Origin of the sequence: Nocardia sp., from assembly GCF_025465275.1 — a bacterium.
Lineage (GTDB): Bacteria > Actinomycetota > Actinomycetes > Mycobacteriales > Mycobacteriaceae > Nocardia.
The window spans coordinates 1-57505 of the sequence record NZ_JAODNK010000120.1 but is presented as its reverse complement, the minus strand read 5'-3'; the positions used below and the strand labels follow the sequence as shown (position 1 = coordinate 57505).

Here is a 57505-nt window from a genome sequence, read left to right as displayed (position 1 = left end):
ATTGGTGCACGCACTCATCGAATTCGCCAATGGCAGCGGCCGCGCCGCGACCAAGGTGATCCCGCGCAAGGTCGCCGAACCGGTCTTCGTCTTCACCGGCATGGGCCCGCAGTGGTGGGGGATGGGGCGCGAATTGCTCGCGGCCGGTGGTACTTTCGCCGCCGAGGCGGCGCGTATCGATGCGGTGTTCCAGGAGATCTCCGGCTGGTCCATCATCGAGGAACTGCAGCGGCCAGAGGAGGAATCACGGGTCACCACGACCGCGATCGCCCAGCCCGCCAACTTCCTGGTGCAGGTGGCGCTGTTCGCCATGCTCGAGGAGCTGGGTATCCGCCCGGCCGCCGTGGTCGGGCACAGTGTGGGCGAGGTGTCGGCGGCCTATGTCACCGGCATGCTCTCGCTGCACGATGCGCTGCTGGTCAGCTACCATCGCGCCCGGTTGCAGGCGACCACCGCCGGTTCCGGCGGCATGCTCGCGGTCGGCCTGCCCCGCAGTGCCGCACAGGAATTGATCGACGGCGATGAGCTGGTCGATATCGCGGCCGTCAACAGCCCGAGCGCCGTCACGCTCGCGGGTGCGGTGGAGCGACTCGACGCCATTGCCGAAAGTCTCACCGAGCAAGGTATTTTCGCGCGCCGACTACAGGTCGAGGTGCCCTACCACAGCTACCTCATGGAGCCGATTCTCGACGAATTGCGCACCGTGCTGGCCGATTTGAAGCTGTCTGACCCGACACTGCCGCTGCTGTCCACCGTCACCGGGCAGACGGTCACCGCGGGTGACTGGGACGCCGAATACTGGTGCTCGAATGTGCGCCGCCCCGTTCGCTTCGCCGATGCGATCACCGCCCTGGTCGGCACCGGCAGCCGGGTGTTCCTGGAGGTCGGACCGCATCCGGTGCTGGGTGCGAACATTCGCGAAATCCTCATCGGCGTGGATGAAACCGGCACCACCGTTGCCACGCTGGATCGCAAACAGGCCGATGCCGACAGCATTCGGCAGACCATCGCCGGGCTCTACAGCGCGGGCGTACTGGATATCGGCGCGCTGTTCGGGGACCTCGTCACCCCGCACATCGAGCTGCCCCGCTACCCCTGGCAGCGCACTCATCTGCGCCATGAGCTGGCGATCTTCCAGCAGCTGCAGCACGGAACACCCGGCGTGTACTCGATGCTCGGTGATCCGGATCTGAACAATGCGACCACCTCGTGGCGGATTCAGCTCAGCGTCGGGGCCTACCCCTGGCTCGAGGATCACGTGGTCGGCGGTGCCCGAATCCTGCCCGGCGCGGCCTATTTGGATGCGGCACTGAGTGCGGCTGCGCTGCGTACCGAATCCACCCGGGTTGCGGTCGAACAGGTGCGTTTCCTGGCACCGCTGATCATCGACGATGGCACGGCTCCGACACTCGAGCTTCATGTGGAAGAGACGACCCGGCGCTTCACGATTCGCTCGCGCGCCAAGGCCGATGCGCTCTGGACCACCAATGCCACCGGCAGGCTGGTCGAGGGCACCTTCGAACCGACCACGGTGACCCTGCCGGATGTCGATGAGATGCACGCCGTCGACCCGGCCGCGTTCTACGCCGGATTGGCCGCGCGCGGACTGCAATACGGCCCGGCCTTCCAGCGCACCACCTCGATCCGGATCTCCGGCTCGACCGTGCTGGCCACGCTCGACGGCACCATCGCCACCGATTCCGGGCATCTGGCACACCCCGCTGTGGTGGATGCGGCGCTGCAGAGCGTTGCCGCACTGCTCGCGGGCACCGGCGGTACGGAGGACGGGGCCATGGTCCCGGTCGGCGTGGCCGAGGTCCGGGCCTTCGGGATCATTCCCGATCAGGTGACCGTGGTGGCCCGTCTGGATACCAGTGCGGCCCCGGTCGCCGATATCGATCTGCTCGACGCCCAGCAGCGGGTCGTGCTGCAGATCATCGGTATGCGTTTCGGTTCCATCGCACCGGGTCGCGGTGCGCTGCAACGGATGACGGACTTCTTCTACGAAGACCGCTGGGAAATGCGCGAGCCGGTGGACCGCAGCGGACTGCCCAGCGCGGAGGCGGCGTTCACGGTCGTCTTCGACCTCGGGACGCAGCCGAGCGCACGCGCCGCGGAGATCGCCGGACTGGGCCGGGGCGAAACCCTCGTGCTGGGCGAGCCGAGCCGCGAGGATCTGGAAACCCTTGTCCGCGAACGCCTCGAAGCCGCGATTACGCACGAGGGCGTGGAACGCTTGCACGTGGTGCTGGTCGCCGGTACCGAATACGACGACCTCGACAATCTGTGGACACTGCGCCGGGTGGCCGTCGCCTTCGAGGCATTCTTCGAGGACTGGGTTGTGCGGCGCGGTGTGGAAGTGCCGATCATGGGCGACGGTTCCATGCACGTCACCCTGATCACCGAGCACGCCTTCGCGCATCCGCACGAGGAGGCCGCGCCCGATCCGGTGCATGCCGCGCTGCTGGGCGCCCGCCGGGTGCTGCTGAACGAGCAGCCGCGGTTGCGCTGGCGGCTGGTCGACCTCGAATCCGAGGTCACGACAAAGGAACTCGCGGCCGAGCTGGCCATTGCGGGCGCGTTCACCTACGACCACTCCGATGAGGTGTTCCTGCGCAACGGCTTGCGCTGGGTCACCGTGGTCGACGCCTCTCTGCAGGGCCGGATCGACGGCCTGGACGAGGCGGTGCCGCTGACGGATCCGGAGGCCAACTTCACCCTGGAGCTGCCGAAGTCGCGGGTACTGTCCCGCCTCGGCTGGCGGCGTTGCGACCGCCAGGCGCCGGGACCGAACGATGTGGAGGTCCGGCTGCGGGCCATCGGCCTCAACTTCAAGGACCCGCTGAAGGTGCTCGGCGTGCTCGGCGAGGAGGAGCTGGCGGGCACCGCCTTCGGCCTCGTTCCGGGCATGGAGGGTGACGGCGTCATCGTCCGAATCGGTTCGGACGTCACCGATCTCGCGGTCGGCGACAAGGTCATCATGTCCTCCAAGGGCATGTTCGGCCGCTTCCACACCACCGATCGCGGCCTCGTCACCCAGGTGCCCGAGGAGCATCAGCCCGGATACTGCACCAGCGATACGGCTTTCGCGACCGCGGAGCACGCACTGCTGGGGCTCTCGCACCTGCAGCCCGGTGAGGTGGTGCTGGTGCACGGCGCGGCCGGCGGCGTCGGCTCGGCGGCGGTGCAGATCGCCAAGCTGCACAAGGCGATTGTCATCGGCACGGCCAGCACCGACGAACGGCGCGAGTACGTGCTCGAACAGGGCGCCGATCATGTACTCGATTCCCGTTCGCTGAATTTCGCCGACGATGTGCTCGCACTCACCGGCGGCACCGGCGCGGATATCGTGATCAGCACCGCACCCGGGGAGATCCTGCGCCGGAACTTCCAGGCGGTGGCCGAATTCGGCCGCATCGTGGAGATCGGCAAGGCCGATATCTACGGCGGCGGCGTGCTGGACCTGCGCTTCTTCGACAAGAACATCTCCTACCACTCCTTCGATCTGGACCGCATGTTCGCGCTGCGCCGGGTCGAATCGGTGGAGCGGATGAAGCGGGTCGAGGCGTCACTGGCCTCGGGCCACTACAAGCGACTGCCGTTCACGCTGTACGACACCGACGATGTGGTCCGGGCATTCGAAGATGTCGCGCGCTCCACCCAGATCGGGCGGATCGCGGTCAGCCTGGATTCCGCAGCGCCACTGGTGCGTCCGCAGATTCCGAAGGTCACCGTCGATCCGGACGCGCAGTACCTGATCACCGGTGGTTTCGGCGCGTTCGGCCTGGCGATCGGGCGCTGGCTGGTCGGGCTTGGTGCACGGCATCTGACCCTGCTGGGCCGCAGCGGCGCCACCACCGACGCGAGCCGCAATCAGCTCGCGGCGTGGGAACACCAGGGCGTGCAGGTGATTTCCGAGCGAGCCGATGTCACCGATTACGAGGCCATGGCCGCGGTGGTCGGGCGCGCCCACTCCCCCGAGCATCCGCTGCGGGGTGTCTTCCACACCGCCGGTGTTGTCGACGACAAGCGCATTACGGTCATGGACCGGGACAGCCTCGCCACGGTGTATCGCCCCAAGATCGAGGGCGCGCGGGCGCTGCGCAACGGTATCGCCCTGGCCGGGGCCGAACTGGACCTGTTCGTGCTGTTCTCCTCCGGCAGTGCGATTTTCGGTGGTGTCGGGCAATACTCGTACACCGCGGCGAATCTCGCGCTGCAGTCCATTGCCGATGTGGTCGCCCGGGACGGCGGCAAGGTGCTGGCCGTCGGCTGGGGACACATGTCCGGCGGCGGTATGGCCGAGGCCGAGGAGAATCTGGCGCGGTACCTGCGCAATACCGGATTCGACTCCGTCGATATGGACGAGGGCACCGAATTCCTGGAGCGGGCACTGGAACTCGGCCTGCACCACCAGGTCGCCATGATTCCGGTGGACTGGAGCAAGGTATCGGCCACCGCGCCGTTCTTCGCCATGACCGGCCGCGTCGAAGCACAGATCGCGGCTGCGGCCGAAGACGATTCGGCCGCATCACAATTGGTGGCCGCGCTGCGCGCGCTCGATGAGCAGAAGCGCGGAGATGTGGTGGCGCACATGCTCGCCGAGCAATTGGCGGTGGTCATGGGCGTGGACGCGGACTCCATCGATCTGACCGTGCCGGTGCCGGAACTCGGACTCGATTCGCTCATGGCGGTCGAATTCGGCGCACTGGTGGGCAAGACCCTCGGCATCGACCTGATCTCGCTGAAACTGGGGCGTACCTTCACGCTGCAGCAGGCGGGAACTCGCGCTGCCGAAATCCTGATCGGTGCATCCGGCGATGCGGTGCCCGCAGCAGTGGAGGTGACGGCATGAGTGAATCCGCACGCGATCTGGCCCGGAAGCTACTGGCGGGCACCGGGAATGGCGGTGGCACCGCCACCATGCAGGCCCCGGCGCCCCGGCCGGTCAGCGCTCCGGCACGGCCGGTGCGCGGTCCCGGCCGCCAGTTCGCCGACCATCCCGAGGTGGCGGCAACGGTGGCCAAACAGGCGGCCATCACCGCCATCAGCGCACAGTCGGGGCTGGTGAATCCGCTGTTCCTGGCTCGAACCGGCCCGAACGACACGGTGATTCACGCCGATGACCGCGATCTGGTCAATTTCAGCGCCTACAACTACCTGGGCCTCTCGCACCATCCGCAGGTGATCCAGGCGGCCAAGGACGCCCTGGACCAGTACGGCGCTTCGGCCTCGGCCAGCCGGATCGTCGCCGGGGAGATCCCGCTCTACGGCGAGCTGGAGCAGCGGCTGGCGGGCATCTACGACGTCGGCGATGCCATGGTCACGACCAGCGGCTACCTCACCAATGCCGGTGTCATCGGCTTCCTGCTCGGTGAGGGTGATGTCGCCATCTGCGATTCGCTGATCCACGGCAGCGTGGTCTCCGGCACGCAGTGGGCCGGCTGCCGCCGAATCAACTTCCGGCACAACGATCCCGAATCGCTGCGCTCGGTGCTGCGCATGTCGCGCGGCGGATTCGATCGGGCGCTGGTGGTGCTCGAGGGCCACTACAGCATGGACGGCACCGTGGGCCGGGTCGCCGAATTGGCGGCTGTGGCACGGGAATTCGACTGTGCCGTAATGGTGGACGAGGCGCACTCGTTCGGTGTGTTCGGCGAGCGCGGCCACGGCATTCGCGAGTACTACGGTATGGCCGGCGCGGAGGTCGATATCTGGATGGGCACGCTCTCCAAGGCGCTGGGCAGCTGCGGCGGCTTCATTGCCGCCGATGCCGACCTCATCGGGGCCATGAAGGCCGCCGCACCGGGTGTGGCCATGCTCACCGGCGGTCCCGCACCGTCGACCATTGCCGCGGCTCTTGCGGGGCTGGAAGTGCTGGAGGCGGAACCGCAGCGGGTGGCCAGGCTGTGGGACAACACCCGGTTGTTCGATTCGCTCCTGCGGGAACGCGGACTCAATCTGGGCGAGTCGCAGGGCACGCCGATCTTCCCGGTGATCGTGCCGGGCGAGATTCGCGCCGGGTTCGTCTCCGGCGTACTGCTGCAGCGCGGGGTGTACGCCGGAGCCATCTCGGCCCCGGCGGTCCCGGTCGGCAAGGAGCGCCTGCGCTTCTTCATGACCTCGGAACACACGCGGCAGCAACTGGTCTCGACGGCGGACCTGCTCGCCGAGACCGTTGCCATGGCCGATCAGCTGCCCGAAACGGCAGCGGTCGGGTAGGGGCTCGGCCACTGCGGAGGATCCCCCACTTCTGCTGACGAACGGGTGGTGCTACGTTAAACGGAGGGTGTTACTCCGGTTAACGTAGCACGGGCCACCCGCTCGACCCGGAAGGAGGCCGTGCCAATGGTGGCACTGGATCTCGATGCACCAGTGGGTGTTTCGCAGGAAGGCACCGGCGTCCTCGACCGCACGCGCGCGGCCGTACACGGGCGCGGACGCGAAGCCGTGGTGCAACTGGTGGTGATCACCGTCGGATACCTGACCTATCGAATCGGCCGCATGATGGCCGCCGACGAGCAGGACCACGCACTCGCCAATGCCCGCACCCTGCTGAACTGGGAACATCGCCTGCAAATGCCGCACGAAACGGCGGTGCAGGCGATTTTCGTGCACCACGGTTTCCTCGCGGTCCCGGCCAATTTCTATTACGCCACCGCACATTTCGCGGTGGCGGTGGGCGCACTGCTGTGGCTGTGGACCTTCCGCCCCATGTACTACCGGGTCACCCGCAATCTCATGGTGGCCGTGACCGGCGCCGCACTGGCCCTGCACATGCTCATCCCCCTCGCGCCGCCGCGCATGCTGCCCGAAGACGGATTTGTCGACCTGGCCGCGAAATACGGTCAATCCGTCTACGGCCCACCCGATACCGACACCCTCTCCAACCAGTACGCCGCCATGCCCTCCCTGCACGTCGGCTGGGCACTCCTGCTGGCCATGGGCCTCATCGCCGCCACCCGCACGCCCTGGCGCTGGCTACTCCTACTGCACCCCCTCATCACCACCCTGGTCGTAGTCGGCACCGGCAACCACTACTGGGCCGACGTCATAGTCGCCGTCGCCCTGCTCGCCATCGCGGCGCTCATCCACCCGCCCGTGCTCCCCGGCCGTCGCCGGGAATACCTGACGTAGCACGGGAATTCGCCGGCGCTCCCAGCGACTTTTCCTTCACCCTCCGGCACCGGTGTCGTACACTGTCTGAGACGGTTGACGCCGCCCAGGCAATGTAGCCGGAGGAGAAGGCATGTCCAAATTCCAGAACAAGCTGGTCATTGTGACCGGCGCGGGGAGTGGCATCGGCCGCGCCACCGCAGCGTGTTTCGCCGCCGCAGGCGCGCGAGTCGTGGTGAGCGATATCAATAAGGACAGCGCGCAGACCACGGTCGATACGATCACCGAGGCAGGCGGTCAGGCGCACTCGCACGCCGTCGACGTGTCCGACGCGGACGCCATGGAACAGTTCGCGGCCGATGTGTACGCCGCGCACGGCACGCCCACGGTGCTGGTCAACAATGCCGGATACACCACGGCCGGGCCGTTTCTCGGGCACTCCGCCCAGGACTGGGACCGGATCATGGGGGTCAACTTCTGGGGACTCGTCTACGGCAGCAGGCTTTTCGGGCGTCAGATGGTCGATGACGGGCAGGGTGGGCGCATTCTCAATGTGACCTCGCCCGCCGCGGTCATCCCGATTCCGCTCAGCACGCCGTACTGCACCAGCAAGGCCGCCGCGCAGATGCTCACCGAATGCCTGCGACTGGAGTTCGCGGGCACCAAAGTCGGTGTGACCGCGGTACTTCCGGCATTCATCAATACCGGGTTCTATCCTTCTGCTCAGGTGGTCGGCTTCGATACCGAGATGAGCGACCGGGTCCGGAACATCTCGGTGGCGGCCGCGCGGCTGGTCGCGCGCGCGCCGGAGACGGTGGGGCGCAATATCGTTCGCATCGCCGCCGGCAACGCCGCCATCGCGCCGACACCGTTCGAATCACGCATCGCCTGCACCGCGGCCCGGCTCTCGCCGACCGGCGCCCGCCTCGCGGCTCGATTCATGGACACCCGGCAGCTGGTCGATCTGGTGACACGGTTCGTGCCGGATGCGGCGCTGCGGCGCATAGATGATGTGCTGGAACGCCTGGTACCCGAGGAGACAGTGCGATGAAACCCTTCCATCCAGAAGTCGCCGTAGTCACCGGCGCGGGCAGCGGAATCGGGCGCGGAATCGCCAAGGCGCTGGCCGAGGCGGGCGCGGTGGTTGTGGTTGCCGATATCAACTACACGACAGCCGAAGACACGGTGGCGGTGATTCGCGCCAACGGCGGTGCGGCCCACGCGTACGCACTCGATGTCTCCGATACCCCGGCGCTGGAGGCCTTCGCCGAGCAGGTCCGCGATACCCACGGCGTGCCCGATGTGGTGGTGAACAATGCCGGAATCCTGGTCGGCGGACCGTTTCTCGACATTCCGCTGGCGGATCTGCGCCGCATTATCGACATCAATATGATGGCGATGATTCACGGCTGCCGGGTCTTCGGCGCTCAGATGGCCGACCGCGGGACCGGTGGGCAGCTGGTGAACATTGCCTCGATGGCCGCCTTCGCACCCGCCCGGCTCGCCACTCCGTACAGCATCGGCAAGTACGCGGTGAAGCATTTCAGCGAGACGCTGCGGGCCGAACTGGCCGGCCGGGGCATCGGGGTGACCGTGGTCTGCCCGGGCCTGATCGCGACCAATCTGGGGGCGACCGCCACGGTGGCCACCGTCAGCGAGGAACAGCTCTCGATCGGAAAGCAGGCGATCGTCAAGGGCATGACGCTGCTCGGCATGGACCCGGACAAGGCGGGCCGCAAGATCGTCGACGCCGCACGCCGGAATCAGGCGGTGCTGCCGCTGCGCCCCGAGTCCTGGATCAGCTACCGCGTGGCCCGTTTCTTCCCCGGCACTACCAGGACGGTCATGCGGTTAGCGACCGGCCCGGAGATCGAATGGATCGGCCGCTTCCTCATCGATCAGCCGGTGGTGCTGCGCCTGGCCGAACAGCTCGCCGAACGCATGCCACAACGCGGCGGTCTGCAAACCTACTGGGAGGCGCCGCAGAACCCGTCCGAAATGAGAGGATCTCCCTCGACCGTATGACAGAAAGCCGGTGGTGAAGACGATGGCGTCAACTGCAGTGAAGTCACGGGCCCGGATCGGTGATCTCCTCACCGTGCAGGGCCGGCCCATCCACGTCCGCCAGGACGGCCCCACCGACGGGAAGCCCGTCCTGCTGCTGCACGGGTTCGAGGGATCTGTGCACTGGTGGGACGCGGTCACCCCGCTGCTCGCCGACACCTACCGGGTCATTCGCGTGGACCTGCTCGGATTCGGCTGCACCGGCGGCGATTACGGCTTCGACCAGGAGGGGCAGGGCAGCATGCTGGCGGCCCTGCTCACCGAACTCGGCGTCGCGAATGTCGCCGTGGTCGGGCATTCCTGGGGTGCGGATGCCGCCCTGGCCGTGGCCGCCCGCTCCCCACGCATCAGCGAGATCGTTGTACTCGACCAGGCACCGGACCTGAGTTACCTGAATGTCCCGGCCGCTACACCGCTGCTGACCCTCGGCCCCATTGCCCGCCTTTTGCAGCGCTTCGCGCCCGAACCTATTGTTCGCCAGGCTCTTCGCGCCGGCTTCGCGCCGAAGTTCGACCTGGCCAGGGCCACACCCTCGGTCCATCAGATGTTCCTGGACCACCAGGCCATGTCCTGGCGCGCCTACCGCGCGGTGAGCACCGATCGCCGGAAAGCCTTGGCCGCCAATCCCCTGGACCGCCAGATCCGCCGCCTCGCCCTCCCCGCCCTCGTCATTCACGGCCGCCTCGACGGTATGTACGACTGGGCCGTCACCCGGGATCGCTACACGGCCGCCGGCGCTCGCTTCGAACTCATCGACTCCGCAGGTCACAGCCCCAATGTCGAAACACCCGCCGCCTTCACCGCCCACCTGCGCGACTTCCTCGCCGCACCGGCGGCTCCCTCCCCTGCCAGCGACTGACTGATACCGCTCACCGAACCGCCTCCTTCCTCGAAGGGGGCGGTTTGTTACATGGCCGTCAAAGTTGGTGCAGGCAACCGCAACACGTGGATCGTATACAAAACATGTTGTGTTTCACGCTAGCGAGGGACTGCACCATGAGCGCTACGGACAAGTCGATCAGTGAATCTCCGACGGGAGAGTACGAGCACGAGCCGGTTCCGGCGGCCGCGAGGCGCAGCCTGCTCTCGGTGTCGGCAGTGTGGGCCGGGTTTCCGATGTGCCTGGGCAATGCGGTTTTCGGCGGGCTAATCGTATACAACCAGGGGATGATGCGGGGGTTCTGGGCCATCCTGCTCGGGAATCTGCTGCTGTTCGGATACGTGGGCACACTGAGCTGGATCGCGGGCAATAGCGGGCGGAACTTCTCGCTGCAGACCGAGGCGGCATTCGGGCGACGCGGGCGCGCGGTGGTGGTCGGGTTCCTGGCCACCGTGGTCATCGGGTGGTTCTCGTATCAGGTCGGGCTGACCGGAACGACCCTGCAGAGCGTATTCGGGTGGAATCCGCTGTGGGGCGGGCTATTGGGTGCGGTCGTATACATCGTCATCACCGCGCTGGGTATCCGGGCGCTGTCGGTGATCGGGATGATCGGCATGCCGCTGTTCCTCGTCATGGCCGGGGTGGCACTGTATTTCGGCCTCGACAAGGGCGGACAGTCACTGTCGCACGCACTCTCGTACTCGGGGGCGGGCCACGGGCTCGGATTCTGGGCCTGCGTGGGCATTGTGATCGCGGGATTCGCCGACTCCGGCACCATGACAGCGGATTTCACCCGATGGGCCAAGGACGGCCGCTCCGGTGTGGTGGCCGCCGCCTCCGCATTCCCCTTCGCGAACACCATCGCATTCCTGATCGGCGGACTGGTGGTGGCCATCGGCGGGGCCGATGATCCCGCATCGAACGGCGGCGCCTTCCTCGGTCTGCTCACCGGGCACGGCGGGCTGATGACCGGGCTGGCAGTGCTTTTCGTGCTGGCGAATCTGGGTTCCGTTGCCGCGCACTGCTTGTACAACGGTGCGGTGGGCTGGTCGGGACTCACGCCGTTGCGCATGCGGACACTCGCGGTGCTGCTCGGCACGGTGGGTGCGTTCGTGGCGCTGACCGGCATCTGGAGTCACATTGTGAACTGGCTGCAGCTGCTGGGCGTGATCGTGCCGCCGATCGGCGCGGTATTGATCGTCGGGCAGGTGCTGTCGAAGCGGGTGAAACCCCTTGTCGTGGCGGGAGTTCAGCCGATCGCGTTCGCGGCGTGGGCGATCGGCGCGCTGGCCGCCGCCATCGCCCACTATCAGCTCCCGGGGTCGGTGGATGCCGTGGTCGGCTTCGTGGTCGGCGCGCTGGTGCAGGCGGGACTGACCTTCGCACGGACGGTTCCGGCGGCTGCGTCCGCGGAACCGGCTGTCGAAATCGCCGCGGCCTGAGCGGGACAGCGGATGCGAACATCCGAGCGTAACGAGCTCTGCTACCTGTCCGCCACCGAGATCGTCGGCCGCATCACCCGGCGCGAAGTGTCCCCGGTGGAAGTCCTGGATGCCACGCTGGATCGCATGCAGGAGGTGGAGCCGACCCTGCATGCCTTCTGCACGCCGACCCCGGATCTGGCTCGCGCACAGGCGATTCGGCTGGCCGATGCGCTGGCCCGAGGGGAAGCCGCAGGACCGCTGGCCGGAGTGCCGATGGGCATCAAGGATCTGCTGTCCACGGCGGGCATGCGGACCACCTCGGGCTCCTGGATCTATCGCGACTTCGTGCCGGACGAGGACGATATCGTGGTCGAGCGCAGCCTGGCGGCCGGCGCCCTCTGCGTGGGAAAGACCAACACTTCCGAATTCGGTTACAGCGCAACGGGACAGAACATGCTGTTCCCGACCACCCGCAATCCGTGGAATCCGGCACTCACCCCGGGTGGTTCGAGCGCCGGATCGGCGGCGGCGGTCGCGGCCGGGATCGTCCCGATGGCGCTGGGCAGTGACGGCGGATGCTCGGTGCGCATACCGGCGGCGCTCTGCGGGTTGGTCGGCATCAAGCCCTCCATGGGCCGGGTGCCGGTCTATCCGGGCTGCCGGGACGAACGGCTGCCCGGCGTATCCGGTTGGGAGAGTTTGGAACACATCGGGCCCATTACCCGGACCGTGGGCGATGCGGCCCTGCTGCTGTCGGTGCTCGCCGGACCCGATCCGCGTGATCGGCACTCCATTCCGTGCGGGGATATCGACTGGATCGGCGCGGCCCGCGCCGGCGAAAGGGACGGCGCCGTAGCCGGATTGCGCGTCGGATACAGCCCCGATCTCGGGTACCTGGCGGTGGATCCGGAGGTGCGCGCAGTGGTCGACCGGGCCGTGCACGAGCTGCTCGAGCAACAACTCGGCTGCCACGTCGAAACGGTCGTGCCCGGCTGGTCTGATCCGGCTGCGGCCTTCTCCGCCCTCATCGTCGCCGAAACCGACCTCACGGGCATGCGGCGCCTGATCGACGAGCACGGCGAGCACATGTCTCCACATCTGGTGGCGTGGATGCGCGAGGACTGGACCGCACAGCATTTCACCGATGCGAACATCATCCGCAAAACTTTGGTTAACGCCATGGCCAGACTCATGAGCCGTATCGACGTGCTGGTCACCCCGACCTCCGCTGTCCCGGCCTTCCCGGTAGGCAGTCGAGGACCGACCGAGATCGACGGCCGCCCGGTCTCCGACTCAGCCTGGATCGGCTTCAATTACCCGGCCAATCTGACCGGTCAGCCCGCCGCGAGCATCCCCGCCGGATGGACCGGCAGCGGTCTGCCGGTGGGCCTGCAGATCATCGGCCGCCACCTCGACGATGCCACCGTACTGCGCCTGGCGGCGGCCATCGAGCGCGTCGCGCCCTGGTCCCAGCACCGGCCCCCGGGCTGAGAACGGGGCGTAGGCTGACTTGGACCTGCATGAAAATCGACCAGCCAACCTCTACAGAAGGACGGCCGATGTTCAAACAGTCCGACCTGTCGACGCTCATTGCCGCCACGCCGGGGCGCGGAGTCTCGATATATCTACCCACGCACAGCAGCGGGCCGGAGACGCGGCAAGACCCGATCCGGCTCCGCAATCTGCTTACCGAGGCGCACAGCCGGTTGCTCGCGGCGGGTGCCGGTAAATCCGAAGCAGAAAGTTTGCTGGCTCCCGGGCACACGCTCATCGAGGATGAGCGGTTCTGGCGGTATCAAGATCAGGGGCTGGCGCTCTTCCTCGGAGCCGACGGCTCGCAGTATCACTTCACGGTGCCGCTGACCTTCACCGAGCAGGTACACCTCGAGCCCGGTTTCTATGTGAAGCCGCTACTGCCGCTGCTGGCCGCTGACGGCGAATTCGCGGTGCTCACCATGACAGCCGACGGCGCGGCCTTCTACGGTGGCTCCAAATTCGCATTGACGCAGGAGCGGGATGCCCTGCTGCCGGCCGGACCGACCGACAATCTCGACGACGATAATCAGAACCGCGTGCTGGCCAGCCCTACCGCCCGGCCGCATATCGGCGGCAAGGCCACCACGAGCACCCAGGTCTACGGCGAAACCCCGACCGACTGGCGCAAAACCGCCCTCGACGAATGGGTCGGCAAGGTGGCCTCGGCCGTCGATCGCCGCCTGGCCGACCGCGCGATCCCCCTGGTGGTGGTCGCCGATCCGGAGCTCACCGGGCAGTTCAAGAAGCGAACGACCTTGGGCCCCTTGCTTGCCGGCACGGTCGACACCAATCCCGCGGCACTCGTCAATGGCAAACTGCACGCCACCACCTATGGCGTGGTGCGACCACACTTCGAGGCCAGTCAGCGCGCCGCCCTCGAACGGGCCGCGCAATTGCTCGCGGACGGCCCCACCCGGGTGGCGGTCACCATCGGCGAGGTGGTGCGGGCGGCCTTCCAGGGCCGGGTCGACACGCTGCTGCTCACCGCGGGTGCGGTGGAGTGGGGCCGCTTCGACGAAATGGCCGATGCCGTCGAAACCCATTCGGAGCCGGGCACATCGGTGATCGACCTGACCGAGTACGCGACGGTGAAGACCCTGGAGAACAAGGGCTCGGTCTACATGCTCGAGCCCGAGGACCTCACCGCTCTCTTCAAGAGCTCGGTCGCGCCGGCCTCCATCGCGGTCCTGCGCTACTGATCACGCTGCGTTTTGATCAAGACCGGTGAGCGCTGCTTGCACTTTCGATAGCCAGAGGTACGCTCGGAAATGAGTCCGCTCATTTACTGAAGGCAATCCGGAGGTGTCGCTTGAGTGCGCCAGAGCAAGTGACACCGGCCGGACGCCGCGTCCGGGGCATGCTCGACAAACAGGAACGCATCTTCGAGGCCGCCGCCGCGCTGTTCGCCGAACACGGGTTCGCGCAGGTGACCACGCAGCAGATCTCCGATCGCGCGGATATCGCCGCGGGGACGCTGTTCCGCTATGCCTCGTCCAAGGGCGAGCTGCTGCTCATGGTCTACAACGCGGATTTCCGGGCCGCTCTCGAACTCGTGGAGCGCCGGGCGCGGGCCTATACCGAGCCGGCGGAGGCGGTCATCGAGATCGTCAGCCCGACCGTGCGAGCGGCCGGGCGCAATGCCGAGAACACGGTCGCCTATCAGCGAGAGTTGCTGTTCGGCTCGCCCACCGAGAAATACCGGGCCGAGGGCCTGGCCCTGGTCGCGCGCCTGGAGGCCATGGTCGCCGAGCGACTGGCCGGCGCCGCCCGGGCACGCGGACTCGATTCCGAACTGCTGGAAGAACATTCGCGATTGGCGGGGCGCAGTGTTTTCGCCGTGCTGCACCTGGCGCTGGCGCGACCGGCGACCGGCGCGCATCCGGAGTACGACCCGCTCGCGGACCTGCGAGCCCAAATCGGCCAAATAGTCGCCGGATTCTTCGCTGCGCTACCCGCGGCGACCGGTGACGCCCTGGAGAGGAGCACACATTGACCATCGATATCCGCAAGGTGACGGTTCTGGGGACGGGGGTCCTGGGTTCGCAGATCGCCTTCCAGACCGCGTTCAGCGGATTCGAAGTCACCGCCTACGACATCAATGACGAGGCGCTCAATGCCGCCCGCGAGCGGTTCGTCAAACTCTCGGAGATCTACAAGACCCAGGTGGCCGGCGGCGGTGACGGCAAGGCCGAGAAGGCCGCCGCGGGCATTACCCTCCGGTCCGATCTCGAACAGGCGGTGGCGGATGCCGATCTGGTGATCGAGGCGGTGCCCGAGGTGCTCAGTATCAAGCAGGACACCTATACCAAGCTCGGCAAATTCGCGCCGGAGCGCACCATTTTCGCCACCAACTCCTCCACTCTGCTGCCCAGCGCCATGGCCGAATTCACCGGCCGCCCGGACCGCTTCCTGGCGCTGCACTTCGCAAATCAGGTGTGGCAGTTCAATACCGCCGAGGTCATGGGCACGCCGGAGACCGACCCCAAGGTGTATCAGGCGGTCGTCGACTTCGCCGGCGCCATCGGCATGGTGCCGATCGAGCTGCGCAAGGAGAAGGCCGGCTACGTACTCAATTCGCTGCTGGTGCCGTTGCTCAATGCCGCCATGGGGCTGAGCTCGGGCGGTTACGCCGAACCGGACGCGGTCGACAAGACCTGGCGCATTGCCACCGGTGCGCCGCTGGGCCCGTTCCAGATTCTCGATGTCATCGGGCTGACCACGCCGTACAACATCCTCGTCAATGGCGACGACAGCGCCAAGCAGCTCGCGAAGTGGTTGCAGGACAACTACATCAGCCAGGGCAAGCTCGGGATCGCCAGTGGTGAGGGCTTTTACAAGTACGCCTCGTAAGTCGTTCCACCGCAACCAGTTCGCATCCGCTTCAGGAATAGGAGTCATATGTATTACAGCAATGGCAACTACGAAGCTTTCGCGCGGCCGCGCAAACCCGCAGGGGTCGACAAGAAGACGGCCTGGTTCGTCGGGTCCGGGCTGGCCTCGCTGTCCGGAGCGGCCTTCCTCATTCGCGACGGGCAGCTGCCGGGCAGCAAGATCACCATTCTGGAGGAGCTGAAGCTGCCGGGCGGTGCGCTCGACGGCATCAAGAAACCGAAGAAGGGCTTCGTCATTCGCGGCGGACGCGAAATGGAGAACCACTTCGAATGCCTGTGGGATCTGTACCGAACCATCCCCTCCATGGAGGTGGAGGGCAGCGTCCTGGACGAATTCTATTGGCTCAACAAGGATGATCCGAATTCCTCGCTGCAGCGCGCCACCGTCGATCGCGGTCAGGACGCGCATACCGACGGCCTCTTCACGCTGAACGAGAAGGCGCAGAAGGACATCATCAAAATCTTCCTGGCGAGCCGGGAAGAGATGGAGGACAAGCGCATCGACGAGGTCTTCTCCAAAGACTTCTTCGCGAGCAACTTCTGGATGTACTGGCGCACCATGTTCGCCTTCGAGGAGTGGCACAGCGCCCTGGAGATGAAGCTGTACCTGCACCGCTTCATCCATCACATCGGCGGCCTGCCGGACTTCTCGGCGCTGAAGTTCACCAAGTACAACCAGTACGAATCACTGGTGCTGCCGCTCTACCAGTGGTTGCTCGAGCAGGGCGTGACCTTCAAATTCGATACCACGGTCACCGATGTCGACTTCGATCTGAGCGCGAAACGCAAGCAGGCCAAGCGAATCCACTGGGTGTCCGAAGGCGCCCGGGGCGGCGTGGATCTGGGCGAGAACGATCTGCTGCTCATGACCATAGGCTCGCTCACCGAAAACTCCGACGAGGGTGACCAGCACACCCCGGCGAAGCTGAACACCGGCCCCGCACCCGCCTGGGATCTGTGGCGGACGCTGGCGGCCAAGGATCCGGCCTTCGGGCGACCGGACGTCTTCGCCGGCGATATCCAGAAGACCAAATGGGAATCGGCCACCGTCACCACGCTGGATCAGCGTATCCCCGAATACATTCAGAAGATCTGTAAGCGAGATCCGTTCAGCGGCAAGGTCGTCACCGGCGGCATCGTCACCGCCAAGGATTCCAGCTGGCTGCTCAGCTGGACGGTCAACCGCCAGCCGCACTTCAAGCAGCAGCCCAAGGATCAGATCGTCATCTGGGTCTATTCACTGTTCGTGGACGTCACCGGCGACTACGTGAAGAAGACCATGCAGGAGTGCACGGGCGAGGAAATCACCCAGGAGTGGCTGTACCACATGGGTGTTCCGGTCGACGATATTGCGGAACTCGCCGCGAATGCCGGTACCTGCGTCCCCTGCATGATGCCGTACGTGACCTCGTTCTTCATGCCGCGCAAGGCCGGTGACCGCCCGCAGGTGGTGCCGGAGGGGTCGGTGAACTTCGCGTTCATCGGCCAGTTCTCGGAGACCAGCCGCGACTGCATCTTCACCACCGAGTACTCGGTGCGCACCGGTATGGAGGCCGCGTATCAGCTGCTCGATATCGAACGTGGGGTGCCGGAGGTCTTCGCCTCCACCTACGACGTGCGTTCGCTCTTGGCGGCCACCAGCCGGCTACGCGACGGTGAGGCCATCGATCTACCCGGACCGCAGATTCTGCGCAAGCGCTTGATGAAGCGCCTCGACGGCACCGAAATCGGTGAACTGCTCACGGAATTCGGGCTGATCGACAAGTAACGAGGGGGCGGGCGGGCCTGTGTGCGGTCAGTGCACGCAGGTCCGCCACACCTCGGCCGCCTCGAGCAGCCGGGTGCGGACCAGATCGACGTGCGGACGGGACTGGCCGCCCACCCGGCGCGCGAGATACACGGTATTGATCGGGGAGTCTTCGGGATCCAGCAGTGTGACGATCCCGCCCGCCTCGAGTTCGCGGGCGCACAGATAGCGCGGCAGCACGCTCACGCCCGCCCCCGCGACCACGGCGGCGAGCACCGCGCGCAGATCCGGAATGACAAGGGCGGCTTCGGCTTCCAGCCGGGTATCGAAGACGTGCCGCCAATAACGGCGCACGATAGGCAGATCCGGCGCATAGCTGATCAGCGGAATGCCGGCGAGGTCGTTGACCCGCAGCCGCGCCACGTCCACTGCGGCCGCCACCTGCGGCGCGGCGACGAGCACGAACTCCTCATCGGCGAGCGGTTCCGCGAGTACGGTCCGGCCGCGCGGGCGAATGGTGGACAGCACCAGGTCGAGCTTGCCGAGCCGCAGGTCCGCCAGCAGATCATCGGCCAGACCCGTGGTGATGGTGAATCGGATGCCCTGCGCGACGAGCGGAGCCAGGGAGGGCAGCGTCAGCGCCGCCAGCATTTCGGCGGGACCGCCGAGCAGCACCGGCGGCTCCTGAGTGTGCTCGGCCGGGGCATCGCCGACCACGATTTCGAGGGCGTCGAACGGCCCGGCCACCCGGGCCGCGAGATCGTGGGCGGCGGCGGTCGGGGTGACGCCGCGCGGCAGGCGTTCGAACAGCGGACGGCCGAGGCGGCGTTCGAGCGCCTGTAGCTGGGTTGTCACGGTGGGCTGGGACAGGCCCACCTGACCGGCGCCCGCGGTAATGGATCCGGCCCTATAGACGGCCAGAAACGTGCGGAGCTGCGTCAAGTCCACAGATCCATCGGCCTGTCTATGTCTCATATAGGCGAGTCTATTGGTCAGCTGATATTTCGGCACCTACGGTGGGTGCTGCGACAACCTGACATTCTGCATACACAGTGTCAGTTCATCCACAGACACAAGGAGCATCATGGCCAAGGTCCTGTTCGTCATGACCGGCGTCGACTACTGGACGCTGGCCGACGGCACCAAGCACCCCACCGGGTACTGGGCCGAAGAGTTCGCCGCACCATACGAGGCCATCAAGGCCGCCGGGCATGAGATCGTGGTGGCCACCCCGGGCGCAGTGGCGCCGACCGTCGACGGCGGCAGCCTGGCTCCCGGAGCCAACGGCGGCCCCGAGGGTGCTGAGAAGATCGCCGAAACCCTGCGCAAGGCAACCGAATTGACGCACCCCGTCGACATCGCCGCGGTCGACCTTGCCGATTACGACGCGGTCTACTACCCGGGCGGCCACGGTCCGATGGAGGATCTCGCCGTCAGCGCCGCCTCCGGGCAGCTGCTCAATGCCGCACTGGCTTCGGGCAAGCCGCTCGGCGTGGTCTGCCACGGCCCGGCCGCTCTGCTGGCCACGGTGGATGCCGACGGCAACTCCCCGTTCGCGGGATACCGGGTCGCCGCCTTCAGCAATGCCGAGGAGACCCAGGCCGGACTCGCCGACAAGGCCAAGTGGTTGCTGCAGGACCGGCTCCTCGCGCTCGGCGTGGACTACAGCGAGGGCGAGCCGTGGGCCCCGCACGTGGTGGTGGACCGCAATCTGTACACCGGCCAGAACCCCGCTTCATCGGCGCCGCTGGCGGCGGAGTTGCTGAAGGCGCTCTGAGGCCGTGCCCGACCGGACCGCCGACGTACTCGACGCCACCCTGCGCTGCCTGCTGCGCTACGGGGCGCGGCGCACGACCATGGACGATATCGCCGCGGAGACAGGCGTTTCCCGGTCGGCGGTCTATCAGTACGTGCGCAATAAAGACGATGCCGTGCGGCGGCTGGCCGAACGACTGCACGATCGCGCCCTGACGGACGCGCACGCTGCCGTCGCCGCACCGATTCCACTCGCGGACAAGGTATTCGGCATTGTCACCGCCAAGGCCACCCTGGCCTCCGGTGTTTTCGCCGAATCTCCGCATGCCGCAGAACTTCTCGGCGAGCAGGCGCGGCTGTGCGGTGATATCTGCCGCAGCTTCACCGATGATCTGCGCGAACTGCTCACCGGCGTGCTCACCGATGCGGGCGTCGCACAGCCCGCCGATGCCGCGCAGATCGTGCTGGCCGCGGCCATCGGACTGCTCGCGGCCGACCGGCCGGACCTCCTGCGCAGCGCGACCGAGACCATTCTCGGCGGCCTCGGCGCAATCGGCGCACATTCCAGTGAAACCTTCTGAAGGAGAACAGCAATGACCGTATCCAGCCGCGAATGGCGTTTGATCGCCCGCCCGATCGGCGAGCCGAAGCCCTCCGATTTCGAGCTCGCCACTGTGACGCTGCCCGAGCCCGCTCCGGGTCAGGTGCTGGTCCGCAATGACTGGCTGTCGGTGGATCCGTACATGCGCGGCCGCATGAACGATGTCGAATCCTATATTCCGCCTTTCGGTTTGGGTGAAGCCATGACCGGCGGCGCGGTCGGCACCGTGGTGGCCTCCGCCGCGGAGACCGTCCCGGTCGGCACGGTGGTGAGCCACTTCTACGGCTGGCGCGAGTACGCGCTCGTCGATGCCGCGGGTGCGCAGGTGCTGAATACCGAAATCGCTTCGCCGCAGTCCTATCTGGGCGTGCTCGGCACTACCGGTCTGACCGCGTACGCCGGGCTCACCGAGGTCGCACCGGTGCGCGAGGGCGATATCGTCTTCATTTCGGGCGCGGCAGGCGCGGTCGGTTCCGTTGCCGGGCAGATCGCCAAGCGACTGGGCGCGGCCAAGGTCATCGGCTCCGCCGGTGGGCCGGAGAAGGCCGCTCGGCTGCTCGAGGAATTCGGCTACGACATCGCGATCGATTACCGCAAGGGCGATCTCGCCGGGCAGCTGGCCGCGGCCGCGCCCGAGGGCATCGACGTCTACTTCGACAATGTCGGCGGCGATCACCTCGACGCCGCCCTGGCCACCATGAACCTGCGCGGCCGTATCGCCTTGTGCGGGGCCATCTCCGTGTACAACGACACCGAGCTGCCGCCCGGACCGCGCCATCTGGTGCTGGCCATCGGCAAGCGGATCAATCTGCTCGGCATGAATGTCACCGATCACCTGCACCAGGCGCCGGAGTGGATCGGCAAGGCGGCCGGCTGGCTCGCCGATGGTTCGCTGCGCACCGAGGAGACGGTTGTGGACGGCATCGATCAGACCCTCGATGCCTTCACCGCTCTGATGAACGGCGCCAATACCGGCAAGATGCTGGTTCGCCTGTCACACAGCGAATAAGAGGCGGGCCTGTCGGCGCGACAACGCTTCGCGCTGGTTCAGGTCACCACAACCATGGCGAGACAATCAATGGCGATTGTCTCGCCATGGTTGTGTGCGCTGAACAGTGAATACAACCGATTCACGCGGACATGAGCTATAGCAACAGCTGGTCAGCACGTCTCGCAGCGAGACACTTCTTGCCAGTCGATTCGCCACCGGAAACCGTGTGGCAGCACAGGTTCCCGACTTCGGAGTGGCATTAGCGCTTCCCTCGCCTGAAGACGTGGGATTTCACGCTCAGGCCGCACCCGAACCTGCCCCCCGAGGGAGGTGATCCGACTGTCTGACATCCTCAACACGTGTGTGGCCGCGCTCTGCCACAGCCAGAATCACTCTGGCGGCGTTCCGATCCCGACCTGCGGTGAACCCGCATCTGTCACATCGGAAAGTTCGTTCCCCGAGTTCGAGTCGCTGCTTGGCTCTCGCGAAACAACTCGAACACGCCCGCGCATCGGTGAGGAGCTTGCTGAGCTTGCCGAATGTCGGTTTGTTCCCCAACTTTTGTTGATTGACAGCCTCGTTCCACACAATTCCGCAGCGATGCCACTCGGTCAGCAGAGCAGCCTCCGCTGTGCGGCCCGGCCGCAAGCGAAAGCTGTACCGCACCACCTCATCCACGCCCGATAACCTAGCCGAGACCATCGACAGAAATTGGGACGGAATGCGCTCACTCCCCCTACGCATCTCCTGACTCGAAGGGCCCGCCACATGACGACTCAGTCCCCCGAAGCCCTGGTCACCGCATTCTGCGCCGAATGGCTCAGCGGCACACCGGAATCCATCGCCGAGTATTTCGCCGAGGATGCCGTCTACCACAACATCCCGATGCAGCCGCTGCTAGGCAAGGCCGCCATTCTCGATTTCCTGCGCGGCTTCATCGGCGCGTTCGGCGGCATCGACTTCGGCATCCACCACCAGTCCGCCCTCGGGAATGTGGTGCTCAATGAGCGCACCGACCGTTTCACCCTCGGCGACAAGCACATCGAGCTCCCCGTCATGGGAATCTTCGAGATCGTCGACGGCAAGATCACCGCCTGGCGCGACTACTTCGATATGGCGCAGTTCGCGCAACTCAGCCAGGCCGGATAGCCCGCGCACGAGGCCCGGTCGGCCCGGGCCTCGGCGTATTCGCCCTACTTGTTGTGGGCGCGGAGCTGGTACAGCCCTTCGGTTTCCGCGACGACCACACCATTGGCGTCGGTGACGACGGCCTTCAGGCTGAAGTCGGACTTGCCCTTGAGGTCCGCCTCTTCGGCGACGCGCGCGATCTCCTCGTCCGACATGGTGGCCACGGCCGTCACATCGGTGGCGGCGGGCCTGCGGAAGAAGATGTGCAGGTCCTTGACCAGTGGGTAGTACTTCGAGGTATCGAAGCTGGCGAGCGCGAGCGCCCCGCCCAGCACCTCGGCGACGGTGAAGAGCACACCGGCGTACATGACGCCGAAGTGATTGCCATTGCCCTCGACCGGAACCTTGGTGGAGGCGTAACCGGGCCGCACCTCGGTCGCCTGGACACCCATCTTGTGCGCGATCGGAACCGTGAACTCGAGCGCGCTGTTCACGATTTCATGCAGCGGCGGGGTGGCGTCGTTCGCCATGCGGACCTCCCTGTCTCACTTACTGGCGCTATGCCAACACGCCAGATCATCGTTCGAAAGGGGCGGGTCGCGCAAGTCTGCGGGCACCTGCCACCTGTTCGACCCCGTGAGTCCGGCCACATCTCAGCAAATCCGACTGGTCGGACTCCTAAGATGCATCTTGTGTCTATGACGTATTCATCTGCCGAGCGGGCCTACCGCGAGGTCAAGGAACGCATCCTGAGCGGGGAACTTCCCGGGGGCGAACTGATCAGCGAGGGCGAGATCGCGACCACGCTCGGCACCTCGCGGACGCCGGTGCGGGAAGCCTTTCTCCGGCTGGAGACCGAAGGCTGGATGAAGCTGTATCCCAAGCGGGGCGCGCTCATCGTGCCCGTGCCCTCACACGAGGCCGAGGACGTCACACAGGCTCGATATGTCGTGGAGACGGGCGCGGTGCGCATGCTGGCAGAAATCGACCGGTCGAGCCTCATGACCACGCTGCGGGCCTCCCTCGAGCGCCAGCAGGCACTGGCCACCGCCGGAGACCTCGACGAGTTCGCGGTCATCGATGCCGATTTCCATCGCGAATATGTGGTGGCCGCCGGCAATCCGCTGCTCGCCGGCTTCTACGACTCCCTGCGCGAACGTCAGCGGCGCATGAACAGCGTCGCGCTGCGGCACGGCCCGATCGAGACCGCACGCATCATTGCCCAGCACCAGGGTCTGGCCGACCTCATCGAGGCCGGAGACACCGCCGGATTCGCCACCGCCCTCGCCGACCACCTGATGGCCGTGCACGGCGTGACGTTGCGAGGCCTGTGATGGCAACCTCGACCTCCACAGGCGCACTGACCGCCTCAGCCGCAACCGCTTCGGCGCACGACACCACCGCCCTCGCCACCGTTCGAGCGGCCGCCATCACGCCTGTCGCCGTCAACCATCCAATGGATGCCCACGACCAGAAGTCGAGAGGCCTGTGACGGCAACCTCGACCTCTGCTGTCGACCTGACCGATGCCGCCGCACCATCTTCCGCACACTACTCAGGCGCTGACTCCGGTCGAGCCGCCGCCGGACCGCTGTCGTCGAGTCGCGCGTGGTTGAGCGTGGCCGGCACGATCTTCGCGATTGCCTGGGGCGGAAACGAATTCACGCCGCTGCTGGTCATGTACAAGCGAGACGGGTTGCCGGTCACCACCGTCGACCTGCTGCTGTTCGAGTATGTGCTGGGGATCGTGCCCGCGCTGCTGATCGGCGGTCCGCTGTCGGATCGCTTCGGGCGACGGCTGCTCATGCGCCCGGCGCCGCTGATCGCTGCGGCCGGATCACTGCTGCTGGCATTCGGATCATCTTCTGTACCAATGCTTTCCGCCGGGCGCGTGCTGTGCGGCGTCGCGCTCGGGCTGGCCATGGCGGTCGGCAGCAGCTGGCTCAAGGAGCTCTCGCAGCCGCCGTTCGCACCCGAAACCGCCTCCGGCACCGGCGCACGGCGCTCCGCCATGAGCCTCACCGGTGGATTCGGTGTGGGAGCGGGTGTCGCCGGTGTGCTCGCCCAGTGGGGGCCTTGGCCCGACACCCTGCCGTATCTGATCAATGCCGGCCTCTGCCTGGCCGCCGCGGTATGGCTGGCCCGCGCACCGGAAACGACTGTGCCGCAGCAGACTACGGCCCGACTCATCGACGATCTGAAGGTTCCGGTCGGCGCGCACCGGCGCTTCCGGCTGGTGGCCCTGCCGATCGCGCTGTGGCTGTTCGCCTGTTCCGCAACGGCGTACGCCATCATGCCGACCCTCATGATGCCCAAGGTGCACGGCGCACCCATCGCCTTCTCGGCGCTGATCACCGTCATCACCCTCGGCTGCGGCTTCGCCATCCAATCGGTGGCACGCAAACTGGACCGGCCCGGCACGATTCGGCTTCCGGTGCTGGCACTCGCCCTGATCATCGCCGGAATGGCGCTGGCCGCAGTGACTTCCGGTGCACTGACGCTGTGGCTGACCATCGCCACCGCGATCATCCTCGGTCTGGGCTTCGGTATCGGCCTCGTCGCCGGACTACTGGAGATCGAGCGCATGTCCCGCCCCGACGACCTCGCCGGCCTGACCGCCGTCTTCTATGCAGTCAGCTACCTCGGCTTCGGTTTCCCGGCGGTCATGGCCATGCTGCACGACGGCACCGGTGTCGGGTACCCCGCCATGTTCACCATTCTCGCGATCGCCGCCGCAGGCTGTCTCGGCCTCATCGCCCGCTGCCGCCGCGGCTGACCCTTTCGGAGATTGCGCCACGAGCCTTACAGTCGGTGCATATGCAGTAGGCGCGCAGGCATAGGCGCTGGAGTGGAGTGGTCACCGTGGACCTGTGGGCTGATCTACCAGTTCTGGGTGCACACCGAGACCATCGGGAAAATGCCGCGATGGTTCGAGTTCGTCTTCGATACGCCCTCGCATCACCGGGTGCATCACGCCAGCGATGCGGAGTACCTGGACCGTAATTACGGCGGCATCTTCATCCTGTGGGACCGTATGTTCGGCACCTTCCGCGCCGAAACCTTCCGGCCCACCTACGGTTTGACCAAGAATATCGAAAGCACCAGCGTATTCACGCTGCAGTACTACGAATTCGGCGCGCTCTGGCGAGACCTGCGCTCCAGCAGGCGGATGCGGGACTGGGCCGGTTATACGTTCGGCCCACCCGGCTGGCGGCCGGGTGACAGGTGGGTGTCGAAGAAGGCGAAGATGCGGGACCAGGCGTCGCGGGTGGCGTCCTCGTCGTAGCCGAGGCCGGTGACGCGCAGCAGCGGCTGGCTCGGATGATTGTCCGCGAAGGAGTGCCCGACACCGGAATAGGTCTTCACGTCGTGATCGACCCCGAGTTCGGTCAGTCTGCGTTCGAGCTTGGGACCACCGCCGATATTCATCGGATCGCGCGCACCGTAGCTGGCGACCACAGGACACGAGCCACGCAGAATCTCGTCGTACTTGGGACGGCCCGCGGGATAGAACGGGGCCGCTGCGTCGAATCCCCGGGGCGCCACCAGCAGTGCGAACCCACCACCGAGACAGAAGCCGACGATCGCGACTTTGCCGGTGCACTGGGGATCGCTCGCGAGCCGGTCGCGGGCGGCGAGAATATCGCGAGTGGTGCTGCCCTCGCCTCTGGACATGAGCTCCCGGATCATGCCCGGCACGCAGCGAACCCGGCCGCGGGCGAACAGGTCCGGGGCGAGGGCGAGATAGCCGTTGTCGGCAAGCATGCGACCGGTCTCACGCATGGCCGTGCCGATGCCGAGCATGTCGTGCAGGACGACCACACCCGGCCACGGCCCCTCCCCCGACGGCGTCGCCAGATCGGCGTCGATGGGTCCGTCGGGCGCGTTCAGCTGCGTAGAGCTCATCGGCGAGCTCCCTCCCCTAGGTGTGCGAACACGGGATGATCTCTGCCGCAGCATTTTAGCCAGTCTGAGACAACTTCCGCTCAGCTTTCGATGGGCAGCCCCGCCTCCGTCCAATCCTCAATGCCCTCACGGTATTTGCGGACATTGGTGTAGCCCAGCCGCTCCAGTTTGGTGGCGACATTCTGGCTATTGGCGCATGCGGCATTCGAGCAGTACGTGACGATTGCTGTCGCCCGATCAGGAAGCAGCTGAGGCGCACTGCTTTCCACCTCGGCTTCGATCAGCGCGAGCGCGCCGGGCAGATGCGCCTTGGCGTAGTACTCGCCGCCGAGCGCATCCAGGACGATCACCGATCCGGCCTCGATCTCCTTGGCCAGCTCGTCGCGAGTGATCAACGTGGTCATGAGTTTTCCTTCCGAACAAAACTATGTGCGTGTGCACGCTACTACTTATGTGCGGGCGCACGCAACAAGTTAGGCTGGGTGATGTGCCGCACCCCCCGAACCGAACCCACCCGGCCGTCTCCGCCTGGGCCGCGCTGCTGCAGGTGCACGCCAAGCTGGTGCCCGAACTCGACGCGGAGTTGCGCCGCGCCACCGGACTACCGCTGAGCTGGTACGACGTCCTACTGGAACTCGATGGACCGCAACGCCTGCGCATGAGCGATCTCGGAGAACGCGTGGTGCTCAGCCGCACTCGGGTGAGCAGGCTGATTACCGAAATGGAGTCACACGGCCTGGTGCGGCGGGAATCCAATCCCGACGACGGGCGCTCCGCCTTCGTGAGCATTACCGAGAACGGGCGCAAGCGCTTCCGCGAAGCGGCACCGCACTATCTCGCGGGCATCGACCGGCGGTTCGGTGGCAGGCTCGATACCGGTGAACTCGACGCCGTCGCGGCGGCGCTGCGCAAGGTGCTCGACCCCGTCGACCTGCCGGCCCCGGTCACACCCCCGAATTAGGCGCGCCCAGCGTCGAAAGGTTGCCCAACCGGCGGTGAGCGGGAACAGTGGTTTGCGGCATTCGCGGTATTCGCAGACCAAGATCAAACGGAGGAGTCACTCGTGCGCTTCGGCCATTTCATTCCCCAGGGCTGGCGGCTCGACCTGGTCGGCATCGACCCGGCGCAGCAGTGGGGCGTGATGCGTGACCTCGCCCAGCGTGCCGATGCGACGGAGGCCTGGGAGTCGGTCTGGGTGTATGACCACTTCCACACCGTGCCGGAGCCCACCGAGGAGGCCACCCACGAGGCGTGGACCCTTATGTCGGCCTTCGCCGCCACCACCTCGCGGATTCGGCTGGGGCAGATGTGCACCGCCATCAGCTACCGCAATCCGGCCTATCTGGCCAAGGTCGCGGCGACCGTGGACCTGATCTCCGGCGGACGCCTCGAAATGGGCATCGGCGGCGGCTGGTACGAGCACGAATGGCGCGCCTACGGTTACGGATTCCCGCCCGCCGGTGAGCGTCTGGGCCGACTGGACGAGGGTGTGCAGATCTTCAAGCAGGCCTGGACCAAGGGTTCCGTCACGCTCGACGGTAAGCACTACCAGGTCGACGGCGCCATCGTCCGCCCACTTCCGGTGCAGGAGGACGGTATTCCGATCTGGATCGCCGGCGGTGGCGAGAAGGTGACGCTGCGCATTGCGGCGAAGTACGCGCAGTACACCAACTTCTCCGGTGAGCCGGAGGAGTTCGCGCACAAGTCCGAACTACTGCGCGGCCACTGTGCCGCTGTCGGCACCGATTTCGATGCCATCACCCGCAGCTCGAACTTCAATACGATCGTGGGCGCCACCGAGGCCGAGGTGCAGGATCGCCTCGCCGCCCTGCAGGATCGCTTCACTCCGATCCTCGGGGCCGAGACGGCGAAGGGGCACGTGGACAACCTCTTCCGCAACAGCCCCGCAGTCGGCACACCCGAGCAGATTATCGAAAAGCTCAGCCGCACCCGCGATCTCGGCCTCTCCTACGCCATCCACTACTTCCCCGAACTGGCCTACGACACCTCGAGCATCGAACTGTTCGAGCGAGAGGTGATCCCCGCACTGCGCTGACGGCGATCGCCCGGTCGTCCGCCTCGTCATCCCGGAGGTCCATCGTCATCCGGCATGCTTTTGGCCGGGATCCACTGCTACCGTGTGGATTCCGGCCAGGCAATGATCAGCGCGGGACGGTCACCGGATCGGTGCAGCTGGCCACGGCGTCGACCAGCGAGCAGGGCTGCGGGTTGTGGGTCGGGCGATAGTCGGCCGGGACGCCGCCATTGTGCGTGATGGCGGTGTAGGCCGGGACCGCGTCGGTGGGCTGACGCGTCAGACTGGGATCGGTCAGCACATCGACGGTGTAGAGGCCGAATCGCGGTGTGTAGGAACCCCATTCGTAATTGTCGGTGAGGCTCCAGTAGTTGTAGCCCATCACGTTCATGCCATCGGCCTTGGCGCGCTGGATCCAGTAGATGGTGTCGCGCAGGTCATCGCCGCGGGTGTAGCCGTCGGCACGCGGCTTACCGTTCTCGGTGGGCATGCCGTTCTCGACGATATAGAGCGGCTTGCCGGGGAACTGACGCGAATAGTGCTGCAGGGCATAGTAGATGCCCTCCGGCTGCAACGGGTTGTTCCACAGCTGGCTGAAGTTCTGCACCAATGAGGTGAGGGTGTCAGGCGACAGACCGTAGTAGTAGTCGATGCCGACAAAATCGATCTTCGCCGCGATCTTGTCGATGAACGGCTTGTTGATCACATCCTCGCCACCCGGAATGTAGGCGACATTGCTGGTCACCATGGCGCCGGGCTGAACCTGGTGGATGTGGTCGTAGATGGCATTGTGCGCCTGCGCGATTCGGTCCTGCATACCCGGCACGTCGGTGGCCGGAAGCCCACCGTGGCGCAGTTCGTTGAGCCCGTAGAAGGTGGGCTCGTTGAAGGTCACCCACAGCGGATTGTCGTGCGCGTAGCGGTCGACGACGGTGCGGGCATTGGCCAGCCAATCATCGACCATGCCGGGGTTGTGCCAGCCGCCGCGATCGACCTCCCAGCCCGGGAACACCCAGTGGTCCAGGGTGATCATGGGCCGCATACCGGCGGCGGTGATCTTCGCGATCACATTGTCGTAGAAGCGGAGTCCGTCCTCGGACCACACGCCGGGCTGCGGCTGTACCCGCGCCCACTCGATGCTGATCCGGTACACCTTCACGCCGAGCCCGGCGGCCAGATCGATATCGGAGGCGTAGCGATCGAAGAAGTCGACCGAGTCCCGGTACGGGTCATCGGTCTTGCCCTGCGCCACGTACCGGGACCAGTTGCTGTCGGGCGCGTGGCCCTCGGACTGGAAGCCGGAGGCCGCCACGCCCCAGAGGAAGTCGGGCCCGAGCGGTGCGACCTGCGTGGGCGCCTCCGGTCGGGCATAGGCCCCAGGCGTGCCCAAGACGAGGGTGGCGGCGACGAGAGCTGCGGGAACAAGAGCACGGGGACGGAATCGCATCTGGACCGGTTTCTCCTTCGCTGTTCGCGGCGATGGCCGCATTGAAAACCGTACATCGCTCGGTTTTGGGGTGCAAGAAGGGCACGGGCGAGCCCTAGACTCGATCCGTGGCGAAACGGGGGCCCTACGGCAAGGGCATCGAACGACGGGAGCAGATTCTCGAAGCAGCACTGCGCACCATTGCGGAGCGCGGCTTCCTGGCCACCTCCGTCGCCGAGCTGGCCGAGGCGGTGGGATTGAGCCAGGGCGGGCTGCTGCACTACTTCGGATCCAAGGAAGAGCTCTTCGTCGCCGTCCTGCGCAAGCGCGACGAGGCCGGCATGGTCGCGCTGCGCGCCCTCGAACCGGCGGCCTATATCGCGGTGATTCGGCGAAATGCCCAGGTGCCCGGCCTGATCGAGCTCTTCACGCATATGCAGGCGGCCGCGGCCGATCCGCGCCATCCGGCCCATGCCTACATGAAGGAACGGTATCGCCGAGGCACCGAGGCGTTTTCGCAGGCCCTGCGCGAAATGCAGGCGGCCGGGGTGCTGCCCGCCCACGTCGACGCCGATGCCGCCGCCACCACCTTCTTCGCGCTCGCCGACGGATTGCAATCGCGCTGGTTGATCGACCCGAGCCTCGATATGGTCGCGCATCTGGAGTTGGTGTGGCGCAACGTCATCGGAGTCTGATACAGGACTGACCACTCAGCCGATCCAGGCCGCCACGGCGAGGAACGCGCAGGTCAGCACGAAGAGAATCACCATGAGCGGTACCACGAACTTCACGTAGCGGTCGTAGCGCACCTTCGCCAGGGCGATACCACCGGTCACGACGGCCGTGGTGGGTGTGACCAGATTCGCCCAGCCCGACGCCGACTGCCAGGCCGTAACCACCAGGGAGCGCGGCACATTCGCGAAATCGGCGAGCGGCGCCATGATCGGCATGGCGAGCGTGGCATGGCCGGACGTGGAGGGGATCAGGAATGCCAGCGGGATGTTCACGAGGAATACCGCGACCGCGAACACCGCCGAGGAGGTGCCGGTCACCACACCCTCCAGCGCATGCAGCACGGTGCTGGTGATCTGGGTGTTGTTCATGATCACGGTGACGCCGCGCGCGAGCACGATCACGATGCCGGCACCCACGAAGTCGCCGAAACCCTTGCCGATCGCCTCGGACATCTTGCCCTCGCCCAGCCCGCCGATCAGGCCCACCACCACTGCGCCGACCAGGAACAGCGCGGTGAGCTCCGGGAAGTACCAATCCAATTCCCACGAAAAGGATTTCGCGTCCGGACCATTGATCACGGTCGCCCACGGAATGATGGCGAAGATCATGAACGCGAAGGTGAGCCCGACCATCCACAGCACCGCGACCTGACGGCGGGTCATCGGATCCGGTTCGTGCTCTTCGGCTTTCACCTCGCGGTCGCCCGGCAGCCAGCCCGACCAGGACTTGTCCGGGTCCGTCTTGACCCGGCGCGCGTACCAGAGCACGTACCCCACCGTGACCGTGGTGAGCACCACCAGCATGGCCAGGCGCAGCACAATGCCGTCGCCGATCGGCACCCCGGCGGCGGAGGAGGCGGTACCGGTCGCGAAAGGATTGACGGTCGAGCACATTACGCCGACGCCGGCACCGCAGATGATCGCGCCGACGGCGGTCATGCGGTCGTAGCCGAGTGCCAGCATCAGGGGCACCAGTAGCGCGTAGAAGCCCAGGGTCTCCTCGGCAAAGCCCTCCACCGTGCCTGCGACGGCGAAGACCACCATGATGCCGACGATGAGCAGGAAGGACCTGCTGCGCAGCTTGTAGGCCAGTCGCCCGATGCCGCTGTCCAGCGCGCCGGTCGCGAAGGCGACGGTGATGAACGCGCCCACGGCCAGCACGAACAGGAACACCGCGGCCGCGCCGTACAGCGATCCGGACATGTCGGGCGCGACCTGGCCGGTCTTCGGATCTTGAATACCGTAGAGACCATTGATCGGCGCGAGGAACAGATCCCGTAGTCGCGCGGTGAAGGCCTTCGCACCCTCGATCCGGTGATACGACCCGGCGATGGTGTGCCCCTTGTCATCCACCTGGTACGCGCCGGGCGGAATCACGAAGGCCGCCAGCCACACCGCGACGGTGACGCCGGCGAGGATCGTATAGGTGGAGGGAAAGCCCCGCTTCTTCTTGTGCTGAGCGGGTTTCGGGCCGGGCGCCGGATCGGCGGTCACCGTGGTTTCGCTCATTTGCGCATCCTGTTCGCGAACAGTTGGAAGAATTCCGCTTCCGCGAGCGCCACATTGGCCAGTTCGCTCAGTAGTACGCGCTCGTTGAAGCCGTGCATATTGCAGTTGGAATCCTCGGCGCCGATCATGATCACCTCGGAGGCCGGATTGGCCGCGGCCATCGAATTGGTGAGCGGGATGGAGCCGCCCATGGCCGAATCGACCACCTCGGTATTCCACGCCTTGCCCATGGCCTCACGCATGGCGGCGTAGGCGGGACCGGTTGTGCCCGCCGCGAATCCGGATCCGACATCCCCGCCGGTGACCGTCAATTCGATCCCGTACGGCTTGACCTTCTTCAGATGCTCGATGACCGCGCGCTGCCCCTCGGCCGGATCCTGTTCGGGATGCACGCGCACGTTCAGATAGGCCTTGGCGTACGGAATCACCGCGGATGCAGCGGTTTTCACCGGCGGTGCGTCGAGTCCGATAACCGTGATGGCGGGCCCGTACCAGATGCGCTCGCCGATCGGGCCGGTGCCGAGCAGCGGCATTCCCGGTGCCATGCCGGTGATTTCGGCGAATTCCTGCTCGGTGTAATTCGCTCCGGTCCACTTGTCCCGGCGCAGACCCTGGACCGCGACATTACCGTCGGCATCGTGCAGCGTGGCCAGTCCGGCCATGAGCGCGAGCAGCGCATCCGGTGCCGCACCGCCGAATTGGCCGGAGTGCACCGGGGCCGCGAGCGTGCGGACCTCGACGAAGACATCGGCCACGCCGCGCAGTGCGGTCACCAGGGTGGGGGTGCCCGCGCGAATATTGCCGGCATCGCAGATGAGCAGGGCATCGGCTTGGAACAGCTCCGGCTTCTCGGCCGGGTAGTCGTCGAAGCCCGAGCCGAACTCCTCCTGGCCCTCGATGACGAGGGTGATGCCGACCGGCGGCTTACCGCCGTAGGCCCGCAGTGCGCCGATATGCGCGACCACATTGGATTTGCAGTCGGCCGCGCCGCGACCGTAGATCGCGCCTTCCTTCTCGGTCGGGGTGAAAGGCGGTGTGTTCCAGAGACTTTCATCGCCGGAGGGCTGCACGTCGTAATGCCCGTAGAGCAGGACGGTCGGTGCGCCCGGCGGAGGTGGAATGCGGCCGTAGATGACCGGGGAGGTATCCGGCAGATTCAGCACCTGAATATCGCCGACACCGGACTTCCGCAATTCATCGGCAATGAGATCGTGCGCGCGCTGCACGTTCTCCTCGGGATAGTCGGGGAAGGCGATGGAGGGAATGGCGACCAGCTGTTTCAGTAGATCTTTCAGCTCGGGCATCAGGTCGCCGACAGTGCTTCGCAGGTCCTGGCGCAAGTCCATCCCGCTATAAAACCACCCCGGCCAGCCGTTTCAGCGAATCTGCGGTGAGTTTCCCGCGACGGAAATTCGGGCCGGCCGGGCCTGGTGTCAGGTCCGGGTGGGCAGCGGCCGCAGCGGTACCGACGCGGGATCGGAAAGTACGGTGCGCCTGGCGAATTCGATCGCGCCGAGCAACATGGCGTCCTCCCCCAGTACTGCCGGGGCAATGGTCAACTGCAGTCCCGGGGCCAGGACACGGCGACCGGCGAGCTGCTCGTCGATGGTCGGAGCCAGCCAGGGAAACCAGTGCGCGAGCAGGCCGCCCAGCACAATCTCGTCGACATCGAGCAAGGCGGTGACCGACAGGATCACCACACCCAGCGCCTGCCCGGCGGTCCGGACCGCCGCGACGGCCTGTTCGTCACCGGCACGCAGCGCCTCGATCAGCCGAGTCGAGGCCGCGTGCAAGCCCTCTCGAATCAGCAGTTCACCGAGGCCTGCGGCGGTGAGGACCGCCTCGGGTCCGGCGTAGAGCACCAGACATGCGCGCGCACCGCAGACGCACGGCGGACCGTCGAGCGCGACCGGCATATGCCCGGGTTCACCGGCGATACCGTGACTGCCGATTTGAATGCGACCATCCAGCACCACCCCGCCGCCGATACCCGTACCCGCCTCGATGAGCACCAGTCCGCGCCGTCGCGGCCGGGCGTGATACTCCGCGAACGCCGCCGCATTGCCGTCATTGATCACATCCACCGGGCAGTCCATGCCCGGCAGCCGCCCGGCCACCAGCGCACCGAGCCGAACCGGTTGCAGCCAGCCGAAATCCGGGGCCATCACCACGGTCTGCGCGGCATCGTCGCGCACCGGACCGGCCATCGCGATCACCACGCGCACAAGCACGGAATCCACGGCGGCGGTCTCCGCACCCGCTCCGCGCGCTGGCTCGGAAACGGCGATCGCTCCCAAGGCGGCATCGGCCGAGTGCGCGGTGTCGCGCTCCCCTGCGCGCTTCGCAGCGGCAAACCGGTCGTTCGTCGTGAGGGTGGCGTGTTCGGCGCGGTGCACTGCTGCGGCCACCGCATCGGCCATGGCTTCGGGTGTGCCGGGGGCGCAGTTGTGCAGGGCGGTCTCACGCCACAAGACCGCACCCGCGAGATCCGCGACCACCACGCGCAGCTGCTCGGAGCTGATCTGCACCGCCACCGACAGCGCTCGCCGGGGTGCGAGCCGCAGCGGGCGTCCGGGGCGTCCGCGGCCGCCGCTGCGCAGTGCGTCGTCCTCACGCACCAGGCCGCGCTCCACCAGATCGCCGGCCAGTGCCGTGACCGAGCCGTGCGCGAGTCCGGTGGCCGTCGCGACCTCGGTGCGCGCACAGGGACCGTGCGCGGCGATATGCCGCAGCACCAGCCCGAGATTGCGGCGGCGAACTGCGGCGGAGTCGCTCGGTGAGGCAGCGGCGGCGTCGCTCGGTGAGACTGCGGCGGAGTCGCTCGGTGAGACTGCGGCGGAGTCGCTCGGACTGCCCGTGTGTGCATGGTCCACGAGTCGACATTATGCTGGCCATGATTTATTTCAACCATTGACTTATATTCGGGACCAGAGGTTAGCCATGCCAGCACCGCAGCTCGGACGCCGCTCACTACTGCTGGGAGCGGGTGTACTGGCCCTGGCCACCGCGTGTTCGACCACAAAATCCGAGAGCAAGGGCGACTCGGGCACGGTCACCACCACCTACGGTCCCGTCAGTGGCGTACACCGCGATACCGGCACCGCGTACCTGGGCATCCCGTACGCCCAGCCGCCCGTGGGCGATCTACGATTCGCCGCGCCGGTGCCGCCCACCCCGTGGCGCGACGTCCGCGATTGCACCGAATACGGACCCACAGCGCAGCGCAAATCTCTCACCGAGGTGACCGCCATCCCCGAGCCCAGCATTCCGGGTGACGGCGTCCTGAACCTCAATGTGTTCACCCCCAACCCCGGCAAGGACACCAAACTGCCTGTGCTGGTGTGGATTCACGGCGGCGGCTTCGTCGCCGGCAGTGCGGCCAGTCCCTGGTACGACGGCGCCGCGTTCAATCGCGACGGCGTGATCGTGGTGTCCGTCGGTTACCGGCTCGGCATCGAGGGCTTCATGCATGTGGAGGGCGCACCCGATAATCGCGGGGTCCTGGACTGGATTGCCGCGTTGACCTGGGTGCGTGACAATATCGCGGCCTTCGGCGGCGATCCGGGCAAGGTGACCGTCGCGGGTCAGTCCGCCGGTGGCGGCGCGGTGTGGGCGCTCATGGCCGCACCCTCCGCGCAAGGCCTTTTCCACGCGGGCATTTCGGAGTCGGGCGCGCTCTCGCAGCCCAATGCCCGAGCGGACGGATTGGCCGTCGCAGAGCTGTTCACCAAGCGCACCGGGCTCCCGGCGACCGCCGCCGCGCTGCACGACCTCACCGGCAGTCAGATCCAGGATCTCGAGGACAAACTACGCGCCGTCGGTCCCGGCAGCGAGACGGTGCCCGCGCTCGGCCTGGCACCTTTCGTGGACGGCACCCTCATCCCGCTGTCCTCGACGGATCTGCTGAAATCCGGTGGCGCAACCAATGTTCCGCTGCTGCTCGGCTTCACCCGCGACGAATTCAACGGTATGACCCGCGACCAGCCGATCACCGATGCCGCCCTCCCCACCGCCTTCGCCGCCATGGGCTTGCCCGCCACCGATATCGACGGCTTCCGCGCCGCCTACCCCGGCGATGCCGCCCCCCAACTCCTCGGCCAAGCGCAGAGCGATCTACTGCTCCGCGCCCCCGCCTACCGCGTCGCCGAGGACCGCGCCGGCCGCAATCAGCCCACCTGGCTCTACGAATTCACCTGGGAATCAACGGCTCCCGAGTACACGGGCAGTTCCTTCCACTGCCTGGACGTGCCCTTCGCCTTCGACTGCCTGCGTGCCCAGGGTGTCACCGCCGTAGCCGGCGACAATCCGCCGCAAGCGCTCGCCGATGCCATCCACAAGAGCTGGGTCTCCTTCGTCACCACCTCCGATCCCGGCTCGACCTGGCCCCGGTACACGCTCGACAAGCGCGAAACCATGATCTGGTCGGATTCTCCCCGCGTTCAAACCGACCCGTTCGCAGCTCAGCGCGCGCTCTGGCTCCGCTGACCGCAGCGTGACCGGCGGAATAACACCGTTCGCTGTTTGAAATGGCAAACTGGGGGCTACTACTCCGAATGCAGAGTGTGTCGAGACGGACGGACGGTTCCAGATGCTCGAGTTTCGCAGGTGGGTAGTACCTGCCGCAGTGGTCGCCACGATGGGGCTGTCAGCAGTCCCGGGCGCGGAAGCGCAGGCCGATCCCGGCGATACGCAGGCAGCACTGGGCGGCGGGTCCGGGATTGTGCTGGGCCGCTCCACCAAGTGCAGTTTGACGGCGATCGGGTACGACGGGGCCGGGCGACTGGTCGGATTCACCGCCGGGCACTGCGGTGCTGCCGGTGCCGCGGTGTCGGGGGAACAGTTCCCCGACGCGGGGGTGGTCGGCCGGGTCGCCAGCTCCGATCAGCAACTCGACTACGCCGTAATCGAATTCGATTCCAATGCTGTTGTGCCGATGAGCTCCGTCGGCGGCACCACCATCGCCGGCTTGGGCGGCGTGCCTTCCGCCTGGGATACGGTGTGCCAGAACGGCCGTACCAGCGGCCGGGCGTGCGGAGTCGTATGGTCCTCCGGCCCAGGCGGATTCATCGATCAGGCCTGCTCCAGCTACGGCGATTCCGGCGGCCCGCTGACCGTCGACGATCGCCTGGTGGGCCTGGTCTCCAGCGTTCTCATCAGCGATACCCGGGCGCTCCGCTTCAGCTGTACCTCGTCGGCGAACCCCGTGCACTCCCCCGTGGTCGCGGTGTCCTGGGACGCCATCCGCTCGGCCGTCGACGCGGACAACGGTGTGGGCGCGGGCTTCCAGCCGGTCTGATACTCCGTCGCACGGAATCGCCTATCCGATAAGCACATCCAGCGTGTGATCGATGTCCGCCTCCGTGTTGTACAGGTGGCACGCCAGCCGCAGTCGACCCGCGCGTATTGCTCCCACGATCCCGGCCGCGCCCAGGCGCTCCAACGCCTCGGGCGTGGCCGCGACTGAAACAATGGCCGAATTCCCCTCGGGCAGACCGAGTCCCGTGCGCAGGCGATTGGTGAGCGCGACATTGTGCCGCCGGATATTCTCGATCCCGATGGACTGCACCAGTTCCAGGGCCGGCACCTGCCCGAGCCATGCGGACCACACCGGTGACACATCGAACCGGCGCGCGTCCGTGGCCAGCCCCAGCGACGGTTCGTAGACCGACGTCCACGGATTGTCTCCGGCGTACCAGCCCGCGGCGAGTGGCCGCAGGGTGTCCAGCGCCGCATCCGTCCCGGCGAGGAAGGCGGTGCCCTTCGGGCCCAGCAACCATTTGAAGCCCACGCTCACAATCCAGTCGGCTCCGGTGTCCCGCACCGGAAACCAGCCCGCGGCCTGACTCACGTCGAGGAGCACCCGGGCCCCGGACGCGTGCGCGGCGTCGACTACCGCGGGCACATCCAGCACGCTCCCGTCGGCCGACTGAACCACGGAGGCGGCCAGCACCGCGTCGCCGGGACGGACCGCATCGGCCAGTTCGCGCAGCGGCACCGTACGAACCTCGAGGTCCCGCCGCGCCAGGAAAGGCCAGCGCACCGAGGTGAATTCACCTTCGGGCACAATCACTTTCGCGCCCGGTGGCAGGCTCTCCGCCACCAGGCCGACCAGCGGAGAGACCTGCGCGCCGATCGCGACCTGCCGGGCCTCGAACCCGATCAGCTCACCGAATGCGACCCGGCAGGCATGGACGGCCGAATCAACGGCCACACTGTCGAATTCGCCGGTCACCCGCTGCCGCTCGGCCGCCTCGACCGCAGCCGCGACCGACTTCGGGGTCAGGCCGTGGCCGGCCGCATTGAGAAAGATCACCGAGGGCGCGAACGCCTCCCGGACAGTGGCCGCGAACGGCGCCGGAGTGCGAGCGATCGTCATGACGCCATTCTGCGAGCCGCACGACGGGCGGGAAAGATCCACCTGGTCCGAAACTGGCTTGTTTCCGGCCTAGCCGGAGTCGGGCGTCAATCCCAGGATCGCGGCCACCGTAGCAGCGCCGTACGCGCGACTGGCAGTGCGCGGGCGTTCGGCCGGAAAGTTGGAACGGTGCACGACCTGCACGTTTCCTGCCAGCCGCACCGTGGTATTCGCCTCGGTCGCAATGCAATTGCCACCGGCCTTGGCAGTGAGATCGACGACGACCGCACCTGCGGTCAGCGCATCGAGGGCGGCTTGATCTATCAGGAGAGGCGCGGCATTGCCGCGATGTCCGGCCGCGCAGATGATCAGCTCCGGGTCGGTGTCGGAGATGAAGCCGGCAATCACGGCCGGATCCGGCTGCAAGAGGAATCCGCCCGCACCGGACTCGATCGCCGCGGCCTCCTGCTCGGCTCGGCTACCGATGGCCGTGGGCGGCTGGTCATCCTGGGCCACCGCCGCCGCGATGGCCGCGAGTCCGGCGTGGCCGCAGCCGACGATCAATGCCCTGACCCGGCGCTGCCGCACCCGCTCGGGCAATAGCGCACGGCCCGTGCGGTACGCGACATCACCGGCGATTCGACTCATGGCCGATAGCGGATCCGGCTGTGTCGAGCCGTCCACGGACGGAATGCGCTCGAAGGCAATCGATCTCACGCCGCGGTCATCCAGTGCGACGATCCGGGCCTGCCGATGGATCGGATCCTGGAAGCCCATCAGCGACTGCCCCGGGCGCAATGGCATCGAATCCAAGTTGTACACAGGGGGTTTCACCCAGGCGACAACGTCGGCCGCGAACACCTGTTCCGGCCCCGGCACGATCGAGGCTCCGGCGTCCCGGTAGGCCGCATCGGTGAAGTCAGCGGACCAGCCCGCGCCCTGTTCCACCAGCACATGCACTTCTCGGCGCGACAACTCCGCCACATCGTCGGGTGTCAGCGCCACGCGCAATTCGTGTGCGGCTGTCTCCCGTGGCACTCCGACGATCATGATGCGACGGGGATGGCGGGAATTCGGCGCTCCAGCAAGGCATCTCCGTAGGACATGCCGGCGCGCAGGCGTCCGAGCAGATATTCCATCCGGTCGAAGAGCTCACGGAGCAGCCGGGGAGCGTCCTCTTCCTGCCCGGCCCCATAGCGCGGCGCCACCACATTGAGCCGTACTCCCAGCCGCCGGGAACCGGTGCGATCCAAAGCGACGCAGTCGATTCCGGCCAGGGTGAGTAGCAGATCCTCCAGCTCCGAACTGGTGCGCACGCCCGCGGCGGCCATCAGTCCGGGCTCGAATTCGACGGTGAGGAACATGCCCTGCCGACTGCCCAGCGGGCGTAGGAGTGCGGCGCCGAAGCGGGCATTGACCGCGCTCAGCAGTTCACATGCCACGTCGACCTGAGCGCGCAGCAGCATGCGGTTGCGCACCAGCAGCTCGTCCGAGGTGTGCTCGATGGTGGCCCGGGCCAGATGGGTGGTCTCCCGCTGGAACGACACCTGCAACCGGGCCCGGATCTCGTCCAGCCACGCGGTATTTCCGGTGCAGGCCGCACCCAGCTTGCACGGCCCGAATGCGTTGTAGGCCTTGGAGTTGCCGGTGATGCTGAGTACGCGATCATAGAGCCGCACCGGGCCGTCGGGGGTGGGCACGGACAGGGCGGCGATCGGCAGATGGTCGTCCACCAGCAGATCGAACGACATATCGCAGATGATCGGCACCTCGGCGGCGACCAGTACGCGACCGATCTCCGTCAGTTCCGCGACGGTGTACTCCGCGACCACCGGATTACCGGGCAGCGTCAGCATGACACCGCACAGATTCCCTTGGCGCGCATGCTCTTCCAGGCAACGTTCGAGCGCAGCCGGATCCACCTTGAACGAATCATCCGCGGTCGCCGGGCTCGACACCATACGCAGGCCGTACTTGGCGACGTGCACGCTGGCGCTCTTGTAGTAGCCCTCCGGGCACACCAGTACCCCGCCCGGGCGGGCGATGGTAGCGATCGCCTCCTCCAGCAGGACGGTGCTCGAGTACGGGCACACAATGACTTCGCCCGGATCGACCCGGACTCCAGGCACGCCCGGAGCCGGTGCGGACAAGCGCTGAAAAAGCTGCTCCGCCGCCAGTTTCCGGAGAATCAGGGGCTGCCGTTTGTCATAGAGCACCCCGTCCCGATACTCGTCCGGCTGAGTGCGGGTCATGACCTCGAGCCATGCCGTGTTCAAGGCCGCGACGGTGTCATCGTCCATTTGCAGTCCGGTCTCGCCGTGATAGGCGTCGATGACACCGCGATAGGTCCGGCCCCCGGTGCCGGGGAACCAGGGCTCCGCACCGAGGTAGACGCGGGCGAACTTCTTGCGCTCATCCGAGCGGTTCGTCATGCGCACCGGATCCGGGCACAGCACGGCTGCGGTATCGGTCACCGGGGCGCGCCTTCGACCGAATCGACCATGCCGTTGTTCCACGCCTGCGTCAGTGCTTCTCGGAATGCCGTGCGACAGTCTTCTTCCCCGAGTCGCTGGAACCGTGCCAACTCCGGCTGCGCCATGACCTCGTTGACCACAAGCGCCATTCCGGAGCTCGTGAGTGCGTAGAGCTTGTCGAACCTGCTCTGCGCGAACCGCACATCGTGCTTGAGCGCGGAGAAGCGGGTCGCGACGCGCTCGCGGCGGGCGTAGTCGTATTCGCCTGTGGTCACATAACTCTCGTCCACGATGAGCATGCTCTGCGCATTGCTGGCGTGCAGCCGGTTGACCAGGACGGTCTCCACCCCGGCCTTGACCTGCTGCCAGATCTTGTCCTCGTAGGCCACCACATCCGCGATCTCGTCCAGGACATAGAGCCGGCGGACCACGATCCCGCCGGCGGCCAATCGCAGAATGGCGCTGTGGTACTCGTCGCCCAGGTCGCCACCGATGGTGCCGAGGTCCGCGGTGTGGATGGCGCAGACAGCCCGGGACGCGCGACCCAGCACCGTGAGCCAGTCATTGATGGTGTTCCACTCCCACACCGTCGCGCTGCCCGAAGGTATCTGTGTCAAAACCTCTTCGGCGCGCTCGAGTTGCCGTTCGGCGATATCGCGCAGCGGTGCGACCTCATCGCGCGCGGCGGCGGCATCGACGAGGCTCTGGGCGATCGCCAGTACCCGCTCGACCGCCGCCGGGTCCTTGCCCAGCAGGATATTGAACCGCATGCGGAGATCGCTATTGGCGACGTCGGCCTCGGTTTCATTGCCCGTGGTGGGCAGCCGCTCGCCCAGCACCGAGCTCAACCGCTCGCGTAGCGCGAGAGGCGGTATGCGAGTGCCGTTTTCGATCTGCTGTACCAGGCTGCGCGAGCAGCCCACCTGTTCGGCGAGCTGCAATTGCGTGAGATCGCGTTCCTTGCGGAGTCGCCGGACCAGCTTGCCGACCTGCTCGCCGTCCGCGGCGGAGCGAGACATGCGGTGTCTCCCATCGTGTTGCCGTGCTGCTGAGCCCACACGTGCCATGCGGCACCCATCCTAAGCACGATGTGTCATGTGTGCCACGCAAGTCGAGAGAGTTTTCGATTTGCAGTCTTGCAAAGATCGAAACCGCCTCCGGCAGCAAATACTTCAACGCCGAACGGCAGTCATCTGTGCCCTGATTCCGGGCCGGCCTCCCTTGAATCCAGGCGATCACGCGTATTACTGAGCACATCGTAGATATTTACTGATCTCAGTGACACTTTACAAGCAAATTACGATTTGAAATATCTCTATCCAGCACCGAAACTCGCTTCTACTCAAACGTGTCATCACCTAGCATTGGGGCACAGTCACTTTCGAACAGAGCTCCGACCGCACCGCCCGCAGTCGCAACCGAGTGACTGCAGCTCCCCCGAGGAGGTGTTCGCACCCATGGCCCTCGCACTCACCACGTGGTTGATCACCAGTGATGTGACTCCCGAAATCGCGCTCCGGTCAACTACTTCCGAAGACGAATGGGTTCTGACCTGGCTGCCGGATCGCAGCCTCACCCTCGAACAGGCCGTCAGCGGCATGGTGCTCGACGAGATCCTGAGCGATCCGGAACTCGCCGACGGCGAGGCGGCGCTCGAACTGGCCGCCTTCCGGGCAGCGGAACTGGGCGTCACGCTCCGGGAAGTCGTTGTCCAGCTATCGATTCGGATCGCACAGCGCGATCTGGCTCGCAATCGGCAGAACGTGTGCATCCCGGCGCCCCACGCAGAGGGCTCAACCGACACCTCTGCGGCCGGGCACGATCACGGCCACTCGCGCCAGTGCCGCTGCCGACCACAGACAGCCGCCGGTAGGACCTGATCGGCCCTACCGGCGGCTGGCGGGTACTCGAAGTCCGCTCAGGCGGAGCGGGATTCGGCCGGTACGCCCACGGCCTTGCGGGTGCCGCGGCGGAAGCGCAGGATGCCGTCCTCGATGGCGCCCTTGCGCAGCATGGTGCGGTCGCGGAAGTAGTTGTTGATGACCAGCCACGGGCCGCGGGTGCCCTGGCGGGGCATGACGCTGTCGCCGCGCTGGATGTAGCCGGAGGTCAGTGCGCCGCCCATGAGCGAGGCTTCGGAGCGGTCGCCTTCCTCGGGAATCGCCACCACCTCGGTGTAGCCCTCGGCCTTCATATGGTTGAGCAGGCGGCAGAAGTACTCGGCGGCCAGGTCGGCCTTCAGGGTCCAGGAGGCATTGGTGTAGCCCAGGACGACCATGAGGTTGGGGACATTGCTGAGCAATGCGCCCTTGTACGCCACCAGGTCTCGGGTCTGCAGGCTCTCACCGTCCACCTCGAGGGTGGCGCCGCCCAGCATCTGTACCTGGAGGCCGGTCGCACTCACGATGATGTCGGCGGGCAGCTCCTCACCGGACTTCAGGCGAATGCCGGTCTCGGTGAAGGTGTCGATGTGATCGGTGGCAATGGAGGCCTTGCCGCTGCGCAGCACCTTGAACAGGTCGCCATTGGGCACCACGCACAGCCGCTGATCCCATGGGTTGTACGACGGGGTGAAGTGCCGCATATCGATTCCGGAACCGATCTGCGCGCGCACCATGGCGAGCATCAGCTTGCGCGATGCCGCCGGATTGGTGCGCGAGAGCTGGTAGCTGGCCCGCTGCAGCGCGATATTGCGGGCCCGGCCGGCCCTGTAGGCAATGGCGGCAGGCACTTTCGCGAACTTCAGGCCCACGGCGACCGGGTCGTTGGCGGGCAGCGCGGCAATGTAGGTGGGCGAACGCTGCAGCATGGTGACATGCGCGGCGGTATCGCTCATGGCGGGAATCAGCGTGATGGCGGTCGCGCCACTGCCGATGACCACCACGCGCTTACCCGCGTAGTCGAGATCCTCGGGCCAGTGCTGCGGGTGCACGATCTGGCCGGTGAACTTCTCCTCGCCGGGGAACTCGGGCCGGTAGCCCTTGTCGTAGTCGTAGTAACCGGTGCATCCGACCAGGAAGTTGGCGGTGTAGGTCTCGGCCTGGCCGGTGCGCTCGTCGAGCGCCTCGACGGTCCAGACGCCGGCTTCGCTGTTCCAGCTCGCGGTGGTCATCTTGCGACCGAAGCGAATGTGGTCGGTGACGCCGTATTCGGCGGCGGTGTCCTCGACGTACTGGCGAATATGCGGGCCGTCGGCCAGGACCTTGGTACCGATCCAGGGCCGGAAGCCGTAGCCGAAGGTGTACATATCGGAGTCCGAGCGAATGCCCGGGTATTTGAACAGGTCCCAGGTACCGCCGATCGCGGTGCGACGCTCGAGAATCAGGTAGCTACGACCCGTGTTCTCCCTGGTCAGATGGCAGGCCATGCCGATTCCGGACAGGCCCGCGCCGATGATCAGTACGTCGACATGCCGCGTCATTGAGGTACCCGTTTCGTCTGTTCTCGCCCCGGGCTCCGTCGTCCGAGTGCCACGAGTTTACGTGTTATCGAGAGTAACGTCTACTCTGCCCGGGTGCGGTCCGGTTCCGAGCGATACCGCGTGGTCGAACCGCCGATGCCGAGCACCTTCCAGACCGTCTTCGACACCGGATTCATCAGGCCGATGCGCTTGGCCAGCGCCCGCACATCACCGAAGTAGCCCGCGAAGGTCTCCTTGGAGTCGGATGATCCGAAGAACACCTCCTTGCGCACCTGCGCCGGAATGTCGAACTCCCGGAAGAACGCGCGCGGCGGAATGATGATCGCCCGCCCGCCGATCCACATGATGATCGGGAAGGCCAGCGAGAGCACCAGCTTCTCGAGCGGATTCGTCTGCGGCACATGGTGTTCGAGGAACTCGTGCGCGAACGAGATATGCCGCGCCTCCTCGGCGATATGAATCGCCATGACACCGCGCATGATCGGATGCACCTGCTCGCCGGCGCGCAGGATGGACTTCTGAATGTGGTCGATCGGCTCCTCGCCCGACAGCACGGCCATGAAGAACAGATTCGGGAAGATCGACGCCAGCGGCGGCACCACATAGGTGAGCCGCTTGAGAATCGGCCCCATCCCCGGCACGTCGATCCCGATGCGGTTCACCGTCTCCTGGAACATCAGGGTGTGATTGCACTCCTCGATGACCTCGTGGGTGCAGTACCGGAACTCCGGATCACCATTGGCCAGTTTGAACGTGTGCTGCACCATGCCGCCGATGAGCAGGGTCTCGAACTGCAGGCCGACCTTGAAGATATTGGCCTGCCGCCACAGCCCGATCTCGATCTTGCGAGCGTCGGACAGGGCCCGATACCAGGGATGCCGGGCGAACATATCCCCGGATTCGGGGAGAATCCAGCGGCGGTCGTGCGCATCCACCGCGAAATCCGGGCTGTCCCAATCGATATCGGTGAAAGGATCGAAGTGCTTGTCGACCGAGCCCTGCGATAGCAACAACACCTTCTCGGCATACTGCTGTGCGAGTTCGACCGCGGGATCGGCTTTTACGGTTGCTGACGCCATTGTCAGAGCCTCTCGGGAGTGACTTAATTAACTGTATCTCATGGTTACACCTATATTGGCAGGCCGTCAACAGCAGGGGCCGCTTCGGCAACTCCCTGCAACGCATCGGGAATCACGGCGATAGATGCACGAGCACATAGGCTGAGACCATGCTGGACACCCTCATCCTGGGCATGCTGAGCCTGCGCCCGCTCTCGGGCTACGACCTGGGCAAGTGGATGGACGGACCGGGACGCTTCATCGGCTATCGGGTCTCGCTGCCGCAGGTGTATCGCACGCTGGGCAAACTCGTCGATCGCGGACTGGTCGAATTCGAGGTGGACGCCCGGGCCGGTAAGCCCGACGCCAAGGTGTATCGGCTGACGTCAGCCGGTCGGCAGGCGTATCTCGACTGGGCGAACAGCCCGTACGAGCCGGCGCCGCGGCCGATGGACCCCGACTTCATGCTGCGGTTCATGTTCGCCGGAATGCTCGGGCGCGGCACTGCGATCGAGGTGCTGCGCACCGAGCTCGACTATCGGCTCGCCCAGGTGCGCACTCCGACCCGGGTCGATGAGCTGAAGGGTGCGCTCGCACCCATCAGCGAGATTGACGCGGGCTGGGCCGCCGAGGTCATGCGGGCGGCACACGAGCAGGGGCGGGCCTCGACCGCCTCCTATATCGGCTGGCTCCAGGTCACCCTCGCCGATTTCGAGAATCGCCCCGAGACCTGATTCACGCCGTGCGGAGCACCGCCTGCGAGTACAGGGTGAAGGCGCGGCGGCTGATGTTCCTGTGCATGAGCTACTTCCGGTCCTCGTTCGGGGCGCAGCGCAGAGTGGGATGCCGGACCGGATCGAGGGCATTGAGCACCAGATCCACGGATCGGGGATCGGTGGACTCGACGATATGGCCCGCGTGATCATCGGGGCAGCCTTCCTGGAGCAGGATATTGCTGACGCCAGGAGCTTCGATGAAGGCCGAGGTGTAGGGCGTCACCAGCTCGTCGTCGCGACTGGCGATCATGGTGTAGCGCACGCCGGGAGCAACCATCGGACGGCTGTTGAGCCTGGTCAGATATGCGGAACCGGCGAGCATATCGGTCAGCGCGGAGGTGTTCGGCGGTACGACCGGGGCGACCAGCGGCGCGATATCGACCCCGGCCACAGTCTTGCCGACACCGTATTGCGGACCGCTGACGGCAACCACCGCGCGCACCGGATTCACCGGGCGGGCAGCGAGTTCCAGGCTCACCGCCCGGGCGATCAACGCACCCTGCGATTTGCCGACCACATCGATGGAACTCGCGCCGTTCAGCTCGGTGATGCGGTCCACCGCTGCGGTGAAGTAGTCAGCCGAGACCGAAATCGGTTGCTGCGAGTCGTATTCGAGGCCGTAGACGCAGCGGCCGTCATCGAGCAGGGCCTGCCGTACGGGGCCGAGGCTCTTCTCCACAGAGGCATCGGTGCCGTGGATGAGCAGGACCGGCGCATCGACCTGGGCCGTGCAGGCGGTGAGAGTGTCCAGCGGTGTGGCGGACGACGGGGCCGCGGCAGCCGTACCCGCCTGGGTGAAGCCGGCAATCGCCAGTACGGCGGTGATGCCCGCAATGGTGCGCACGAGATGTTCCTCCTGGGCAGGGATGTGTGTAGGCACATATTCGACTGAGGTTCCCGGCGATGCTACCCGAAGAAACTTAACAGTTTATATATACCCACACACATATATCAAGGATAACCGCTACGACCAGAACGTCGGGTGCAACCCCCAGGCTTCGAATTCCGCCGCCACACACTCGCGCAGGGCATCCCTGGTCGGGAAGCGGTCCGGGTCCGCACCGGTAACGGCCAGGGTGACGGTGTCGCCGTCGCTGGACCAGGACATATTGAGCCCGACCTCCACGCGGCGGAATAGTTCGGTGTCGTTGGTGCAGACCACCGGGCGCATGAGCACCGAGCGGGCGCGCACATCGCCGAGGGTGGCGACCGCCCGGCCGGTCTCGCCGAGATTGGTGCACAGGCATTCGGGGGCTTTGGCGGTGCGGGAGAAGCGGTCGAGCACAAAACGCGGCAGCATCATCTGCACCGGCTGGAGGTGTTGCAGCGCAGGGGTGGTGGCCGGATCGGCGTACGCGCGGGCGGCCTGTTTCACGGCCACGCGCACCTCGGCGAGATCGGTGAGCTCACCGGCGCGGTAGAGCACGGCGATGGGCAGGCCGGTGGTGGCATTGCCGCGCGGATCACCGGGCACCCGCATGGAGTGCGGGATGTCGACGCGAACGGTCGATCCGTCGGTAATCCGGCCGGAGCGGCCGAGCATGCCGACGGCAACGCCGATCATCAGGCCGTTCGCGGTGCCGTCGTGCATGACGGCGACCGAATGCCATTCGGGCAGGCCGACTTCGACGACGAGGTCCGCCGCGGAGTGCCGCTCGGACAGCGGGAGCACCGGCTCGGCGGGGCGCGGGTTCCGCGCGGGTTCCCGCACGGCGCGGGTGGCCACCGCCGCGCGCACTCCCTGTGCCGCCGCCCGCAATTGGCCGATGGCGTCGCCGATATGCCTGCGGTACAACCCGATCCGCGGTGTGCCGCCGACCAATCCGCCCGAGCTCGCCTCGGTATCGAGCGGCGCACCGATATCGAGCCGGTGCATGGCATCGCCGACCGCGTAGAGCACCGCGCCGCCGTCCGCGCCGACATGGGAGGTGACCAGGGACAGCAGCATGCCGCCGGTGCTGGTCGGAGCAGCCGAGAGCCGCCAGACCCGGCCGGTGCGCGGATCGAAATCCACCTGGCTCTGCGCGAAGAACCAATCCAGCACACCGTTTTCGGCGACCGGCTCGGTCTGGTGGGCCAGCGGGATGGACTCGGCGGCGGGCACCCACCACGGACGGGCGAACGGCACCGCCGTCGTCCGCACCCGACGGGCCAGGAAACCGCGTGCCAGATGAGCGTGGAATCGTTGCAGCACGGCGGGATGCACGGGTTGGTCGAAGCGCCAGGCCAGCTGGTTGACCAGTGCGTTCCCGTAAAGATCGTGCAGTTTCAGGAACAGGTCGTCATCAGCGGTGAGGCGGTTCATGCGAACCGGGGCGGCCACATCGGGCGAGGCGGTGCGCAGACGAGCGGGAGCGGTGGGAGCGACCATGAGGGGTTCCTCCGTTTCAGCGATTACGCAGAGTGCGAACGGTCAAGGGTGCGAAGACGATCGCAACGAGGAGCGCGGCCAGTACCGACCAGACGAGGTCGGATCCGGCGTGCCCGGTATCGGCGAGAGTGCGCACCGCCGCTACCAGATGCGAGACGGGGTTGTAGTCGGAGACATGCCGCAGCCAGGCGGGCATGGACTGCACCGGCACCAGGGCATTGGAGGCGAAGCTCAGGAAGGTCAGCACCAGCATGGACATGCCCTGAACCGCTGCCGGGCGGGCCACGGTCACGCCGATGAAGGCGAAGATCCAGCTCAGAGCCGTGGTCGCGAGCACCACCAGCAGGGCACCGGCGATCAGGCCACCGGGGTGTTCCGGCCGGTAGCCCATGCCGAATCCGACGATCAGCACCATGAGCGCGGCGATCACGTATCTCGTTGCACCGGAGACCAGCGCACCGGTGACCGGAGCTGATCGGGCGATCGGCATGGAGACGAAGCGATCGAAGACGCCGGAGCGAATGTCCTCCGACAGCTGTACGCCGGTCGCCACCGAGGAGGTGAGCACGATCTGCACCAGTACGCCCGGCACCAGGGTGGGCAGGTACGCGTGCAGGCTGCCGGCAATGGCGGTGCCGAAGACGCTGCCGAACAGCAGCGGTCCGATAATGGGCAGCAGGACAGCGTCGTACAGCAATTGCGGACTGTGCCGGAAGGTCAGCATGCCGCGCTTGGCCATGGTCAGCGACTGCCGCAGGGCCGCACCGGGTCCGATGTGGACAACAGTGGGACGGCGTTCGATGCGCGGCGCTGGAACGGTCGGCGCCGGTGCTTCGGTGAGGACGGTCATGAGAGAGCCCTCCTGTCTGTCGAATGCTGGGTGAGGGCGAGGAAGACCGAATTCAGATCCGGGCGGTCCACGGCGAAACCGCGTAGCCGGATACCGCTGGTGCGGCAGGCCGTGAGCACATCGGCCGCACTGTCGATGTCCCGCAGGGGAACTGTGAGCGTGGCCGGTGTATCCCCGTGCAGCGGAGTGACTCCGGTAATGCGTTCCACGGCCGCATCGGCCAGCGGGCGCTGGGCCGCCTCGACGAGGTCGATGCGCAGCATCTCCTCACCGAGCGACGACTTGAGTTCGCTCGCAGTGCCTTCCGCCACCACTGTCCCGTGATCGATGACGGCGATGCGATCGGCGAGCGCATCGGCCTCCTCCAGGTACTGGGTGGTCAGCATGATGGTCGCGCCGCGATCGACCAGTCCGCGCACCACCGTCCACATGCGCTCGCGGGTGTGCGGATCGAGTCCGGTCGTCGGCTCGTCCAGGAAGATCAAGGGCGGCAGCGTGATCAGCGTGGCCGCCAGATCCAGGCGGCGGCGCATACCGCCGGAGAAGGTGGCCACTCGCCGCTTGGCGGCGGCGGTCAGCTCGAACTCCTCGAGCAGTTCGTCCGCTCGGCGGGAGGCGGCGCGCCGGGTCAATCCGAGCAATTGGCCGAACAGCCGCAGGTTTTCGAGCGCGGTGAGATTCTCGTCCACCGCGGCGTACTGGCCGGTGAGCCCGATCATGGAGCGCACCGCGGTCGCCTGCCGCACCACATCGTGCCCGAAGACCTGCGCGTTGCCGCTATCCGGCCGCAGCAGGGTGGCGAGCATGCGCACCACGGTCGTCTTGCCCGCGCCATTGGGGCCGAGCAGTGCGAATACCGAGCCGGCGGCGACCCGCAGGTCCACCGCGTCCACCGCGGTGAGCGAGCCGAAAGTCTTGCCCAGCGCCTGGGTTTCGATGGCATTCTCGACGCTCATCGGTCACCTCCGATCTTGAGGATGGTCATCGGACTCGACGGCAGCGATGCCGAACGAGCCGGTGGCGCAAGGGATTCGACGGCAGTCGCGGCCCGGGCCACGCCGTCGTCACGAAACCGCATGCCGTAGGCAGAAGCCCGCAGCATGACGGCCGGGTCGGTGGCTCGAATCAGCAGCTGCTCCAGCCGATCCGCGGTCAATTCCGCGAAGAGCAGGGTGGCGCCGAGACCGAGCGTCTCGAGTTGGCGGCCCCAGAACGGCTGATCGGCCTGGACCGAGCAGATCACCGAGGGGACGCCCGCCCGCAGCGCCGCTGCCGTGGTTCCGGCGCCACCGTGGTGGATCGCCACCGCGCACAGCGGGAGAACCGCCCGATGGTCGAGCTGGGCGACAACCGCTACCTCGGAACTGATGTCCGCGCGGAACATGCCGCCCGCCAGCAGCAGACGCTTGCCCTGCCGGCGGCATACGTCCCGGACCATGCGCTCCACTTCGCGCGGATCGGTCATGTGCATCGAACCGAATCCGGCGTAGACGGGTGCGTCGCCCGCCCGCAGCCACTGCGCCAGCTCACCGTCCGGGAGCGCCGAGGCTCCGCTCACGTCCGGAACCACCGGGAAGCCGGTGATCGGGGCACCGGCGAGCTCGACATCGAGCCCGGGAAACAGCTCCACGTCGTACGCCTGAACAGCCGTACGCACCAACGGCTTCGGATCGGCCTCGCCGCGGCGCAGCGCTGTGATTTCGGGAGCGAGGGCCCAGGCGCGGGTTCTGGTCAGCGCCCGCCAGCCCAGGAGGTTGATCACCCCCGGAAGTCGCCGGCCCCATGCGGCGGGCACAACCGGAACAGCGCGGTTCGGCAGGATCGGGAAGAAGTGCATCGCCGCCAAGGGGAGGCCTCGTTGCCTCGCGACCTCGGCGGCGACTTCCTCACATGCCATGCCGGTGACGAGCAGGTCCGTGTCACTGGCAATTTCCAGTAGGTCCCGTGCGGCCTCGGCGAATCCGCGCCGTTGCAGATCCAGTAGGGCATGTACCCGCTCGATCGGGTTCCAATCGGCGAAGCGGTGGTCGGTGTGCTGCGCTCGCAGCAACTCCGCGCTGTCGAGGCCGAACGGCTCGGCTGAAACCCCGTGCGAGGCAGCGAACTCGACCAGATTCGGCGACACCGCCACCGTCACCCGGTGCCCCCGGTTCGCCAGCTCCCGGCCGAGCAGTACGCCCGGTTGTGCGTCACCCCGGCTGCCGGCGAATGCGAGTAGCACCTTCATGGGTCAGCCCTGCGCCGGAGCCGAAACCAGTTGCGGCACCGGAGCATTGCCGACCACCGGCGTACGGTCGTTCACGACATGAGAGGACGGCACCCTGCTGACATCCGGTACAGCGGGGATAACGAAGTCTCTTATGGCGCGAGTGAATTCACCGAGGAAGCGATCCATCTCCGCGGTGGGGAAGGCCGCGGGGAAGCGCGTGGAGAGTCGCAGTCCGTCGGCGGCGCGGACCACCCAGAAGAAGACCTCGTCACCTGAATAGGACTCGGCCCGTAGGGTGTGGCCGCGCAGGGATTCGACGAGTTCGTAATCGGGCAGGACGCGGATATCGAGGAATGAGATCCCGAATCGCGGGTGATCGGTGCAGTTCAGCAGTTCCAGGGCGCGAGTCCAGGTGGCGTCATTGGCTACCTTGGTTCGGCGCAGCTCCGTGCGAGTCGTTTCCAGCGCACTGTCGAGATCCAGATCCGGTGCGAGCGTGAGGTCGAGGGGGACGACATTCACGAACCAGCCCATGGATTCGAGCCATTGCAGATCCGGCCGGGTGGCGATCGGCATGATCGCCCGCATGGAGATGTAGCCGAAGGTGCGGCGGTAGGCGATGGCCAGTGCGGTGAAGATGGCCACGGACAGCCGGTGCCCGCGCGCCGCCACCGCCATCTCGATATGTTCGAGCTCGCTGAGCGACAAGAGCTTTCGCGAGATGCTGGTCTGCGGCAACGCCGAGGACGTAGTGCATCCGGGTGCGATGACGGGTTCGAATCGCGGCAGCATGCCGCCGGACCCGTCCAGGAACTTCCGCCACAATCGGACGGACTCGCACTGCGGGGTGAGCGCGGCGGCGGTATTGCGTTCCAGTGCCGCGAAGTCCGCCGCGCTGCCGAAGGTGGCCGATTCCCGCGCCGGTTCGCCGCGCACGACCGACCGGTAGAGCGTGCGCAGTTCGAGAATGACGATGGCCTGCGAATACGCGTCCATGACCGAATGGTCGGCGGCGACCAGCACGGTGAAGTCGGCGGTCTCGGTGTGCTCGACGGTGGCGAGCAGGCAATGCGGCCACACCAGTGGGGAGAGCCGCAATTCCAGTGCGTCGCAGAGGTACTCGCTGATCACCTCGGGTGCGGTGATGCCGGGCACCGGCAGATCGGCGACGGTGACGGCCGCGGCGTCGCAGACCAGTCGTCGCGGTTCGGGATCGGCGCGGGTTTCGAGGGTGGTGCGCAAGCCCTCGTGCCGGGCGTGCCACAGTCGCACGGTCTCCCGCCATTGTTCGGCGTGGAACGGCGCGTCCATTTCGAAGATGGTGCCGATCCAGCGGCCACGGCCGGGCCGGGGGTCATCGGCATCGGTCTCCTGGCAGTGCCGGACATGCACGCTGGTGAGCGGCCGTTCATCCGGCATCCACTCATGGCCGGGGGCGAGCTCGGGGTGCCAGAGGGTCAATGCGCCGGGGCGCAAAGCAAATTCGGACAGGTGTGTGTATTCCATATCGACGTCCCTCATCGAATTTCATGCCAAGCGGTAGGGCCGTACAGATTTCGTAAAATCTCGCCCTTTAATTCACGCTGCGGCGAATTGGAAGCTATTAGCGACCGGAGGAGCCTGCGCCGGCTGCGGCGCTCCCGGAACCAAGTGCCTGTGCGAGCGTGCCGCCCGCCTGTGCGGATCCGCTCGCGGCACCACTGCCGGTGCCGAGCAGACCGAGGACCGAGCCGGGTCCGGGAAACAATCCCGCGAATGATCCGGCCGCGCCACTGCCGGTACCCAGGGCTCCGAGCACGCCGGATGCCGTGGAACTGCCGGTACCCGCGGCGGCACTGCCCGTGCCGAGCTGCGGTAGGACGGATTGTGCGGTGCTCGAGCTGCCCGCATCGGCGGGAGGCGAGACATCGCCTCCCGCCGGTGCGGCGGTAGCCAGGGCAGGCGCGATGAATGTCAGTGCGGCGCCGGTGAATACGGCAGCGGCACGAATGACGAAGGGTGCTTTCATGTGGCCTGAAATCCTTTCGAACCTTCACCAGTTGGAGCTGTGCGCCAGAAATGGCGACTCGGCTGACAAACAGAGTGGGAAGTGCGGCGGCAACGCTGCCGAGAATGGCGCCTCTGAAACGGGCGCGAACCAAGAACATCACCGAAATTCGATCACCGCAACATACAGGCGCGCTAACAGTTGGTTAACGAATTGTTCTCGAGCCTTTCACTGTGCTCCACACCACTGAACTGTGAAATTGGTCCCTCATTCACTTTCACTGTTTTCAGCGCGCGGAATTAGAAAAACGGAAGCACAATCCCGCCGTGACCCGGCAGGGCCCGTCACGAGGTTGACCATTACCGCCATTCTTCAACCGTCTGGGACACTTGGGGCGCGAACTCTGGCACCGTTGTCCGCACCCCATCTCGACGAGGAGATTCCCAGTGCCGCAACCTCTTCTGACCCAGCGCATCGGCGACCGCGTGCGCACCTCCCCCGCCCCGATCCGGCTGGCCTGGAACGCGCGCGTCCGGCTGCACAGCGGAATCGAACAACTCATCACCGGAGTCCAACACCTGCACTACAACTTTCGAGATACCGTCGCCTGGCCGTTCCTCGGCCGCCGCGGCGTGAGCGAGGACCGGCTCGAGTCCGCCCGAGCCCTGCACCACCGTGTCTTCGACCGCCTCTACGACTCCGCCCGCACCGCCCACTGGTACGTCTGATCGATCACACTGCGCCGCGATGCGGACCCGGACCAGGTGCGATCAGCTGTGTGTCAGTTCGCAATCGAGGGCCATTGTGTTGTACGCCACTCTCCGTTATCCTGCTCTGAGACCAGCTGGTTTCACAACATTCGGCTGGGATAGGGACGGAAGGACCTCGATGATGAGGGTTTTGGCACCGCGGCACGCCGTGGCGACAGTGCTGGCCGCGGCAACCGTGTTCGCTGGTTCGTGGGGTGCGACGGCAGCGGCCGATGAGGCCGCGCCCGTGCCCGCGGCGACTGCTCAGAATGTGTACGGCGGTATGGGGACGCATCCGGTGGCGACTTCGGTGCGGACGAATCCGTGCCAGGAGTCCATCGCCGGGATGCTCCAGCACATTGCCGTGCACCTGTTCGGCAATACCGACGATATGACCTGTACGCAGGCGTTTCCGAACGGGCTCGAATCGCCCGCCGGCGTGAACACCTATTATCCGGCCGATATCGCCGACCTGGGTAGTGCGCCGCTCATCGTGTTCACGGGCGGGATCGATGCCAATCCCGGTATGTACGACCGGCTGGTGCGGCAGTGGGTGAGCAATGGCTTCGTCGTGACGGTGCCCTACGAGTGGTTCAACTCGCTGGCCTATGTGCCCGCCGCCGGGCTGGCCGTGGCGATCGGGGCCGATCGGGATCCGAATTCGCCGCTGTTCACTCGAATCGATCTGTCGCGCACCATCTTTGCCGGGCATTCCGCCGGCGGCGGTGCGGCGCAGCAGATTGCCACCCTGCTGCCGCCGGTGGCATCGGCGATCGATCCCACCTTGAGGGTGGCGGGCGTGCTGGCCATCGAGCCCGGGCCGGTGGCGGTCGGTGCGCTCTTCAACGCCCCGACGCTGTACCTCACCGGCTACAACGATTTTGTGGTGCCGGACTTCGCATGGGTGCGGTGGTGGCAGTACAACGTGACATTCAATGCGCCGGCGTGGATTGCGAATGCCCGTGGTGTCAGCCATTTCTCGCCGGTCGACGGGATCGAGAACTACCGGTCTGCGGGTACTGCCGTGGCTTGGCTGCGGTATGTGGCCTTCGGGGATGAGACCGCGAAGCATTTCTTCGTCGGACCCGATTGGTCGCTGCCCAGTGACACAACGTATTTCAGTGTAGAACGCAATGCGCTGGCGAACACGCTTCAGTGAATCACTGTCTCGAATAACGCTTTTCGATAAGGACCTTTCATGAGTACTCGCCGACGCTGGATGGGCGGTGTCGGTGCAGCCCTCACCATCGCCGCATACACGCTCGTCTCCCCCATCGCCGCAGCCGATTCGGCCGTGAACAGCTGCGCCGATCCCGCGGGTGCAGATGCCTTCGCGCGCAGTGATCCGGCGGCGTCGGGCATCGATCCCGCCGCGCTGTCCGATGCCATCGACTTCGGTTCCAGCAAGGGCGCTTACACCATTCAAGTGTATCGGCACGGCTGCCTGGTGGGCGATCGCACCGGCACCGGCAATCTGCCGGTGCCACTGGCCAGCGCCACCAAGGGCGTCGCATCGGTGGCCATCGGCCGGGCCATCAGCATGGGCTACTTCGGCCTCGATGATCCGCTCGGAAAGTTCTTTCCCCAGGCCGATCCCGCGCACGCGGCGCTGACTGTGCGCCAGGTCCTCAATCAGACGACCGGCCTGCGGTTCAGCTGGGCGGCCGACATTGCCGGCATTGCCACCGACGAAGTGCTCCAAAACCTGGAAGCGCCTTTCGCTTTCGAACCCGGCACCACCTTCCAGTACAGCCAGGCCGTGCTGGCACTGCTCCCCAAGATCGTGGAAATCACCACCGGCATGGATTTCCAGGACTTCGTGCAGCGAGAACTTATGTCCCCCTTGGGCATCGACCGCGCCAACTGGATCTGGCTCCGCGATCGCAGCGGCAATACCGCGGTCAATGGCGGCATGGCCATGCGCGCGGACGATATCGCCCGCCTCGGCCGGCTCATGCTCGACAACGGTCGCTGGGGTGACCGGCAATTGATCGACCCCGACTACATTCGCCAGGCACAGCAGCCCACCGCGGCCAATGGCGGCTACGGATTCCTCTTCTGGCTCAATGCCGGTGACTCCTACAAGACCGCCACGGTCCCCACCGCCAAGGTCTTCGACCACGCCATGTTCCCCGGCGCGCCGCGTGACCTGTATTCCTTTGTGGGCGCACTGGGCCAGTTCGTCGCCATCATCCCCAGCCGCGACATGGTCATCGTCCGACTGGGCGTGCCCGCAGGCATCGACCCGAACAATGTGCAGACATCCCTCGCCGCCGAATCCAACCCGGACAACAAGGAATTCCTGCGCCGCGTCACCGCATCGGTCTCCGACGTCCCCGCCGAACCCTACGACGAGCCCTATCACTACAACGACAATTTCGGCCCGGTGATCGGCAGCCTGGACGACCTCGCCTTCTGGACCGACCCCGCCCAGGTAGCCCAAATCCTACTGGGCACAGGCCCGTACGCCTCCGGCAACTGCAATATCCTCTGGTGCAACGGCAAACTCGTTCCCCAGGACATCTTCGCCGCCACCCTGGACACCAGCGCCCAACTGGCCGCCGCTCTCCTGGCCCTCAACCACGGCCAGCGCTAGCCCGCCACGATCCGATCCCACAATCCGCAAGTCTTATTCGCGAGCATTCGCCGGTCGCTGCCCCTACCATCCGGGCCCATGGCACTCACCGAACAAGACCGCCGCGAAATCGCCGACCTCATATCCCTGCACGGCCACCTGATGGACGCGGGCGAACTAGACCGAATGACCGAACTCTTCACCCCCGACATCACCTACGACGTCACCGATTTCGGCTACGGCTCCCTCCACGGAATCGAAGCCATCCACGCCGCCGCCCTCGCCGCCGGTGACGCCAACCCGGTCGGCCACCACGTCACCAATATCATTATCACCGAATCCGATGACCGAATCCTGGTGCAGTCCAAGGGAATCGGCATCCAGGCCGACGGCACCGCAGGCAGCGTCGTCTACCACGACACCGTCACCCACCACCCCGAAGGCTGGCGCATCAGCTACCGAAAGGTGATCGCCCGCCGAGTCCCCCTCGGCGGCCGATAGCCCGGCACCCCCTCGCCTGAAGAAGCCACACAGCCCGTGTCCGCACCCAACAGCACCGATAAAGGCTGCTAGACGCGGACGCAGGCTGTTCGGCGCGGCAAGGGCTGTTCGGTGCGGACACAGGCTGTTCGTGCGGACGCGAGCTGTACGGCGCGGACACAAGCTGTACGGCGCTGGCGAGGCTGTTCGGTGCGGGAGGGGCGGTCAGGAGTAGATGGCTGCTACCTCGGGGGCGTACTTCTCCAGGACTACTGCGCGCTTCAGGGAGAGTTTGGGGGTTAGTTCGCCGGTTTCCTGGGTCCAGTCGGCAGCGAGGATGCGGATCTTTTTGATGGACTCGGCTTTTGAGACCTTGGTGTTGGAATCGGCTACTGCGGCTTCGACTTCCGCTACCAGCGCGGGGTTGGTGGTGAGGGCTTCGATGGTTACGTCGGCGG

The 57505-nt window shown here is 66.2% G+C and carries 53 protein-coding genes and 1 pseudogene (1 of these 54 cut by a window edge); 31 read left to right on the top strand and 23 right to left on the bottom strand.

The features are described 5' to 3' along the window. The 12 genes from JWN03_RS26865 to JWN03_RS26810 all read left to right on the top strand — a co-directional run. Positions 1–4855, top strand: partial view of a type I polyketide synthase gene (locus JWN03_RS26865; protein WP_297620770.1) — the 3' portion only. 1496 nt of this gene lie to the left of the window's left edge; the window shows 4855 of its 6351 coding nt (coding positions 1497–6351); its start codon lies beyond the left edge, outside the window; its stop codon occupies positions 4853–4855. Then, positions 4852–6222 carry an aminotransferase class I/II-fold pyridoxal phosphate-dependent enzyme gene (locus tag JWN03_RS26860; protein ID WP_297620767.1) on the top strand — a complete coding sequence of 457 codons (1371 nt, stop codon included), beginning with the start codon at positions 4852–4854 and terminating at the stop codon, positions 6220–6222. The genes JWN03_RS26865 and JWN03_RS26860 overlap by 4 nt, the downstream gene beginning before the upstream one ends. A 126-nt stretch (positions 6223–6348) precedes the next feature. Then, entirely contained in the window at positions 6349–7137 is a 789-nt protein-coding gene (locus JWN03_RS26855; RefSeq protein ID WP_297620764.1) for a phosphatase PAP2 family protein, read from the top strand. A 112-nt stretch (positions 7138–7249) separates the two neighbouring features. Continuing rightward, the gene (locus tag JWN03_RS26850; RefSeq protein ID WP_297620762.1) at positions 7250–8167 is read left to right on the top strand and encodes an SDR family NAD(P)-dependent oxidoreductase; all 918 of its coding nucleotides are present in this window, start codon (positions 7250–7252) and stop codon (positions 8165–8167) included. Further along, positions 8164–9141: an SDR family NAD(P)-dependent oxidoreductase gene (locus JWN03_RS26845; RefSeq protein ID WP_297620759.1), complete on the top strand. Its 978-nt coding sequence runs from the start codon at positions 8164–8166 to the stop codon at positions 9139–9141. Before JWN03_RS26850 ends, JWN03_RS26845 begins: the two co-directional genes overlap by 4 nt. Positions 9142–9163: 22 nt before the next feature. Next, entirely contained in the window at positions 9164–10039 is an 876-nt protein-coding gene (locus tag JWN03_RS26840) for an alpha/beta fold hydrolase (RefSeq protein ID WP_297620756.1), read from the top strand. 137 nt (positions 10040–10176) lie between these two features. Continuing rightward, on the top strand, positions 10177–11502 hold the full coding sequence (locus tag JWN03_RS26835) for a purine-cytosine permease family protein (RefSeq protein WP_297620753.1): 1326 nt from the start codon (positions 10177–10179) through the stop codon (positions 11500–11502). Positions 11503–11514: 12 nt separating this feature from the next. After that, positions 11515–12975, top strand: a complete 1461-nt coding sequence (locus JWN03_RS26830; RefSeq protein ID WP_297620750.1) for an amidase — start codon at positions 11515–11517, stop codon at positions 12973–12975. Positions 12976–13043: 68 nt separating this feature from the next. After that, positions 13044–14219, top strand: a complete 1176-nt coding sequence (locus tag JWN03_RS26825) for a baeRF3 domain-containing protein (RefSeq protein ID WP_297620748.1) — start codon at positions 13044–13046, stop codon at positions 14217–14219. A gap of 110 nt (positions 14220–14329) precedes the next feature. After that, complete coding sequence (locus JWN03_RS26820) at positions 14330–15013, top strand: TetR/AcrR family transcriptional regulator (protein ID WP_366914475.1); 684 nt, start codon at positions 14330–14332, stop codon at positions 15011–15013. After that, on the top strand, positions 15010–15870 hold the full coding sequence (locus JWN03_RS26815; RefSeq protein ID WP_297620745.1) for a 3-hydroxyacyl-CoA dehydrogenase: 861 nt from the start codon (positions 15010–15012) through the stop codon (positions 15868–15870). The genes JWN03_RS26820 and JWN03_RS26815 overlap by 4 nt, the downstream gene beginning before the upstream one ends. A gap of 48 nt (positions 15871–15918) precedes the next feature. After that, positions 15919–17679, top strand: a complete 1761-nt coding sequence (locus JWN03_RS26810; RefSeq protein WP_297620741.1) for an oleate hydratase — start codon at positions 15919–15921, stop codon at positions 17677–17679. 27 nt (positions 17680–17706) lie between these two features. Here the strand turns inward: JWN03_RS26810 and JWN03_RS26805 are convergent, their stop codons facing one another. Further along, positions 17707–18606, bottom strand: a complete 900-nt coding sequence (locus JWN03_RS26805; RefSeq protein ID WP_297620796.1) for a LysR family transcriptional regulator — start codon at positions 18604–18606, stop codon at positions 17707–17709. Positions 18607–18742: 136 nt separating this feature from the next. Between JWN03_RS26805 and JWN03_RS26800 the strand changes: the two genes are divergently transcribed. Genes JWN03_RS26800 through JWN03_RS26790 form a run of 3 tightly spaced genes read left to right on the top strand, consistent with a single transcriptional unit; the run spans position 18743 to position 21023 of the window. Further along, complete coding sequence (locus JWN03_RS26800) at positions 18743–19435, top strand: type 1 glutamine amidotransferase domain-containing protein (RefSeq protein ID WP_297620738.1); 693 nt, start codon at positions 18743–18745, stop codon at positions 19433–19435. Between the two features lie 4 nt (positions 19436–19439). Further along, entirely contained in the window at positions 19440–19994 is a 555-nt protein-coding gene (locus JWN03_RS26795; RefSeq protein ID WP_297620736.1) for a TetR/AcrR family transcriptional regulator, read from the top strand. A 12-nt stretch (positions 19995–20006) separates the two neighbouring features. Then, entirely contained in the window at positions 20007–21023 is a 1017-nt protein-coding gene (locus tag JWN03_RS26790) for an NADP-dependent oxidoreductase (protein WP_297620733.1), read from the top strand. Between the two features lie 279 nt (positions 21024–21302). On the opposite strand, the gene JWN03_RS26785 is transcribed toward JWN03_RS26790, so the two are convergent. Continuing rightward, a complete protein-coding gene (locus tag JWN03_RS26785; protein ID WP_297620794.1) occupies positions 21303–21707 on the bottom strand; it encodes a zinc ribbon domain-containing protein in 405 nt (134 codons plus the stop codon). A 66-nt stretch (positions 21708–21773) separates the two neighbouring features. Between JWN03_RS26785 and JWN03_RS26780 the strand changes: the two genes are divergently transcribed. After that, complete coding sequence (locus JWN03_RS26780) at positions 21774–22154, top strand: limonene-1,2-epoxide hydrolase family protein (RefSeq protein ID WP_297620730.1); 381 nt, start codon at positions 21774–21776, stop codon at positions 22152–22154. Positions 22155–22198: 44 nt separating this feature from the next. On the opposite strand, the gene JWN03_RS26775 is transcribed toward JWN03_RS26780, so the two are convergent. Beyond that, positions 22199–22663: a PaaI family thioesterase gene (locus JWN03_RS26775; RefSeq protein WP_297620727.1), complete on the bottom strand. Its 465-nt coding sequence runs from the start codon at positions 22661–22663 to the stop codon at positions 22199–22201. A 168-nt stretch (positions 22664–22831) separates the two neighbouring features. Between JWN03_RS26775 and JWN03_RS26770 the strand changes: the two genes are divergently transcribed. From JWN03_RS26770 to JWN03_RS26755, 4 genes are all read left to right on the top strand, one after another. Next, positions 22832–23467, top strand: a complete 636-nt coding sequence (locus JWN03_RS26770; protein WP_297620724.1) for a GntR family transcriptional regulator — start codon at positions 22832–22834, stop codon at positions 23465–23467. Then, the gene (locus JWN03_RS26765) at positions 23467–23625 is read left to right on the top strand and encodes a hypothetical protein (protein WP_297620721.1); all 159 of its coding nucleotides are present in this window, start codon (positions 23467–23469) and stop codon (positions 23623–23625) included. The genes JWN03_RS26770 and JWN03_RS26765 overlap by 1 nt, the downstream gene beginning before the upstream one ends. Positions 23626–23723: 98 nt before the next feature. Further along, the gene (locus JWN03_RS26760; protein ID WP_297620791.1) at positions 23724–24908 is read left to right on the top strand and encodes an MFS transporter; all 1185 of its coding nucleotides are present in this window, start codon (positions 23724–23726) and stop codon (positions 24906–24908) included. Positions 24909–24980: 72 nt separating this feature from the next. Beyond that, positions 24981–25418 carry a sterol desaturase family protein gene (locus tag JWN03_RS26755; RefSeq protein ID WP_441343062.1) on the top strand — a complete coding sequence of 146 codons (438 nt, stop codon included), beginning with the start codon at positions 24981–24983 and terminating at the stop codon, positions 25416–25418. Here the strand turns inward: JWN03_RS26755 and JWN03_RS26750 are convergent. Together JWN03_RS26750 and JWN03_RS26745 are read right to left on the bottom strand one after the other, a co-directional pair. After that, positions 25319–26038 carry a dienelactone hydrolase family protein gene (locus JWN03_RS26750; protein ID WP_297620718.1) on the bottom strand — a complete coding sequence of 240 codons (720 nt, stop codon included), beginning with the start codon at positions 26036–26038 and terminating at the stop codon, positions 25319–25321. The two genes, JWN03_RS26755 and JWN03_RS26750, sit on opposite strands and share 100 nt — an antisense overlap. A gap of 80 nt (positions 26039–26118) precedes the next feature. Next, positions 26119–26442, bottom strand: coding sequence for a rhodanese-like domain-containing protein (locus JWN03_RS26745; protein ID WP_297620715.1), 324 nt, complete (start codon positions 26440–26442; stop codon positions 26119–26121). Positions 26443–26525: 83 nt separating this feature from the next. Here JWN03_RS26745 and JWN03_RS26740 point away from each other — a divergent pair, with 83 nt between their 5' ends. Next, complete coding sequence (locus JWN03_RS26740) at positions 26526–26999, top strand: MarR family winged helix-turn-helix transcriptional regulator (protein ID WP_297620713.1); 474 nt, start codon at positions 26526–26528, stop codon at positions 26997–26999. 102 nt (positions 27000–27101) lie between these two features. After that, positions 27102–28094 carry an LLM class F420-dependent oxidoreductase gene (locus JWN03_RS26735; RefSeq protein ID WP_297620711.1) on the top strand — a complete coding sequence of 331 codons (993 nt, stop codon included), beginning with the start codon at positions 27102–27104 and terminating at the stop codon, positions 28092–28094. Positions 28095–28200: 106 nt separating this feature from the next. Here JWN03_RS26735 and JWN03_RS26730 read toward each other — a convergent pair whose 3' ends face one another. Next, a complete protein-coding gene (locus JWN03_RS26730) occupies positions 28201–29520 on the bottom strand; it encodes a glycoside hydrolase family 1 protein (protein ID WP_297620709.1) in 1320 nt (439 codons plus the stop codon). A 107-nt stretch (positions 29521–29627) separates the two neighbouring features. Here JWN03_RS26730 and JWN03_RS26725 point away from each other — a divergent pair, with 107 nt between their 5' ends. After that, complete coding sequence (locus JWN03_RS26725) at positions 29628–30194, top strand: TetR/AcrR family transcriptional regulator (protein WP_297620707.1); 567 nt, start codon at positions 29628–29630, stop codon at positions 30192–30194. 15 nt (positions 30195–30209) lie between these two features. On the opposite strand, the gene JWN03_RS26720 is transcribed toward JWN03_RS26725, so the two are convergent. The 3 genes from JWN03_RS26720 to JWN03_RS26710 form a co-directional block, all read right to left on the bottom strand. After that, entirely contained in the window at positions 30210–31742 is a 1533-nt protein-coding gene (locus JWN03_RS26720; RefSeq protein WP_297620705.1) for a YfcC family protein, read from the bottom strand. Next, positions 31739–33088, bottom strand: a complete 1350-nt coding sequence (locus JWN03_RS26715; protein ID WP_297620703.1) for a M20/M25/M40 family metallo-hydrolase — start codon at positions 33086–33088, stop codon at positions 31739–31741. Before JWN03_RS26715 ends, JWN03_RS26720 begins: the two co-directional genes overlap by 4 nt. An 87-nt stretch (positions 33089–33175) precedes the next feature. Beyond that, positions 33176–34615 carry an ROK family transcriptional regulator gene (locus JWN03_RS26710; protein ID WP_297620701.1) on the bottom strand — a complete coding sequence of 480 codons (1440 nt, stop codon included), beginning with the start codon at positions 34613–34615 and terminating at the stop codon, positions 33176–33178. A 67-nt stretch (positions 34616–34682) separates the two neighbouring features. On the opposite strand from JWN03_RS26710, the gene JWN03_RS26705 reads away from it, so the two are divergent. Continuing rightward, a complete protein-coding gene (locus JWN03_RS26705; RefSeq protein ID WP_297620699.1) occupies positions 34683–36227 on the top strand; it encodes a carboxylesterase/lipase family protein in 1545 nt (514 codons plus the stop codon). A 151-nt stretch (positions 36228–36378) separates the two neighbouring features. Beyond that, the gene (locus tag JWN03_RS26700) at positions 36379–37038 is read left to right on the top strand and encodes a hypothetical protein (protein WP_297620697.1); all 660 of its coding nucleotides are present in this window, start codon (positions 36379–36381) and stop codon (positions 37036–37038) included. A 21-nt stretch (positions 37039–37059) separates the two neighbouring features. Here the strand turns inward: JWN03_RS26700 and JWN03_RS26695 are convergent, their stop codons facing one another. The 4 genes from JWN03_RS26695 to JWN03_RS26680 form a co-directional block, all read right to left on the bottom strand. Continuing rightward, positions 37060–38118 (bottom strand): aminotransferase class V-fold PLP-dependent enzyme, encoded by a 1059-nt coding sequence (locus JWN03_RS26695; RefSeq protein ID WP_297620695.1) that lies wholly within the window; start codon positions 38116–38118, stop codon positions 37060–37062. A gap of 69 nt (positions 38119–38187) precedes the next feature. After that, entirely contained in the window at positions 38188–39135 is a 948-nt protein-coding gene (locus JWN03_RS26690; RefSeq protein WP_297620693.1) for a hypothetical protein, read from the bottom strand. A gap of 8 nt (positions 39136–39143) precedes the next feature. After that, a complete protein-coding gene (locus tag JWN03_RS26685) occupies positions 39144–40571 on the bottom strand; it encodes a pyridoxal phosphate-dependent aminotransferase (protein WP_297620690.1) in 1428 nt (475 codons plus the stop codon). Beyond that, a complete protein-coding gene (locus JWN03_RS26680; RefSeq protein WP_297620687.1) occupies positions 40568–41590 on the bottom strand; it encodes a helix-turn-helix transcriptional regulator in 1023 nt (340 codons plus the stop codon). The genes JWN03_RS26685 and JWN03_RS26680 overlap by 4 nt, the downstream gene beginning before the upstream one ends. 438 nt (positions 41591–42028) lie before the next feature. Here JWN03_RS26680 and JWN03_RS26675 point away from each other — a divergent pair, with 438 nt between their 5' ends. After that, on the top strand, positions 42029–42451 hold the full coding sequence (locus tag JWN03_RS26675) for a hypothetical protein (RefSeq protein WP_297620684.1): 423 nt from the start codon (positions 42029–42031) through the stop codon (positions 42449–42451). A gap of 38 nt (positions 42452–42489) precedes the next feature. On the opposite strand, the gene JWN03_RS26670 is transcribed toward JWN03_RS26675, so the two are convergent. Beyond that, positions 42490–43992: a flavin-containing monooxygenase gene (locus tag JWN03_RS26670; protein ID WP_297620681.1), complete on the bottom strand. Its 1503-nt coding sequence runs from the start codon at positions 43990–43992 to the stop codon at positions 42490–42492. Between the two features lie 80 nt (positions 43993–44072). Next, positions 44073–45071 carry an AurF N-oxygenase family protein gene (locus JWN03_RS26665; RefSeq protein WP_297620679.1) on the bottom strand — a complete coding sequence of 333 codons (999 nt, stop codon included), beginning with the start codon at positions 45069–45071 and terminating at the stop codon, positions 44073–44075. A gap of 149 nt (positions 45072–45220) precedes the next feature. On the opposite strand from JWN03_RS26665, the gene JWN03_RS26660 reads away from it, so the two are divergent. Next, the gene (locus JWN03_RS26660) at positions 45221–45784 is read left to right on the top strand and encodes a PadR family transcriptional regulator (protein ID WP_297620676.1); all 564 of its coding nucleotides are present in this window, start codon (positions 45221–45223) and stop codon (positions 45782–45784) included. Between the two features lie 70 nt (positions 45785–45854). Here JWN03_RS26660 and JWN03_RS26655 read toward each other — a convergent pair whose 3' ends face one another. From JWN03_RS26655 to JWN03_RS26625, 7 genes are all read right to left on the bottom strand, one after another. Further along, positions 45855–46670, bottom strand: coding sequence for a hypothetical protein (locus JWN03_RS26655; RefSeq protein ID WP_297620673.1), 816 nt, complete (start codon positions 46668–46670; stop codon positions 45855–45857). 120 nt (positions 46671–46790) lie between these two features. Further along, on the bottom strand, positions 46791–48197 hold the full coding sequence (locus tag JWN03_RS26650; protein WP_297620670.1) for a hypothetical protein: 1407 nt from the start codon (positions 48195–48197) through the stop codon (positions 46791–46793). Between the two features lie 16 nt (positions 48198–48213). Continuing rightward, the gene (locus JWN03_RS26645; protein WP_297620667.1) at positions 48214–49047 is read right to left on the bottom strand and encodes an ABC transporter permease; all 834 of its coding nucleotides are present in this window, start codon (positions 49045–49047) and stop codon (positions 48214–48216) included. Beyond that, positions 49044–50003, bottom strand: coding sequence for an ATP-binding cassette domain-containing protein (locus JWN03_RS26640; protein WP_297620664.1), 960 nt, complete (start codon positions 50001–50003; stop codon positions 49044–49046). Before JWN03_RS26640 ends, JWN03_RS26645 begins: the two co-directional genes overlap by 4 nt. Beyond that, on the bottom strand, positions 50000–51274 hold the full coding sequence (locus tag JWN03_RS26635) for a glycosyltransferase (RefSeq protein ID WP_297620660.1): 1275 nt from the start codon (positions 51272–51274) through the stop codon (positions 50000–50002). Before JWN03_RS26635 ends, JWN03_RS26640 begins: the two co-directional genes overlap by 4 nt. 3 nt (positions 51275–51277) lie before the next feature. After that, the gene (locus JWN03_RS26630; protein WP_297620656.1) at positions 51278–52762 is read right to left on the bottom strand and encodes a condensation domain-containing protein; all 1485 of its coding nucleotides are present in this window, start codon (positions 52760–52762) and stop codon (positions 51278–51280) included. A gap of 97 nt (positions 52763–52859) precedes the next feature. Further along, a complete protein-coding gene (locus JWN03_RS26625) occupies positions 52860–53264 on the bottom strand; it encodes a hypothetical protein (RefSeq protein ID WP_297620653.1) in 405 nt (134 codons plus the stop codon). A gap of 425 nt (positions 53265–53689) precedes the next feature. Here JWN03_RS26625 and JWN03_RS26620 point away from each other — a divergent pair, with 425 nt between their 5' ends. The 4 genes from JWN03_RS26620 to JWN03_RS26605 all read left to right on the top strand — a co-directional run bounded on the left by JWN03_RS26620 (position 53690) and on the right by JWN03_RS26605 (position 57068). After that, a complete protein-coding gene (locus JWN03_RS26620; protein ID WP_297620650.1) occupies positions 53690–53971 on the top strand; it encodes a hypothetical protein in 282 nt (93 codons plus the stop codon). A 163-nt stretch (positions 53972–54134) separates the two neighbouring features. After that, on the top strand, positions 54135–55151 hold the full coding sequence (locus JWN03_RS26615; protein ID WP_297620648.1) for a poly(ethylene terephthalate) hydrolase family protein: 1017 nt from the start codon (positions 54135–54137) through the stop codon (positions 55149–55151). A 39-nt stretch (positions 55152–55190) separates the two neighbouring features. Then, positions 55191–56588 carry a serine hydrolase domain-containing protein gene (locus tag JWN03_RS26610; protein WP_297620644.1) on the top strand — a complete coding sequence of 466 codons (1398 nt, stop codon included), beginning with the start codon at positions 55191–55193 and terminating at the stop codon, positions 56586–56588. Positions 56589–56666: 78 nt separating this feature from the next. After that, positions 56667–57068 carry a nuclear transport factor 2 family protein gene (locus JWN03_RS26605; RefSeq protein ID WP_297620641.1) on the top strand — a complete coding sequence of 134 codons (402 nt, stop codon included), beginning with the start codon at positions 56667–56669 and terminating at the stop codon, positions 57066–57068. 204 nt (positions 57069–57272) lie between these two features. On the opposite strand, the pseudogene JWN03_RS26600 reads toward JWN03_RS26605, so the two are convergent. Next, positions 57273–57505: pseudogene (locus tag JWN03_RS26600) on the bottom strand (long-chain fatty acid--CoA ligase); the annotation flags it as partial.

Coding starts and splice junctions, on each gene's coding strand:
- JWN03_RS26830 (WP_297620750.1), top strand. CDS start 11,515: ATGCGAACATCCGAGCGTAACGAGCTCTGCTACCTGTCCGCCACCGAG.
- JWN03_RS26860 (WP_297620767.1), top strand. CDS start 4,852: ATGAGTGAATCCGCACGCGATCTGGCCCGGAAGCTACTGGCGGGCACC.
- JWN03_RS26845 (WP_297620759.1), top strand. CDS start 8,164: ATGAAACCCTTCCATCCAGAAGTCGCCGTAGTCACCGGCGCGGGCAGC.
- JWN03_RS26615 (WP_297620648.1), top strand. CDS start 54,135: ATGAGGGTTTTGGCACCGCGGCACGCCGTGGCGACAGTGCTGGCCGCG.
- JWN03_RS26670 (WP_297620681.1), bottom strand. CDS start 43,992: ATGACGCGGCATGTCGACGTACTGATCATCGGCGCGGGCCTGTCCGGA.
- JWN03_RS26610 (WP_297620644.1), top strand. CDS start 55,191: ATGAGTACTCGCCGACGCTGGATGGGCGGTGTCGGTGCAGCCCTCACC.
- JWN03_RS26650 (WP_297620670.1), bottom strand. CDS start 48,197: ATGGTCGCTCCCACCGCTCCCGCTCGTCTGCGCACCGCCTCGCCCGAT.
- JWN03_RS26745 (WP_297620715.1), bottom strand. CDS start 26,442: ATGACCACGTTGATCACTCGCGACGAGCTGGCCAAGGAGATCGAGGCC.
- JWN03_RS26775 (WP_297620727.1), bottom strand. CDS start 22,663: ATGGCGAACGACGCCACCCCGCCGCTGCATGAAATCGTGAACAGCGCG.
- JWN03_RS26750 (WP_297620718.1), bottom strand. CDS start 26,038: ATGAGCTCTACGCAGCTGAACGCGCCCGACGGACCCATCGACGCCGAT.
- JWN03_RS26765 (WP_297620721.1), top strand. CDS start 23,467: ATGGCAACCTCGACCTCCACAGGCGCACTGACCGCCTCAGCCGCAACC.
- JWN03_RS26630 (WP_297620656.1), bottom strand. CDS start 52,762: ATGGAATACACACACCTGTCCGAATTTGCTTTGCGCCCCGGCGCATTG.
- JWN03_RS26720 (WP_297620705.1), bottom strand. CDS start 31,742: ATGAGCGAAACCACGGTGACCGCCGATCCGGCGCCCGGCCCGAAACCC.
- JWN03_RS26790 (WP_297620733.1), top strand. CDS start 20,007: ATGACCGTATCCAGCCGCGAATGGCGTTTGATCGCCCGCCCGATCGGC.
- JWN03_RS26675 (WP_297620684.1), top strand. CDS start 42,029: ATGGCCCTCGCACTCACCACGTGGTTGATCACCAGTGATGTGACTCCC.
- JWN03_RS26680 (WP_297620687.1), bottom strand. CDS start 41,590: ATGTCTCGCTCCGCCGCGGACGGCGAGCAGGTCGGCAAGCTGGTCCGG.
- JWN03_RS26635 (WP_297620660.1), bottom strand. CDS start 51,274: ATGAAGGTGCTACTCGCATTCGCCGGCAGCCGGGGTGACGCACAACCG.
- JWN03_RS26835 (WP_297620753.1), top strand. CDS start 10,177: ATGAGCGCTACGGACAAGTCGATCAGTGAATCTCCGACGGGAGAGTAC.
- JWN03_RS26700 (WP_297620697.1), top strand. CDS start 36,379: ATGGGGCTGTCAGCAGTCCCGGGCGCGGAAGCGCAGGCCGATCCCGGC.
- JWN03_RS26825 (WP_297620748.1), top strand. CDS start 13,044: ATGTTCAAACAGTCCGACCTGTCGACGCTCATTGCCGCCACGCCGGGG.
- JWN03_RS26855 (WP_297620764.1), top strand. CDS start 6,349: ATGGTGGCACTGGATCTCGATGCACCAGTGGGTGTTTCGCAGGAAGGC.
- JWN03_RS26810 (WP_297620741.1), top strand. CDS start 15,919: ATGTATTACAGCAATGGCAACTACGAAGCTTTCGCGCGGCCGCGCAAA.
- JWN03_RS26780 (WP_297620730.1), top strand. CDS start 21,774: ATGACGACTCAGTCCCCCGAAGCCCTGGTCACCGCATTCTGCGCCGAA.
- JWN03_RS26705 (WP_297620699.1), top strand. CDS start 34,683: ATGCCAGCACCGCAGCTCGGACGCCGCTCACTACTGCTGGGAGCGGGT.
- JWN03_RS26695 (WP_297620695.1), bottom strand. CDS start 38,118: ATGACGATCGCTCGCACTCCGGCGCCGTTCGCGGCCACTGTCCGGGAG.
- JWN03_RS26645 (WP_297620667.1), bottom strand. CDS start 49,047: ATGACCGTCCTCACCGAAGCACCGGCGCCGACCGTTCCAGCGCCGCGC.
- JWN03_RS26840 (WP_297620756.1), top strand. CDS start 9,164: ATGGCGTCAACTGCAGTGAAGTCACGGGCCCGGATCGGTGATCTCCTC.
- JWN03_RS26625 (WP_297620653.1), bottom strand. CDS start 53,264: ATGAAAGCACCCTTCGTCATTCGTGCCGCTGCCGTATTCACCGGCGCC.
- JWN03_RS26715 (WP_297620703.1), bottom strand. CDS start 33,088: ATGGACTTGCGCCAGGACCTGCGAAGCACTGTCGGCGACCTGATGCCC.
- JWN03_RS26605 (WP_297620641.1), top strand. CDS start 56,667: ATGGCACTCACCGAACAAGACCGCCGCGAAATCGCCGACCTCATATCC.
- JWN03_RS26730 (WP_297620709.1), bottom strand. CDS start 29,520: ATGCGATTCCGTCCCCGTGCTCTTGTTCCCGCAGCTCTCGTCGCCGCC.
- JWN03_RS26660 (WP_297620676.1), top strand. CDS start 45,221: ATGCTGGACACCCTCATCCTGGGCATGCTGAGCCTGCGCCCGCTCTCG.
- JWN03_RS26800 (WP_297620738.1), top strand. CDS start 18,743: ATGGCCAAGGTCCTGTTCGTCATGACCGGCGTCGACTACTGGACGCTG.
- JWN03_RS26785 (WP_297620794.1), bottom strand. CDS start 21,707: ATGGTCTCGGCTAGGTTATCGGGCGTGGATGAGGTGGTGCGGTACAGC.
- JWN03_RS26640 (WP_297620664.1), bottom strand. CDS start 50,003: ATGAGCGTCGAGAATGCCATCGAAACCCAGGCGCTGGGCAAGACTTTC.
- JWN03_RS26850 (WP_297620762.1), top strand. CDS start 7,250: ATGTCCAAATTCCAGAACAAGCTGGTCATTGTGACCGGCGCGGGGAGT.
- JWN03_RS26665 (WP_297620679.1), bottom strand. CDS start 45,071: ATGGCGTCAGCAACCGTAAAAGCCGATCCCGCGGTCGAACTCGCACAG.
- JWN03_RS26770 (WP_297620724.1), top strand. CDS start 22,832: ATGACGTATTCATCTGCCGAGCGGGCCTACCGCGAGGTCAAGGAACGC.